This is a genomic window from Neolewinella agarilytica, assembly GCF_900110645.1.
Taxonomy (GTDB): domain Bacteria; phylum Bacteroidota; class Bacteroidia; order Chitinophagales; family Saprospiraceae; genus Neolewinella; species Neolewinella agarilytica.
The window spans coordinates 519044-576714 of sequence record NZ_FOFB01000001.1; the positions used below are offsets into that span (position 1 = coordinate 519044).

Genomic DNA, 57671 nt, shown 5'->3' on the forward strand with positions numbered 1-57671 from the left:
TCCTTCCAGTAGCTGGCGGGTTTCTCTATTTTTTCGATCACCCCTTCCACTTCGGGTGGGGCATATTTGTAGTTGGGGGTAAGATCTTCTACGACGGCAGGCTCGTCGGAGTTGGTAACGGCTACTTTGGACTGAGAGTTACAGGCCGTAGTGAAGAGTAGTACGGGCAGAAGAAAAAGCAGATAACGCATAAAGCAATATTATTTTCTTCTTTAACGCGAAAATGGTAGCCGGGGGTTCATCCATTGCCGGCTAAGAGTGACGGTAGCGGACAAGTTGTCTTTACGTCAGTCGGCAAGAGCAGACAGAGGAGCCCCCCACCCTGCTTTTTTACAACTTCCTTTGCACCCCGTAAGGAACGGGACCTGGGACCTGCGTGTGCGCCCGCTGGTTTTGCTTAGCCCCGGTCTTTGGATCAGACACCACACTTGGCCACCTTCAACACATTGTACTCTCCCTTGCTACGGAACTCCCGGATAGACTGCCCGGAGTATTTTTTGAAAGTGCGCGACAAATGGCTTGCGTCCGTAAACCCAAGCTCGTCGGCAATTTCATTGAGGGTAAAATCAGAGTAGAGCAGGCGAATTTCGACCAGTTTGAGCCTCGATTTTGCAATGTACTCCCGCAGGGAAACGCCCATGTTCTTGCGAAAAAATTCACTGATGTAAGTTGGCGACAAGTGGAACTGCGTCGCCAGACTATCAACCGTCAGCTTCTCCGGAGAGGATAAATTCTCCTGGAGGTAAGCCGTCATTTCCGTCAGGCGGTGGTCAGAGGTAACACTTGCGGATTGCACCGCATTATTGCGTTTTATGCCCCGAATCAGCATATGCAACACACTCACCATCAGACTTTTGATTAATTCATTAGCATTTTCCCGATGATTCTGCGCTTCGTACATAATGATTTGGATTAAGCTGATCAGGTTCCTCCGGTCATGCTCATTCCCAATCACCTCCCCCGGCTGCTGCTGGTAATTGGCCAGAATGTAGGAAGCTTCCCGGAACCATCTCTCGTGGTCGGAGCCATACTCTTTACCCGCCGAAAAGAAGGCTTTGGTGAACTTCAGAAAAATGAATTTCGTCGGCGACTCGATGTTAAAAGAGTGACAACGAAGCGGTGGCAGCAGGAAAATATTGCCCCCCTCATAATCATATTCATTGTAGTCAATGCATTGAGACCCTTTGCCGCTGGCGATATAAACCACTTCGAAAAAATTATTCTGCAAAGGGCGCTCTTGCCAGTCAGACAGCTCCAAAACTTGTATTTCAAAAGGTTTACTTGACTGAACAACTTGCATGAAAAAGGGATTTTATCACTAATTGAGCCCTAAAATTAGCTCAAAATGAAGTAAAACCAGCAAAACTCCGCTTCAAAACCTCCATTTATACCTAAATATCCTTTTAATATACAGCATAGCGGAATCCATTTGCCATCATCTTTGCCTCATCGAAATACAGGAACTGTTTCAAAACCAGAAATGAAAGCATTCGAATCCATCAATAAAGGTTTCAATAACGTCTTCGTTGCCGGAGAGATGAGCATTGGTGTAGTCGTTCCCATCGACGACTATGCGGTAGGCGCTCCTCCGAATATGAGCGCGCACCTTGAGCGGGCGCAGCTGGTAGAAAGCTTGGGCTTTAAGGCGCTCTGGTTGAGAGACATTCCCTTTAACGTTCCGACCTTTGGAGACGTTGGCCAGACCTACGACCCTTTCACTTACCTCGGTTACCTGGCCGGGCAGACCAGCGAGATTGCGCTGGGCGTATCGAGCATTGCCCTGCCTTTGCATCATCCCGTTCACGTGGTGAAAGCCGCTGCAACGATCGACCGTTTATCCGGCGGGAGAATGATTCTGGGGGTCGCCTCCGGCGACCGTCCGGACGAATACCCCGCCATGGGCATCGATTTTGAAAGCCGGGGAGAGCAATTCCGGGAGGCCGTCGCTTATTTGCGGGCAGCCCAGGAAAGTTTTCCAACGCTCGAGACGGCTCACTATGGCAAGTTGGACGGACGGGTTGATGTGCTCCCAAAGGCCAGCGGACACAAGATCCCGTTACTCATCACCGGCCGTAGCCGACAGAGCCTCGAATGGAACGCTGAACATGGCGATGGATGGATGTATTACCTGAGAGACCCGTACAGTCAGCAACACACCATCACCGAATGGCGAGACCTGGTGGCCCGGCACGCTACTTACGACAAGCCTTTCATGCAGGCGATGTACATCATCCTTCATCCGGACCCTGACTTCAGGCCGCAGCCCATACAGCTAGGATTCAGAACGGGGATTCATTTCCTCAACGAGTTCCTGCAGTTGCTCAAAGAGGTTGGCGTTAACCACCTGGCCATTAACCTCAGGTTCGACACCGGTAACACCGAAGACACCCTGGAGCGATTAGCGGAGCATGTGCTGCCCAATTTTCACTCCGCAGACAAATAAAAGCTATGAAAAAGAAAATATTCATCACCGGAAGCACCGATGGAATCGGCAAGCTGGCTGCCTTTAAGCTGGCGGCTGCCGGCCACGAAGTCATCCTGCACGGGCGAAATGCCCAAAAGCTGGAAGCCGTTCTCGCCGAGCTGAAAACTGCTTCTCCGCAAGCCACCGTAAGTGGCTACCTGGCGGATTTGTCCGACCTCTCCTCCGTCTCGGCGATGGCTGGCGCCGTAAAGGCTGATCACTCCGTCATCGATGTATTGATCAATAATGCGGGGATCCTGCTTACGAAATCACCCCGGAATTCCGCCGGAATGGACATCCGCTTCCTGGTGAATTACCTGGCACCTGTCCTTTTGACGCGGGAGCTACTCCCGCTACTACACGCCAGTGAGCAGGGGCAGGTGATCAATCTGAGTTCCGCAGCACAGGCGCCGGTATCCTTAACGGCCTTACAAGGAGGGCAAGCCCTCTCTGATCAGGAAGCCTACGCGCAAAGTAAACTGGCGCTGACGATGTGGAACCATCAAATGGCCCGTCAGGAGGATAACATCACTTTCATCGCAGTAAACCCAGGCTCCTTACTTAACACCAAAATGGTAAAGGAGGCCTACGGGAGGCATTGGTCTCCGGCAGATAAGGGAGCTGACATTTTAGTAGCCCTGGCCACTGAGGAAAAACATATGGCAATGTCGGGTAAGTACTTCGATAACGATCGGGGTGGTTACGGACCGGCGCACGCTGATGCCACTGACCAAACGAGTATTGACGAATTACTGAAGCTGACCGATCAGCTTTTACCCTGAGCAGAGAGCACCTCTGCCACACAATAAAATCAAATAACCCCAACTAATTTCTAAGACAATGGATTTCAAAAAAATAACGAACTGGCGCTATTCCACCAAGGAATTTGACCCCGAAAAGAAACTAAGCGACGAGCAATTCGAGCAGGTGAAGACGCTGCTCCGCATGAGCCCCTCGAGCACCAACATTCAACCCTGGCACTTCATCATCGCCAGCACTCAGGAAGGTAAGAAGCGCATGGCTAAGGGCACTCAGGGCTTCTTCAGCTTTAATGCTCCTAAAGTGCTGGATGCTTCTCACGTAATTCTCTTCTGCTCCCGCATTGACGCAGATGATGAATATATGCATCACCTGCTGGACAAAGAAGATGAAGATGGCCGCTACGCCAAGCCGGAATTCAAAGAACAGATGCATGGCGCCCGCCAGATTTTCGCCAACATCCACCGCTTTGACCTTAAAGATCTTTCGCACTGGATGGACAAGCAGGTCTACCTCAACATGGGCTCCCTCCTGCTGGGCGTCGCTGCCTTAGGTATTGATTCAGTTCCAATGGAAGGGATTGATATTAAAACGATAGATCAGGAATTTGGTCTGCGGGAAAAAGGATACTCGGCCGTAGGCATCGTATCCCTGGGTTTCAGAAAAGAAACTGACTTTAACGCCAGCCTGCCTAAATCAAGATTAAGCGAAGAGGATATTTTCACTATCCTTTAATCTTAGAGCAGATTTCCATACAAGTCATCTCTCCCCTTCTCCAACCTTGCCCCACAAGTCAGAAATCTGGTTTTACCAGAAGCCATGGCTACATGCAAGGTTGGAGAAATGGAGGGACAACCGAACAATTCCCGATTAACACCCGTAAGAACAGACATGTACAATGTATATGATTGAACGGGTAAACCATTCTCAGCAATGAAACAGATCCTATTCCTGATACTGATAACTGCTACTATGATCAGTTGTGAAACCACGCCAACTGAAACCACGGAAGCAGCGCAAGAGCCCCTGGCATCTTCTACCAATAAAGTAGTGTTATACTCTGAGATCGAATGGTCTCCACTCAATCCTGCCCGGGGAGATCAGAGCCCTCAGGCAGGAACCATATGGGGAGATCGGAACGGCAAGGAAGCAACCGGGTTTCTCGTTAAGTTCGCCAACGGCTTTTCTTCTCCTCCACACATTCACAACGTAACCTACCGGGGTACGGTGATCAAAGGCCTGGTTCATAATGATGATCCCAAAGCCGAAAAAATGTGGATGCCGGCAGGTTCGTTCTGGACACAACCTGCGGGAGAACCACACATTACCGCAGCCAACGGAACAGAAAACATAGCCTATATTGAAATAGACCATGGCCCTTATCTCGTAAAGCCCGTTGATGAGGCATTCGACGAAGGCGAACGACCGCTTAATATCGATCAGTCAAATATTGTTTGGGTAAACCTGTCTGAAAAAGTCAAGGGCCCACAAGTATCTTACCTCTGGGGTAAGCCGGAAGCCAGCGAGGTGTACGGTATGTACCTGAAATTACCTCCGGGCTTTGCAGGAAAACTAATCCATTCGGGCAGTACTTTCCACGCAGTAGTCATTGACGGACCAATCGACTATCACCTGCAGGGGGAAGAAGGAACAAAGACTCTTAATGCCGGCAGCTACTTCAGCTCCGCGGAAAGCTCCGCTCACCATCTTTCCGGCAACCGTGAAAGCGCGACCGTAATTTATGTACGGACAAACGGCACCGTTGATGTCAAGACCGACTAAGTCAGGCAGCTAGAGTGATTTTGTTCGTCGCACGCTTTATTACTGCAATAACCGCCGCTCCTCATCGTACAGCCCCACGAGCAGGCTGTTGCCCTTATTATCGATCCGCAGCCCGCCGTACTTAGCCGCTTCGAAGGTTTCGGCTGAGCCTTCCTCGAAGAAGTAGGATTCGGCACCGACGTTGATCTGCCAGCGATCTCCGGTGTAGTTGAGGAGTAACTCCCCTTCTGCCAGCGGAGAAGTGCCGGCTTGCAGACGCTGACGGACGGCGACGCCGTTCTCATCAAGAGTGACAATTACGTATCCGCGCTTCTGGATACTATCCGACGGCAGACCACGGCTGATGGCGTAGTTGAGTATCATATAATCGCCTTGCATTAGCGAGCGGGGGTCTACCGGTGCGAGTTCGAGCAAAACGAGTTGTCCCTCGCTCAGGATAGTCTCTTTTTGGTGGATGTACCAGCCCAGATACAGGAGTAGCGCCAGCAGATTAAGACTGATCAGGGCCTTAGTGAGCGTCTTCATGGTTCACAAGTTTAGGGTGAAGGAAACCATAAGCCACCAGCAACAAAACGCCGGAAGCCATCAGGACCATTGATTTCGTGAAAAGCGTCAGGTGGAGATCATAATAGTACTGTCCGATGAGGTAAATCATGGCGGCAGCAGCTATAACCGTCAGAGCACGGGAGCCCGCAATAAAGGACAGCAGCAGGAGCAATAAAGCAGCCGCGATCGCAGGTGCAAAGAGGGTGGGTAATAACAGCAGGGTGAGTCCGCCCAGGTACAGCCATTGCCGTTGCCCGATGCCCCTGAACTTCCTCAACTGCCCGTAGGCGACGAACAATACCAGTGGAATGATCACGCAGGAAGCAACGTAGTGCTGCCGCACCACTTCTTCGCTCCACCAAAACTGTTTACCGAGGTAAACGGCTGCCAGCAGAAAACTGATGGCCAGCCCCGCCCGCACGGGTAAGTAGCGCCGGGAAAGAGCCGGGGTAAAGGTCAGCAAATGGCTCTCTTTTTGGAAAAAGAGGGTCAGCAGTACCCCATGCGCGGCCAGAAAGAGATGAGTAAACAGGTGCCACTCCGCCAAAATCGTAAAGGTCAGGAGGCTGATACCCCCCGCCAGCGTAGCCAGAAAAGAGACAATCTTATTGTCGATAATAGCTAAGAACAGCAGACTGAGCGCGGCACCCGCCAGACAAACCGTTCGCTCATCAAAATTGTCGTAGCCGAAGGAGACCAATAGCATCACCCCACCGGTAACCGACAAGGCTACCGTAAAGGCTTCAGCCAGCAAGCCCGCTCTGCTGCGGTTCAGCATAAAGGCAAGGCCTGACAGTAACAGACCGACCACAAAAATGGAAAGTCGGGAGTCAAACAAACCGCCCAGGGCCATAAAGCCGATCAGGGTGATGGTTGCGATGAGCCCTCCGGTCAGGTTAAGGGCGCGGATGGCGAATGAGCTATCCGCACGCTGGAGGTCCAGATAATCGGTCAACACTTTTTCCCGGGCGCCGGTGGCGCCGGGTTCCGCCCCCGGCAGGAGGCGGCTGAGTTCCGCCTCGAGATCATTGTTCGTCATGGTACCAGTCTTTACGGAGTTTATTTAATTGAAAACTGCTGAATACGGTAGTTCCCAGCACCCAGGCGGAGGCCAGAAAGAAGCCTTCCGTATCTTCTACGGCGTTGAAAATGGCAGCGGTAGAGATGGTAATAAGGCTAATGGCCGTAATGGCCAGATAAGCCAGTTCTTTGCGGCAAAAGGCCAGATAAGCGCTCGCCGCCAACAGCACCGGGACCAGCAGCAATAACAGGCTCCCGACCCAGCTCTCTTCAGGTTCGAAGAGCTCCATCAAAAAGCCATTTACGGCCATAATGGAAACTCCCAGAGCAAGGATCAATAAGAAGGTGCGGGAATAGGTCTTTTTACGAGCCTTTTCACCAAAGTAGCTAAAGCCGAGAAAGGCGCTTAGATTCACCAGCAGTAAGATCAGCCATACCGTTCCGGAGGACCAGTTGAAGGCCACCTGCTCAGCATACAGCCCGATGGTAGTATTGAGCAAGACCAGCGAGAGTAGCCACAACCAGTCAAAATCAACAACAATTGCCCACAGAAGCGTGAATACCCACCAGGCCAGAAAGAGGTCGTAGGCATCTGCTCCCGTCTGGTAGATCTGGCCCAGCACGGCGAAGAGACCGCCCACCATAAAGGCCCCGGTCGTCATCAATCCGTTGCTCACCAGCGGGGTAAACCTGGAGGATAAGGACAGCAAGACCGGGACAACCACACCCGCTGTTGCCAACAAAATTTTTGCGGCCTTGGGCATATCCGCCCAGTTATAAGCCAGAAAAAAGAGGATACCGCAGGCCAGAAAGCCCAGTCCGAGGCTAAGCAGCAGCAGGCGGAGAAAGTCTTTCCAGGCGGGCAAATCAGCGTAGACGTGCGACTCCAACTCCCCGGAGAGCGCTGGCTCGTCCAGCATTTTCCGCTCCGCCAGAAAGCGGATCAGTTTGGCCTTGTTTCTCATAATCAGGAATTTACAAAATTGAAAGGAGAAGATCGGCTGGCAGGAACAAGCTGCCGGCCCAAGAACTCCCTCAGGTTGCCAATGGATATAATCAGCCCTTAAGGCTAGACCAACAGCCGAAAATTATCGATCAAAGTATGCCCTCCCACTGCTTTCTAACGATCTTTGCACCCGCGGCCGCGCCCTACTGGCCGCTACTCTTAGTGGAAAACTACCTGACCGAAGACCCAACCATCGTTAGCGGACTTGCGTTACGGTGGGGTATCCACCGAAAAGAGTAAACGGGCAGGATCACTTTATCTATCAGCACCCACGTGTATGCGTTACGAAGTTAAAATTGGCATTCTAGCCATTGTTGCCATTGGCATGGCCTTTTGGGGTTTCAAATATATCCAGGGCAGTAATCTGTTTGACCGCTCCAACATTTATCATATCAACTATGACAATGTGGCCGGGCTGACCATCGGCACGCCCGTTCAGATCAGTGGCGTAAATGTCGGCTCGGTTGCCGACATCAGACTCGACCAACAAACCCGTCTGGTAAAAGTCACCGTAGACATCCGGCGGGGAATTAATATCCCTCCTACCACCAAAGCTTACATTTCCACCATCAGCTTGCTGGGGGAAAAAGCCATTGAGATGGAGTACGACAAACCCTGCTTTGGCGACGGCGACTGCGCCAAGAGCGATTCCTATCTCGAAGGGGCCAACAAGGGCATCCTGGCCTCCTTTATTGGTGGTGGCGACGATGATGGCGCCAGCCCCATGGAGGGTATAAAGGAAACCGTTGGCGGTGCCCTTGACAGCATCCGTTACATCCTCTTCGACGAAGAAAGTGACAACCCGATTGCCCGCTCTACCCGTGACCTGGCCGTTACGATGGAGAACCTGAAGAACTCCACCGCCCGCTTGCAGCGCATCATGGACCAAAACTCCGGTGAGCTGAATACGACCATGGACAACTTCGCCGCCCTCTCCACTACCCTGGCCGGAAAGCAGGAAACCATCGCGGGTATCATTGATAATGCCAAAGATCTGACGGGCAACCTCAGCGGATTAGAGCTGGAGCAAACCGTTGCGCAGGTAAACAGCAGTATCCAGAGCCTGCAGGGTACACTTTCCGAAGCAGACAAGGCACTCGCCGGCATCACGGAAGTGATGAGCAGCGTTAAGGACGGCGAAGGCACCCTCGGAAAGCTTATGACCGACGATGCCATCTACGAACGCCTCAACCGCGCCAGTCTTGCCGCTGATACCCTGCTGACGGACCTGCAGGAACGCCCCTACCGCTACGTCCCCTTCAAGAGTCGTAAGCGCGTGCTGAAGTTTGACCGGAAAGACGCGGAGTTAGCGGAAGAAAACAATCAGTAGCCTTTCTCCCATCCCGTTTGGGCACCTTACCACAACCGAAAACGGATCAGACTGGTAGTCACTTCGCTAAGCAACTTACCCCTGCCTACGGATCCGGGACGCGATTTTAAGCCTTTATAAATAGCATCACCCCATGAGAATTCTATCTGCTGAGCAGGGAAGAGCCCTTGACGAAATGACCGTCATCTCCCAAAAAATCCGCAGTCAGGACCTGATGGAACGCGCCAGCCAGGCTTTCGTCGAAGTATTCAACCGACGTTTCCCCAACCGGGACCGCCCCGTTCTCATTTTTGCCGGTACGGGAAACAATGGAGGAGATGGCCTGGTAATTGCCCGATTGCTGCATAACCTGAGCTATAATGTTCGTGTCATTCAGTTGATGATCGGCCAGCGCAGTCCGGATAACTCCGTGAACTGGGACCGGCTATGGAATTTATCCGTAAAACGGGACGAGCTTTGGGAAGGGCAGGAACTCCCGGTCCCGCATGACAACGTTATTCTGATTGACGCCATATTCGGCACGGGGCTCAACCGTCCCGTTACCGGTTACTGGGCTGAACTCTTTGACCACCTTAACCAACAGCAGGTGTACCGGGTAGCCGTTGATGTTCCCAGTGGTATGTATACGGACAAAGCCTCCGATGGAATTATTCTGCGGGCGGACCTGACCATTAGCCTTGGCTACCCCAACCTTGCCCTTTTCGCCCCTTCGAATGCTGCTAACTGCGGTGAGTTCCTCTACGCACCTTTTTCGCTGTCGTCGCCTGAACTGGTAAAAGATTTTGGGCAATACGCCCAACAAAACTTTCTCAACACGGCGGCGGAGATGAAAAAGCTGCTGAAGCTCCGTCATTCCAACGATCACAAAGGCACCTTTGGCCACGCCCTGCTGGTCGCCGGTGCTTTCGGTAAAATGGGCGCTGCCGTTATTGCCGGGCGGGCGGTACTCCGCGCAGGAGCGGGTTTACTCACCTGCCACATACCCCGAAACGGATATGACATCATGCAAATCAGTTTCCCGGAGGCCATGTGCGAAGTGGACGCTCACCGCTATCACACCACGGAGGTAGGGAATACGGATTCCTACCGGACAATCGGTATCGGGCCGGGCATTGGTCAGGACCCTTTAACGGCCAGAGCGATGCGCGACTTGATCCATCATTATGACCGGCCAATGGTGGTGGATGCCGATGCGCTTAACCTCATCAGCAAAGAGCCCGGACTACTGGAGCTACTGCCCGACAATAGTATCATTACTCCTCACCCGAAGGAGTTTGCGCGGCTGTTCGGAGAGGCAAAAGACGATTGGGCCCGGTGGCAGGTGCAAAGGGAGGTTGCCAAAAGCAAAGGGCTGATTGTTCTGCTCAAGACCGGCTACACCAGCATTGCCCTCCCGGATGGTTCTTTGTTTTTCAACCCAACCGGAAACCCCGGCATGGGTACCGCGGGCACGGGAGACGCCCTGACGGGCGTCCTGACCGGCCTCCTGGCCCAGGGCTACGCCCCGGCGGACGCCGCTCGCCTCGGCGTCTACCTTCACGGTCTGGCCGGAGACATCGCCGCTGAGCGCCTGGGGCAGGAGTTTCTGCTGGCGGAGGATGTAGTGAACCATTTAGGACGAGCCTTCAAGGCCTTACGTCAGCAAACTCACAAGCTAGCGAACCCCGAGCCACTCGGGGAAGAATAACACCAGCACCAGCAGCAGCACCTGGATGAGGAGAAAGGGCATAATGCCCTTGTAGAGATGAACGGTTTTCACCTCCGGAGGGGCAACCCCTTTCAGGTAAAACAGCGCGAAACCGAAGGGTGGCGAGAGAAAACTCGTTTGCAGATTAATGCCCAACAGAATCCCCAGCCAGATCAAATCCGTCCCGTAGCCCACAAAAATGGGCGTTACTACGGGAACGATGATAAAGACGATCTCAATAAAATCAATGAAGAAGCCTGCAATAAAGACCACCACCATCACCAGGGCCAGAAACTGATATTCGGCCAGGTTGTTTTGCTCGATGAGGCTGACCAGAAAGGAATCTCCGCCCAACTCGCGGAACACCAGCGAGAAAGTGGTTGCTCCCAGCAGGATCATAAAGACCATCGAGGTCAGGTGGGTCGTTGACTGGCAAACCTCCTTAACGGTCTGCCAGCTGAGTTGCCCCTGGGAGAGGGTTAACAGCGCCGCGCCGCCGGCGCCGATGGCCGCCGCCTCCGTCGGCGAGGCCCAACCCGCCAGAATAGAGCCCAATACGGCTACAATCAACAGCAAAGGCAGGAAAAGGCTCTGGAGCAGGCGCTTGAAAAAAGCGCCATTCCAGGGCTGGTTGTCTTTGCTACCGGCGGGAAATAGCTTTGGCCGCAGCAGGCCAAGAATGAGCACGTAGAGGACGTAAGCCCCGACCAGCAGTAAGCTTGGAATCAGGGCAGCCTTAAACAACTTACCGACGGACACCCCCAGCACCGAGCCCAGCAGCACCAATACAACGGAGGGCGGAATGATTTGCCCCAGTGTACCGGAGGCGGCAATTACCCCGGTGGACACCGTTGGCGGGTAGCCACGCTTTAGCATCGGAGGCAAGGAGATTAAGCCCATCGTAATCACGGTTGCCCCAACGATCCCGGTCGATGCGGCCAGCAGGGCCCCGACAACAATTACGGAGACCGCCATACCGCCACGGATACGGCCAAAGAGCTCCGCCATCGTTCGAAGCATTCGCTCGGCCAGCCCGCTTTTCTCCAGCATGATCCCCATAAATATGAACAGAGGAACGGCCAGTAGCACGCCGTTTTCCATAACCCCCATCACCCGGTTGGGAAGAAGAGTAAGGACGGCCGGCTCCAGGAAGCAAAAGGCGTAGAGTAGTGATAAACCACCCAGCGTGAAGGCTACCGGGTAACCGTAGAGTACCAGCAGAAAAATGCTGACAAAAAGAATCAGGGCTAGAATGGCGAGGCTCATGTCAGTTTATTCAGCTTCGTCTTCCCGCAGTTTCCACTCTTCGGGATCGGGTTCAAAATAGACGGTTAAGCCCGTGGCGATGGCTTGCAGTATCAACAGGCCCGCCATGAGCGGAATCATCGATTTTATCGGGAAGAAATACGGAATCCCGTTAGGGTTAGGACTCCCCTCCCCACTCGCCCAGGCCTCGGCGGCATAATGGCCGCCGGTGTAGAGCAACACAATCGCCCAGGGCAGGAGGAAGAAGATCGTCCCGGCCAGGTTTACCGCCCGTTTGTCGTAGTGGCTGAATCGCTCATAAAACAGGTCTACGCGGACGTGCTTGTCCTGCTGCAAAGCATACGGAATGCCCAGCAGAAAAATGATGGCAAACAAATGCCACTCCAGCTCAACGACCCATGTTCCCGTCAGGGAGAAGAGCGTCCGCAGGCTAACGTCAATGACAATCAGGGCAATGAGCAGCAGGTTAAGCAGGCCGGCGGCTTTGCCGACGGTGGCGACCAGGCTTTCAATGGAGTTGATGAGTTTTTCAGGTTTTTTCACGGGTTAAAGATAGGGTGTGAGGCGTGGAGAGCGCCAGCAAATTAAATGTACCAACTTTCAGTTTTTCCAACTTAAAATAATTTTTCATGCATTTTGAAAGTTAGTTCTCCTAAGGCTTTCTACCTTTACATCCATGTCCGAACACCACCGCAAACAACTCGAAACCCAACTCTGGAACATCGCCAACACCCTCCGCGGCCGTATGAACGCCGATGAGTTCCGCGACTACATTTTAGGGTTCATCTTCTTCAAGTACCTCTCCGAAAAACAGCGTACCTACGCCAATAAAATCCTGAAGGCCGATAAGCTCTCCTACAAAGAGGTACCTGATCATCCTCAGGCCGACGCCGTGCTCGAAGCCGTCCGTACCGCTTCGGTAGATAAGCTTGGTTTCTTCCTCCCCCCGGCCGACCTCTTCGGAACCCTCGCCGCCAAAGGCGGAGACATCCTCGAAGACGTCAAGCGTATCCTCCGCGATATCGAGCAGTCCACCATGGGCCACGAGTCCGAAGACGATTTTGACCACCTCTTCGAGTCCATCAACCTCGACGCCTCCAAACTCGGCAAAACCTACAACGACCGCAACGGCGCCCTGGTCGATATCTTCCGCGCCCTGGATAAAATCGACTTCCAGCTCGACGATACCGAGTCCGACATCCTCGGCGACGCCTACGAATACCTCATCGGTAAATTCGCCAGCGGAGCGGGCAAAACGGCCGGCGAGTTCTACACACCCCAGCAAGTCTCCAAGATCCTCGCCAAACTCGTCACCACGGGTAAGGACCGCATCAAATCCGTCTACGACCCCACCTGTGGCTCCGGCTCCCTCCTCCTCCGCGTCACCAAGGAGGTGAAGAAGTTCGGCATGATCTTCGGCCAGGAAATGAACCCCACCACCTACAACCTGGCGCGGATGAACATGATTCTCCACGATGTCAATTACCGCAATTTCGACATCCGCAACGAAAACACCCTCACCGAACCCCAGCACCCCGGCGAACGCTTCGAAGCCATCGTAGCCAACCCGCCCTTCAGCGCTAAATGGAAGCACACCCCGATCCTGCAAGATGACGAGCGCTTCAGCAAGGTCTCCAAACTCGCCCCCCAGAGTAAGGCCGACTTCGCCTTCATCCAGCACATGGTGCATCACCTCGACGACAACGGACAAATGGCCGTCGTCGCTCCCCACGGTGTACTGTTTCGGGGCGGTGCCGAGGCCCTCATCCGCCGCTTCCTCATCGAAGACCGCAATTTCCTCGACGCCGTCATCGGCCTGCCCGCCAACATCTTCTACGGCACCAGCATCCCCACCTGTATCCTCGTCTTCAAGCGCTGTCGCGAGCATCCCGAAAACGTCCTCTTCATCGACGCCAGCCGCGAGTTTGAAAAAGAGAAGAACCAGAACGAGCTTTCCGACGAGCACGTTCGGGTCATCGTCGATACCTACCGCGAACGCGTAGAACAAGACAAGTACAGCTACCTGGCCAGCCTGGAAGAGATCGCCGAAAACGACTACAACCTCAACATCCCCCGCTACGTCGACACCTTTGAAGAAGAAGAGCCCGTCGACCTGGCCGCCGTCAGCAAGGAACTCCGCGAACTGCAAACCGAGATCAGCGGCATCGATCAAGAGATTGCCGGCTTCTGCAAAGAACTCGGCATTGATACGCCCTTCTAGCTCCCGCTCATCCGCTGTATCTTTTGGCCTGACGCAGTCGGCCAAAAGTTCAGCGGATGCGTCGGGAGCGGGCTACTTACCCTGCACCTGCGGCCGCGCCCCGCAAAACGCAAGCAGGTAAAGCCATATCAAATTAAATCCTTCAACGTGCGGCAACGACTACACTACTACCGCCTACACAACTACAGTACTATTCAGACGGCGCGGCCGCAGGATGCAAAGCACGTTTTTTAAAAAGCAAAGTAAGATGAAAGATCAGTTGGTACCGGAGTTACGGTTCGAGGAGTTTGAGGGGGAATGGGAGCAAAAAAATGCTAGATCAATATTTGCCTTCTCAAAAGGCAAAGGGTTAAGTAAGAAGGATGTATCGGACGATGGATCAACTCCTTGTATTCGATACGCTGAATTGTATACGAGATACAATGAGGTGATTAATGAGGTCTATTCTTTCACAAATATCAACCCAACAGAATTAGAGTTGAGTAAAGAGAATGATGTAATTATCCCCGCCTCAGGTGAAGACAGGCATGATATTGCTGCTGCTGCATGTATAATAAAGTCAGGAATTGGACTCTCTGGTGACATTAATATAATTCGCCATAGTCAAGAGGGGCCTTTTTTAGCTTATTATTTGAACAACGCGGCCAAATCGAGTATAGCTAAACTGGCTCAAGGCACATCAGTTGTTCACCTTTACAAGAGCCAACTGCAAGAACTCAAACTCAACCTCCCCACCCTCCCCGAGCAACAAAAGATCGCCACCTTCCTCTCCCTCGTAGACCGGCGGCTGGCGGCCGCGCGGCGGCGGGTGGAGGTGTTGGAGGAGTGGAAGCGCGGGGTTGCTAAATCCGTTTTCTCTAACATAGATTCATCAGCGTACGTTTCTCTCAGTGGTGTATGCAAATTTTCTAGAGGAGGCACTTTATCAAAAGCGGACTTAGTCGTTGACGGAGATTATCCATGTATTCACTACGGTGAACTATTTAGCAAGTATCAAGCCGTAGCAAACGTTATAATTAGTTCGACAAATAGCAAAGGAGGAAAGTTGATTCCAGAAGGATCGGTAGTTATGCCAACATCGGATGTAACTCCCGTTGGATTAGCTACAGCTACTTACATCAAGCAAAGTGATGTGTACGCGGGAGGGGACATCAACATCCTGACTCCTAATGATGGTATAGACGGGACATACCTGAGTATGTATTTAAACTATGATAAGCAAAGTATTGTAAAACTCGTAACGGGAACTACCGTCAAACATATCTACATAAGCGATATAAAAACGCTCAAAATCCCCTTCCCTCCCCTTTCCGAACAAACCCGCATCGCCCGTATTCTCACCACCATCGACGCCCGCATCACGGCCGCTCAAAAAGAGGTAGCGGGATGGGAGGAATGGAAGCGGGGGTTGTTACAAAAAATGCTGGTATGATATCCGAAGAAGGTAAAGACTATATGGAGCGGGTGCGGCCGCTCTTCGACTATGGTAAAGAGTACGTGCTGTTCAAGACGAGCGGCACACCGATCGACTCCCCACTGGAGCGCCTACGACTTGGGGAGGACCTGAACCTCTACGTACCGCACCTGGCGGCCTACCTGTTCTATTTTACGGAGATGGCGGGCGCGCCGCACGACTACGCGATGTCTTTCATCGGTATCAAAACCGATAAAGTATCGGAGTTGACGGAAACCGGCCACGAGTTGCACCACAGCTACGGTGCCATCCGGCAAATGTATGAAAGCCCGGGCATGGCTCCTTTGCTGGAACAATTGGGTAAAATGGAAACCATTTTGTTCCTGCTGTCTTCCTTCCCCGGCAAGAGTAACTATACGCACACGCCCATCGACCCGAAGTTTGAAGACATCCGTACTTTTTTCGGTTACGTCGAGGAGCTGATGGCGTACTTCAACCAACGGCAGCTAGAAGAATATCACGAACGTCAGGCTAAGCAAGCCCAGCAAAAGAAAAACCCGGAAGAAGCCCAGCAAAAGACGCAACCCGATCAACCTTCGCGTACCGAAGAGGAGCAAAAAATGATCGACGTTGTCCTCAAAGAACTCAGAAAAACCGCCGAAGCGGAGAACGCGCCCAACACCCCAACGGAAGAAGACGCCGCTAAAATTGTCAAAATCATAAGGGACGGAACGGAAAACATCGGGAAGTTTAAGCCTCCGCCCTCAAAAGATTGTTTCGTAGCTACCGCCGTCTACCAAAACCCCGACCACCCCCAGGTCGACGCGCTGCGCCGCTGGCGGGACGGGGCGCTGCGGCGGTCGGTGGCCGGGCGGATGTTTATAAGGTGGTACTACCGGGTTGGTCCGCACCTGGCAAAGGGGGTTGAACTCATGCCTGGAAGCCGGGGGGTGCTGCGTTGGGTTTTGGATGGGGTGGTGAGGGTCGTTAGGTGGTAGTGCTTGATCGCAAGCTGCTGAAAAATGTGATTTCATCACGTTTATCTTTGCTTGATCGCCAAAACGAGTAACTTTAGGGTGCATTTTGCGTTATCAACGTGACAACTACCCGAACATGCTACTACGCTTCGTCGTTGAAAACTTCCTTTCCTTTTCGGATGAACTAGACTTCACGCTTTTCCCGTATACACGCTTGCGGGAAAAAAAGGACCACATCTATCGTACCCCTGAGGTTGACCTGCTAAAGACCGCCGCCATTTACGGAGCGAATGGTTCCGGCAAATCGAATCTGGTTAAGGCTATGGCCTTCCTGCGGGATTTTGCGGTCCTGGGCGATCTGCACCAGGGGCATGGCCTTGCCGGTCCTTTCCGGCTCGACGCTGACCGGCTCAAACAGCCTTCCCACTTTGAGATCGAGTTTTTGCATGAAGGCACTTACTATGGCTATGAGGTACACGCAACCCGTTCTCGGGTAGTCGTCGAAAAATTATCTATTCTGCATCCCGGAAAAGATGAACGGGAAGTACTTTTTAGCCTTTTGGTTGTAGACGGGGAACATAAGGTAGATATTCACCCGCGTTACCAACAAAGCGAGGAGGACAAGGCCCGCATCAATTTTTTCCTGGAGGAGTTTCTTACTCCGACCGCCTCTTTGCTCCGTGTCCTTGCCCGCAACAATGCCTTCCCCGAGATGCAGCAAGCCGTGAACTGGCTGCGTAATCACTTTATCGTCATACAACCGCACGATAACTTCATCAACATCGCGGAGGTGCTGTATAAAGACGAGGGCTTCCGGGCTTTTGGGCTCAACCTCCTCAAAACGATGGATACCGGCGTGACGGATATGGCCCTGGACCGAATGCCGTACGAAACATTTTTTGGTTTAGACGACGAGCAAAAGAAGCAGGAAGCACTCGCAGCTTTACACCAGGGGCATGACTACATAAAAATGAATGTTCACGGCGAGGAACTTCTCTTACGGCTGGAGGAGGAAGAGGTGGTGGTGTACCGGGCGGTACTGTTCCACGAAGCGGAGGACGGTACCCTCATCAAATTTTCTATCCGGGAAGAGTCCGACGGTACCCGGCGCGTACTGGACTTTCTTCCGGTTTGGAGAACGCTAAAAAGTGCTCCCGCAGCAATTGTTATCGACGAAATAGGCAGATCGTTACACCCCAGTCTTCTCGATCACCTGATCAGAATCTTCATGAATAACGAGACGCGGGGGCAACTCATTTTTACTACCCACGAGGATAATTTGCTTAGTCAGGAGGTTTTTCGCCGCGATGAAATCCACCTGATGAACAAGACGGCCAAAGGCAATAGTGAGGCCTACCCCTTAAGTGATTTTAAATCACGGAACGATACCGACCTCCAGAAAAACTACCTCTTCGGTCGTTTTGGCGGCACCCCTCGGCTTGGCCACTATTTTACGTTAGAACAAAGAGCCGCCGTAAATGAGTAAGCGACGAGGATATAAGCGAACAGGTGGCGCGTTTCGGGACCGCAGAACCTTCGTCATCGTAACGGAAGGCGCCGTTACCGAGGTGGATTATTTTACCCGGTTAGCAGCGCAGCAACGTAGGGTTATGGTTAAGGTATTACCACCTACGGATCGCACCAGCTCGGCTCCCGTCCACGCGCTACGCCGGGCGGTGGAATTTGTGACCAAAGGGCAGTTAGAACCTGACGACCAATTATGGATCGTTCTGGACACCGACCGGTGGGGAGACAAACAGCTTATGGAGGTTCGCCGGGCTTGTGATGATAAAGGCTGGGGGTTGACGATTAGCAACCCCTGCTTCGAACTGTGGCTTTATTTGCACTATGAAGACCTTCCCGAAAATTTCTCAGGAGGGAGTCAAAACATGAAAGCAGCGTTAAAGGAAGTGTGTCAGGCAAACAATGGCTATCAGGTGGATGATGCACTGAATAACTTACCGAAAGCCATTGAACGGGCTATTGCACTTGATAGCCGCACCGACTTACTTCTTCCTCCACGTAACGTGACCCAGGTTTATCGCCTGGCGCGGGCCATTCAAAACTTCATGGAATAAGAGTATTTCTTTATTTCATTCACACCCAATTCCTGCAATAAGTACTTTTCGAAAGTATTTTTTTACTTTCCCAGAACTCATTTTACACAAACGATTTTCACCACTACCCTACTATATTTCCCCCGCCCCATGCCCCAATCTGAACAGCAACTAGAAAACCAGCTCATCGCCCAACTCACCGGGCTGGGTTATGAACGTGTCCGCATCCCTGACGAGGTGGCCCTGTTCGCCAACTTGCGCCTGCAACTCGGAAAGCACAACGAGTGTACCTTCACCGATACCGAGTTTGACCGCATCCGGACTGCACTTAAAACCGGCAACGTTTTCGACCGCGCCACCGCCTTGCGCGATAAAGTCCAGTATCTCGATGACGCTGGTGAGGTCCGCTATCTCCGGCTAATGAATACCGAGGAGTGGTGCCAGAACCAGTACCAGGTTGCCAATCAGATTGCCATCACTGGCAAAAGACATAACCGCTACGATGTCACGCTACTCATCAACGGACTTCCGCTCGTCCAGATCGAGCTGAAACGCCGCGGCGTCGAACTGTCTCATGCTTTCAAGCAGATCAACCGCTACCACAAAGACACTTTCCCACGTGCAGCCGATGGGCTGTTCCAGTATGTCCAACTCTTCGTTATCTCTAACGGAAACAACACAAAATACTACGCCAATAACCGAACGCAGACCTACGCACAAACCTTTACCTGGGCTACACCGGACAATAAAAAGATCAACGTTCTGGCTGATTTCGCTGACGCATTCCTGGAGAAGTGTCACGTCTCAAAAATGATCGCTAAGTACACCGTTCTTCACCAAACAGAGCGGATTCTGATGGTACTACGGCCTTATCAGTACTACGCAGCAGAAGCCATTCAGCGTCGTGTCCGGGAATCCAATGATAATGGCTACATCTGGCACACCACCGGTAGCGGAAAAACCCTGACCAGCTTCAAGGCAGCCCAACTCGTTCTGGAACTGGAGGAAGTAGATAAAGTTGTCTTCGTAGTTGACCGCAACGACCTCGATTACCAGACCACCAAGGAATTCGACCACTTCGAGAAAGGCAGCGTTGATGGTACCGACAATACCCGCGAGCTGGTAAAACACCTCAACGACCCCAACAAGAACTTCCTGGTCACCACCATCCAAAAATTGAACAACGCAATCCTCCGGCCCCGACACCTGCGAACGATCAATGCGTTAAAGGACTCCAAGATTGTCTTTATTTTTGACGAGTGCCACCGCAGTCAGTTTGGCAAAACTCATAAACGCATTACCGAACACTTCACCAATGCGCAACTCTTCGGGTTCACCGGCACGCCCATCCTGGCCAAGAACGCGACCCGCAACGAGCACGGCAAGCGAACGACACTCGATCTTTTTGATCGTCGGCTCCATTCCTACCTGATCACCGACGCCATTCGCGACAATAACGTCCTCCGTTTCAGCGTCGAATACGCCGGTCGTTACCGCCAAAAAGACGGTGCCGAGGTGGACATTGAAGTAGAGGGTATCAACCGCCGAGAGCTGATGGAAGACGAAGACCGGGTAAGGAAGATCGTCGACTATATGCTCGCCTATCACGACGTCAAGACCCACCAGAAAAAGTACACCGCAATATTCTGTGTGGCTTCCGTCTCTTTGCTCATCAAATACTACGATGAACTTCGCCGCCGCTTCGAAGCCGGGGAGCACAAACTACGCGTCGCCACTATCTTCACCTGGCAAGCCAACCCGGACGACCCAGACGCCGATGGCTACAGTTATTCCCCCGACGAGGACCTCGAAGACATGGAACACTCCGCGAGCCACCGGGACAAGCTCGAAACGTACGTCAAGCACTACAATCAGCAGTTCGCGACCAGCCACTCCGTCAAGGACGGAAAATCTTTCGATACCTACCGGAAAGACATAGCCAAGCGTATCAAGGAGCGAGAATACAAAAAAGCAAAGGAGGCCGACCGCGTCGACATTCTACTCGTAGTAAACATGTTCCTCACCGGCTTCGACGCTAAAGCCGTCAACACTCTTTACGTTGATAAGAACCTAAAGCACCACGGACTAATTCAGGCCTACAGCCGCACGAACCGGATTTTCACAGAAGACAAGAGCCACGGCAACATCGTCTCCTTCCGCAACCTCAAACCTGCTACCGACGAGGCCATCGGGCTCTTCTCCGACGCCGACGCCCGCGAAACTATCCTCCTGGCTCCTTACGGTGATTACGCCGAAGATTTCCGCAACGCCCTGGAAACCCTTCGCAGCATAACCCCTACTCCCGCCAATGTCGATGATCTCACCGACGAAGAGGAAGACTACAACTTCATCCTCGCCTTCCGCGCCCTGATCCGCCTCCTCAATGTACTACAAAGCTTCTCCGACTTCTCTTGGGACGATCTCGGTATCGATGAACAAGAATTCGCTGATTTCCGGGGCAAATACCTCGACCTCAACGAAGAGGTCCGCCGCCTCGCCCAAACCAATCCGGTATCGATTCTCAACGACGTAGATTTTGAGGTAGAACTGATTCGCCGCGACCGCATCAACGTCCGCTATATCCTCCGGCTCCTCGCCGAACTCAACCGGGCACGCCCGGAAGACAGGGAGCGCCGCCGAAGTCAGATCACCACCCTACTCACTGGTGAAGTACAACTGCGTAGTAAGCGCGAATTAATCGAGGAGTTCATCGACCAGCACCTTCCCCCTCCAGGCTCCAGCGAACAGGAAATGGAAGTAGCTTTTGCTGAATACTGGGATAAAAAGAAAGAAGCAGTCCTAAGCCGTATTAGCGTAGCCGAAGGCATCCCGGCAGAGGTGCTTCGTCGCGTCATTGATGAGTATCTCTACGATGGTCAGATTCCCTCGAAAGACTATTTGATAAGTGAGTTGGAAGAACAACCCAGCATTTTATCCCGGGCTGCCGTTGGCGAACGATTGCTGGAAGCCATGTTGGGAGTAGTTGAGGTATTTGAGGAAGGAGTAGAATAAGCTTTAGTACCAGGGTATTCCGTTTATTAAGGTTGGAGGCGTGACACTTTTTAGCGGGCCAGCTTAAAGAGTTTTTTTGCACAGGTCTGGGTTTCGCTTTGCGGCTGCGACGATTACCCCAGACAAGGCTTCCGAACATGAGGAGTTCCCTGATTCTATTTCCCCCTCTGCTCTCCATCCCCTCCCCCGCACCCGCGTCCGCGCCCACTGAGGCTAAAGGCCTGGGATGGGCTGGGGCTTCCTAAAAAAATCTTTGCCCCCCCACCAACGCCCCCTCCCTCCCCCACCGTCTTAGCAGTCATAACCAGGAAGCCAAGCCGCTTCCAACATAAAATGAACCCGATGAAAAACATTTTCACCCTTATGATGCTGGCTTTGATGGCTGTTGGCCTCAGCAGTTGCCTTGAAGAGTCTTGCGAAGAGAACCGCCTGGTACAGGGCTTTACCCCGATAACCGTTACGGCAGACAGCTGGAGATCCTCTTCTTTCTTCTGTGGTGTACCGCAGCCCGTTTGCGAAGGCACCAGCTTCTACGTTTACGAGCAGTACCTCTTTATGATGGAAGGCACGCAGGGCCTCCACATTTTTGACAATAGTGACTCCAACAATCCGGTTCCCGTCACCTTTATGGAAGCTCCTGGCGGACAGGGCCTCTCCGTCCGTAATGACATTCTGTACATGAATCAGTATACCGACCTGGTGGCCTTTGACCTCAGCGACCCCACAAAACCAGCCCTGGTAGGCCGCACTGAAGATGTTTTTGAGCCCTACAGCGTCTTCGCCCAGGTGCTTCCCAATGACGAATTTGTCGTAGACTGGGAGCCGACCAATGAGCGGCGGGTCATTGATTGTAGTTCCGAGAACTTCAGTCGCGATGTTTTCTGGGACCGTGGCATCGCCTTTGCCTCCAATGAAAATGCCCTGAGTTTTGATTCCAACCGTTCCGGCGCGGTGTCCACCCCTTCCGGCGGAACGCCGGAAACCGTAGGCACTGGCGGCAGCCTTGCCCGCTTCACGATCGCCAACAGTACGCTCTATGCCGTTGACGATAACAGCCTGAAAGCTTTTGATCTCTCCGACCCCAACCAACCCGAATACAAAATAAACATTAATCTTGGCTGGGGTATTGAAACCATCTTCCCCGCCGGAGACGAACTCTACATTGGCTCCACCACGGGCATGCACATCTTCAGTATCGCCGATCCGCTCCAGCCAGAGCTACTCTCCACCTTCGAGCATGTTCTGAGCTGCGACCCCGTAGTCGTCAGTGGCGACCTGGCCTACGTTACCCTCTGGGGTGGCCGGGACTGTGGCTCCGTCGGTGACCAACTGGAAATTATTGACGTCAGCGATCCCCGCAATCCTACTTCCCTGCAGGTCACCCCCATGAGTTCCAGCCATGGGCTCGGCGTAGCCGAAGGAAAACTCTTCCTCTGCAGCCAGTGGGAAGGCTTAAAGGTCTTTGACCTGGACGACAACGGATTACTGGGAGAACAGCTGGACCACGTTACGGGCATCAACGCCCGCGATGTCATCGTCCTCCCTCAGGATAACGACCTCATCGTACTCGGCTATTTCCAGGACGGAATCCAGCAATACGACTACGATGACAACGGAAAGCTCACCGAAACGAGCCGAATTTCTGTATGTGATTAAAAGGTTAATATCCCCGTGGCGGGAAGAATGGTATACCTTAGTGAACGCCCGACCCTGAACAAGTCAGCCCGTTAACATTCATCTTCCCTGTTTCTCCTCCTTCCCGGCCACGGGTTTTTATTAAATTACCGGCAAAGCCTAATCACATGCGCCAGTCTGTTTTCTTTTTTCTCTTTCTTTTCACCCTCTCCCTTTCCGCTCAGCAGTTGGCAAAGGAATACATTGACGTGGTATACTTTGTGGGGGGAGGCTCCTACGAAGGCACTATCCTCGAGTATAAATATGGAGATAAAGTAGTCTTTGTCAATGAGGTAGGAGACCTGAAAGAATTCGACTGGGTAGACATCAAGCGCGTTAATTTCCGGTTGGACAAGGACCGCCTCCAGGAGCTATCCATTCCCAGCAGAACAAACGATCAGCAGGAGGCCACCTCCCTTGAGGAGTTGGATAAGGCATTCATCCCTTCCCGCAAAACCCGCCATCAACTCACCGGGGCCATCAGTCTGGGCCGTAACAGCAGTAGCCGCTTTGGTCCCAGCACAACCATTGGCGGTAGTTTCGGCTACCACCTGATTCGTCAGGTAGCCTTTCTGAATGTCGGCCTGGGGCTGGATGTCAGCCTGATGAGCCAAACCCGAGGAGAAAACGTTGGTGCCGGCACCCTTCAGCTGGAGGTTCCCATCGGCAAGAAGAAGCTCCGTCCTTTCTTCCGTTTCGAGACCGGGCCAACTTATCCCTTCGGCTCCCTGAGTACGGAAGATGAAGTCTCTGACCGGAAAGTAACCGTTCTTTACCATCCGTCCATCGGGGTAGAGTTTGCGCCACCCAAAGATGGCTGGGGCAGCCTGGTATTCGATTTGGGCTACCGTTTTCTGGATAGTCGATTCACCGTTACCACCTTCACGCTTGACGTCGTTGAGCGCAATATCCAATACCGTCGCCTCGTGCTTCGTGGTGGCATACGGTTTTAAAACAGCAGCTTGATCACGGACGAACGGACATTGGTGGAACGTTGTCTGGCGGGTGACCGCCGGGCGCAGGAGGTGTTCTACCGGCGCTTCGCGCCGGCGGGGCTGGCCATCTGCCGACGCTACGCCAGTGACCGGGACGAAGTCATGGCCCTCCTGAATGGTGGCATGATGAAAGTGTTCTCCAAACTGGATCAATTCCGTTGGGAAGGCAGCCTCGAAGGCTGGGTCAAACGCCTCGTTTTCAATGCCGCTATCGACCAGTTCCGCAAGCATAAGAAAAGACCCACCATGGAGATCGTTGACTGGGACCGCCCAACTGACGATACCGCCACTCATTCTCTCTACGCCGAAGATCTGTGTAAACTGATTGATCTGCTACCCGAAACGAGTAAAGAAGTCTTCTGGCTTTTTGCCGTTGAGGGCTACAACCACGCCGAAATTGCCGGTCGTCTCAACTTCAGTGAGGGCAACAGCCGCTGGCACCTGAACAAAGCGCGGCAAATTTTACGCGAAAAATTGCAAACCAACCCCTTCAAATCCAACCGCTATGCAGGCTAACAAGAGCCGGGAATGGAAAGACGACGCTGCCTTTTGGGATGATGCCTGGAAGGACATGCAGCAGCGGCTCGACGGAGAGCCGCAAAAACGCCGGCCGGTACTCTGGTGGTGGCTGGGTCTGGGCACCGTCCTCCTGCTGTTGGCTGCGGCCACTTTCTGGTTCCTGCCTCCCTTTGGGAATGAATCATCTACTCCCGCAACAACGCCGGTACAATCACGGGAAGCTTCCGTAGTGGAGGCTCCCATTGCTGCCTCTGAGAATGTTACTTCGGTGACGGAGGCAACAGCGAAACTCACCCCGGGCGAAGGAAACCACCTCTCCTCACCGGCGAAGGCAGTAGCGCAGCTCACCCCTACCCGGAGGAAAGGCGCTAAAGAAAACGCAACGCGTCTTCCCGCAACGGACGCTTCCAATGAAGACCTCCAACCTGCGGCAGCTCAATCAAATATCTCAAATCGCATATCGAATATCGCATATCCTCAAGCCCTCTCCCCAACTCCAAAGACAGCAGCGCAGCTCACCCCGAACGAAGGAAACATCTCCCCACCCCCTCTCCAGAGGAGAGGGACTAAAGAAAACGCAGCGCGTTTTCCTGCAACAGACTCTTCCAAGGAAGATCTCCAATCTTCGGCAGCCCAATCAAAAACCTCAAATCGCATATCGGATATCGCCTATCCACAAGCTATCTCCCTGCTCCCAGGCGAAGACATCAGGCCGCTACCATCCGGGCTTGTTTTGCCAGAGGTTTCCCCCATTACACCGCGCAGTAAAAGCCGTTTTGAACTGTTGGCGGGCGGCACCCTGTCTGCTGCTTTTGCAAAACCTGGTTACTTCGCGGGCCTCAGCTATACACTGCCCAGCCGGGCTAAGATCAGTTTCCCGGTTTCCCTGCGCTATCGCTTCGATGCCATAGAGATCACGGGTCTGGATGGCAGTAGACTTTCTCCGGTGACTAACGAAAACGGGCAGCAGGTTGAATTTGATGAAAACCGGGCAGCCGAAGAGCTACTCTCTAATCTTGCCATTAATAATTTCAACGAGCTTCGCACTTCCAGTTTAGAGCTACGCTTCGGCATGGCCTGGCGGGCAGCACCGCGCCTGCGCTTATCCGGACATGGTGGACTGCAATACCTCTTCAGTGCCCGCGGGCCGTCCATCAGTTCTCAAGACAACACTTTCGCTGACCTGAGTGGAACCGGGCGATACATCGATCTGGACGTCGGAGGGCTGTTTTCCAATAGTTTCGACTTAGTATCCAGCCCGGTTGGCACTCCGAATGCTGGCAGCTCGCCCCCCGTTGGTGTTAATCGCTGGGCCTTACGAGCCGGGCTGAATGTCAATTATCAGCTGACCGGCCGCCTCGGTGTTTTTGCCGAAGGGCAATATTTGCTTACACCGATTTACCAGCAGCAAGTAGCAGAATTGCGGAAAGCGCAACTCGAGGCGGGAGTTAGCTGGCGGTTATGGTAGGGCGCGGACGCAGGTGCAAAGAAGGGTAAAGAGCAAGGTGGCCACACACTTTACCTTTTACCCCGACACGTACTTTCGCCAATTATGCTCTTCCTTAAAGCCCAGTACCTCCCGGATTTTCCGGTTGGAATACAAAGCCTCATGCTCTTCCAGTTCCCGGGAGAGTGGTACTCCGGGGAAAAAGCGCTCCGCCAACTCTCTGCTGGGGATGATCGCTCCGTTGTGGTCGTTGCCCGCGTTGAAAACCTGAAAGCCCAGGCCATCCTTCTGTAGGCAAAGGTCCACTATCTGCCCCAGGTCGCGGGCGTCAATGTAGCAGAAGGCGTTCCGCCGCCGTACTTCCGGATGCTTAAAATAGCCGGGAAAGAGCTCGGCGTATTCGTGCGGCTCAATCACGTTCCCGATGCGGAGCGCATAGATATCAAAGCCGGATCGCCGCTGGAAGCTACGCGCCGTTTTTTCGTTAACCACCTTGGATAGTCCGTAGCTATCCATCGGGTCAACGTCATAGTCTTCCTCCAGTGGCAGAACTTTGGGGTCTGTCTTCCCGTCCGAAAAACAGATACCGTAGGTAGTCTCCGACGAAGCGATGATGATTTTTTTAATCCCCAATTTTACCGCTGCTTCGATGACATTGTAAGTCCCTATCGTATTGACCCTGAAAGTCTCATTATCGGGTTGGAGCAATATCCTGGGCACGGCCGCAAAGTGGACGACCGCGTCAAAAGCTGGCACGCCCGTCCCCGCTTCCAGTTCATCAAAGCCGGCGTAAGCGCTCATGGCGTTGAACATCTGCCCGGAGTCCGTAATGTCAGCGATCAGATTATCCACTCCCGGATGATCCAGGGGTACAAGGTCCACATTCAATACCCGGTGGCCCTGCGCCAGCAGGTAAGGGATGACGTGTTTTCCGGCTTTGCCGGAGCCGCCGGTGAAGAGGATTCGTTTGGGGGACATTTTTAGCGTTGTTTTCGGTCAAGGTATAGAGCTCGGTCCGCAAAATAGGTTTTCGCACAAACATACTGTTTGCAAGCGTCCAACCATTCCATCTACCTCTTCCCTCCTTAAAGCCCACCACCATCTGAACCTCAAAGGCCTGTCGGTGTACATTCCTGCCAAACGAAAGACCTAAAGAACCCTTAAAGTCTTCCTGCAAGGCCTCTTTTTATGGTTTTACGCGTCTTTAGAGTACCCACTATAGCTAAATGAAACGAATACTTTTCTTTTTGTGTGCCCTGCTGGCGCTGCCGCTCGCTGCGCAAACCGTACTCGGACACATAACCAATGAGTTCAACGAGCCCGTCCCCTACGCCAATGTACTGGTACAGGAGCTGGGAACGGGCACTACCTCTGACGACCAGGGCTACTACGAACTCAACCTCAACCTGGAGGGCAACTACCGACTGGTATTCTCCAGCCTGGGATACACCTCCAATAAATCCAGCGTGATCGTTGGGCTGGACACCGTAGAGCTCAACATTCGCCTGGAAACCTCCGGTGTTGAGCTGAACGAAATAACGGTCAATGCCAGCAAGCGGGACCCCGCCTACGGCATCATGAAAAAGGTGTCCGATAACCGTACCCTGCACCTGCGTTCTGCGCCCCCTTCCCGCTCCAAAGTGTACGTCAAGGCCGTCGAAGAAATTGAACGTACCGCCCGCAGACCTGCTCCGGAGCCGGAAGAAACCGATGAGGGCGGCGTTCCTGATCCATTTGCGGAAGAGGAAAAAGCCCGGAAAGAACTCCTCGGCCGTCTCAACCTGCTGGAGATGGAAGTACAGCTCAACTTTCAGCCACCGCACAACTACAAAGAAGAGCGGACGGCCTACCAGGCCTACGGGAATGTCCGGGGCCTGTTCGTTCCCCGCTTCGCCGAAACCGACTTCAACTTCTACCGGAACATGGTGTCGCTGACTGACATTGCCGACTCCCCCGTCATCTCCCCATTGAGTGGAACGGGCGTACTGTCCTATAAATTCAAGCTCATCAGTACCGATCTGGAAGGCGACCAGATCGTGTACAAGATCAAAGTCACCCCCCGCAAACGAGGCAACTCCACCTGTGAGGGCTACCTCTGGATTAACGAAGGGAGCTGGACCATCAACCGCCTCGACCTCGGCTTCAGCAAGTACGCCCTGAAGTTTTTCGATGAGTTTCGGCTGGAACAGGACTACACCCCTTACGAAACCGCTGAGGGAGAGGACATCTGGATTGTCAATCGGCAGGCTCTGAAGTATGTCGCCAAACAAGGCAAGCGAACCACCTTCCGTGGCACGACAACGCTGAGCTACTCCGACTACGAACACAACTACGCTTTCCCTCCAAAGTTTTTTGGCAATGAGGTAGCCGTCACCACCCGCGAAGCCTACAAACGGGACAGTAGTTATTGGGAGGGAAGTCGTACCGTCGGGCTGACCGAAGAGGAGGCTAAAATGGTCAGCATCCGTGACAGTCTTAAAGCCATAACGTCCAGTAAGGAATACCAGGACAGCATCCAGGATCGCTACAACAAAATCACCCTGATGGAAATCGCCTGGGACGGTGTTGGCTTCCGCAACAACGAGCAAAAAAGCCACCTCTACGTTGGGTCTTTGCCCGAACTCATCGACTTCTCCGTCGTTGGCGGATGGCGTCTTGGCCCCTACGCTTCTTACAACCGTCGGTACCCGAACGGTCAGATGATCAATACTTCCGGCGGACTAAATTATGGTCTTAAAAACGGGGACCTGAACGGTCACTTCAGCACCTGGTTCCGCTACGACCCTTTCCGGCTCGGCGACCTTTCCGCCAGCGGCGGCCGGAGCTATGAATCCATCAACCAGTTTGATGCCTACCTGAACCAATTGCGGCCATCCAATTATATCCTCAAAGACGCCGGACGGGTCCGGCATTCCATCGAGCTGGTCAATGGTCTGACCGTCTACAATGAAGTAGAGCTCAGTGCCCGTAAGCCCATTACCGGTCTGGAAACCAGCTCTTTTCTGGATGGCCTGGTGGACGATGAAGAGGAAGTTCAGGAGTTCGAGCCCTATGAAGCCTTCATTACCACCACCGCAATCAGCTACACCCCGGGCCTGAAGTATATGCGGGAGCCTGACCGTAAGATTCGCCTGGGGAGCAAGTGGCCTACTTTTTCGGTGCTGCACCGGAAAGGATGGTCTGGCCCACTGGGCAGCGATATTGACTTTGATTTTGTTCGTTTTTCCATCGAGCAACAGATCATCTTTGGTGCTTTAGGCACCACGAACTATGAATTCCGGACGGGGAAGTTCATCAACACCAAAGACCTCCGCTTCATCGACATCAAGCGCTTCCGGCAGTCGGACCCGATCCTGATGTCTGATCCGCGGCAGACCTTCCAGGCGCTGGACACTTCGCTTAACACCAGTAACCTTTTTCTGGAGTTTCACCACATCCACCACTTCAACGGGGCGCTGGTCAATAATATCCCCCTGCTGAAGAAAACAAGAATCAAAGCGGTGGCCGGAGGCGGTTTCCTCTACCTGCCGGACGAGAAGTTTCGCTATCAGGAGGTGTTCGCCGGCATTGAGCGGGTGTTTAAGATCGGCGCCCGGCGCCGACTTCGGGTGGGCACTTATGCAGTCTTAGCCGATGCCAACAACGCTAAACCGACCACGGCCTTTAAGATCAGTTTTGATTTGATTGACCTCTGGAAGAAGGATTGGAGCTTTTAGGGCCGACGGCCATCAGACCGTCCGGATGTCTTCAATTTTCGCTGCCGACACCCCATCCACGATCGTCCGGTTAATCATCGGATGATCCTCATCCTTCGGGCCAAAATCAGAGTCTGGGTGATAAGCGACAACCGTGAGTTTGGCTCCTGCCCGGGTACGGAAGCGATGCGTCCCGTCGGGATGTATGATGAAGATTTTGCCGGGAATCAGGTCGTACTCTGCCTCCGGCGTTACGCAGGAGCCGCTGCCTTCAATGACCATCCCGACCCGCATAGATGGGTGAGTGTGTGCGGTTTGATCAATGTTCTCAGGGAAGAATAGCGCATTCAGGCAGGGGTCTCCCAATTTCACGGGGGGCACCAGTAAAGAATCTGTGCAACCATCAATGTATTTCAACCGGCCCCAGTCTTCAACCGGGCCACCAAGGGAATCCATTCCCCGAAAGCCTACCCGTTCAATAACGATGCCCCTTCCGCCACTCAGTGCAAAGCCGTCCTTCATGCAGAAGTATTGCCGGGCCAGTAGTTGATATCGGTTATTCGCCGTCGTGATTTCAGTCGGACCTTCAAATACATACCCGTAAAAGGTAGATCCTTCTTCCTTGAATGAGCAGTCCTCCGTCCAGGCGTGTAGCCGGGTGGGGTAATCATTATCGGAGTAATCATACAGAAGCCCATTGGCGAACTCGAATTCAGTGTAAGCAAGTTTATTCATTGGTTATAATTTTGGGTTTTGGGCAAAATCTGTGCCCCAATCTGTGAAAATCAGTGTAATCCGTGGTTAAAATGAAGTCGCGAAGCGACGACCACCTCATCTCCGTGTTCCTCCGTGTCCCCCTCCGTGCAACTCTGTGGTTAAACCTACAAGTCGCGCAGCGACCACTTCATCTCCGTGTTCCTCTGTGTCTCCCTCCGTGCAACTCTGTGGTTAAACCTACAAGTCGCGAAGCGACCACCTCAAACAATCCGCTGATTCTTAAAATCCCGGTGAAAAGTCTCCACACTAGGCGAAAAGTCATCTCCCATGGAAATCCGGTAGCGGACATTCCCCTGCTCCTTTCGGTTAAGGATGACGTTCTTCAACGAAGGTTCTTTAGTCTTTGTGCGTTGGTAGTCTTCATCTCCCGTAAACTGAAAGATGTAGTCCTTCGCCGCTTGTTTGTAGCTCATCAGCCCATCACAAGCCCGGTTAGGGTGATTATTGATGCTCCATTGCTGAAAGCGCTCATCCCGAAAAAAGTGATGCATCCGATCGTAGACAGACCGCGTGTCTTCCTCAAAGCTGAACACCGGAAGGCGCAGCGTCACCTGCTGCCATTTAATGGAAAAATTAAGCCACCAGAAGAGGTCGAAGGTGCTTTGAATAGCTACCGGAGCTGAAGCAATCTGCGGCGCGAGGTAGGCCATCAGCCGGTCCGTCTTCTTGCGGGAACTGAACTTTTCAAAGAGATGCAAAGGCAATACCTTCTCCCAGGGCTCATAGCAAAGCCCGTTCCGAATCAGGGGCAGGAGTTTATCGCTGCCAAATAGCTGATCGCCGTGCTCTCCGGTGACCAGTAAGTCCTGCTTACCGAAGTGCCCCGTGATGGGCGACCGGGTATGCCTGAAGGGCAATTGGTGAAGGATGTGCTGACGAAAGAACAGCGGATACTCATCAATTGAGATCATGTTTAACAGGGGCACCAGCCGGTAGTATTCTTCCTGGGGTAAGGCTCGCAGCAGAGCAATGAGAGCAACGGTAGAATCTATGCCACCCGACCAAAGCACCCGGATGGCGCGGTCTTCCCGCCGCGCCCGCGCTACAATGCCTTGGGCCACTGCATCACAAACCTCGCCAAAATCATGAGAATCAGGCGGAGGGCCAATATCTCCGGAAATGGGGTCCAGTACGCTGTAGGCAAAGCCCTGGTCCAGCGTCTCACTGCGGTCAATGATACCGCAGTCAAAGAACTTACAAGCCAGGATGTAGTCTTCCGGCAGGCGTTTGCCGTTGAGCACACCAGACTTTCCCCGGTGAGAATTCAAAAAAATTACACGCATAAAGCAGGTTGTTCAGATAGTGGAGAGCGGAGTAAGGTGGCCGTAAATCCATCGAAAGCAGCCTGGGTTGTCGCCCAGGTTTGGAACAGTTCTAATAGCGTTGGTTGCAGTACGCTTATTTCCGTCAGGTCTTGCCGAACGAGTTGGCGGAGATGCTCCAGCATCCCTTCATCCATGCCATCCGTGGATTGGTAGTAATCGATTTGTAACAGCAACTGAAAGTAACGACGCGTTAAGGAGGCCACACGAGCCTCGGCTCTTTTACCGTCGGCTCCAAGAGAAGCTAACAGCAGGATCTTACTGGCCAGTTCCGCCCGTCGTTGATCCACTTTGAGCAAAAGATCGTAGCGCACTTTATTGCGGCTCCAGACAAACTGCCGGTAGCGGAAGAAGCCAAAGTACAGACTAAGCAGCCAGCCCAGGCCAGCCAGTATGATGAGGTATTGATTCGTAGTAGCTATTAACACAATGGGAAAGACGCGAGAGATTGTTAACGGTTGCAGGGAGAGCGTTTGTACCGCCGACTTTAGCCGGCGGGGGCCTGATAAGACAATATTTGCCGCCGATTAAAGTCGGCGTTATAAACCAAGCCGCGAGAGCCGGTCACCCACCGTAACGTCAATCATTTCACTTTCCAGCGAGGCGTAGTCTGCCGGACTGACCTTCTTCACGAAATACCCCTCCCTGAGCAGGTAAATCTCGTCGCAGGTATCACTCAGGGTAGAAAATATGTGGGACGAGATCAGCACCGTCTTTCCCTTCTGCTTCAGTTCCCGGATAATTTCTGTGATGAGAATATTGCTCTGAATATCGACTCCATTAAAGGGCTCATCCAGAATAAAAATGTCGTTGGGCTGCAGCAATACGCCCAACAGTGCCAGCTTTTTCTTCATGCCGGTGGAGTAGTTCTCAGCGTACTCCTCCAGCGGAAGGTCAAAGACGTTGCGTTGGTCCAGGCGATCATCCGGCGCGCTACGCGCCTGGCAAAGGAGGCGGAGGTACTCCCGGCCGGTCATCTTCGGGAAGAAGAAGTTATTCGTTTGCAGGAAGCCAAGTCGGTGGCGGAAAGTATCGTCCACCCCGTTCACCGCTCCCTCGTGCGTGAGCAGACCAGCGATGCACCGGAAGAGCGTCGTCTTCCCCGCTCCGTTTTCCCCGATGATGCCGTAGACACCTCCGGCGGGGAAGGTGGCGCTAATGCTTTTGAGGACTTGGTTAGCTCCAAAGGACTTAGAGAGTTTGGTGAGGGTTACCACTAATAAAAATTTGAGGCAGCAAGATAACGTTTGTCTATCCGTTGATCCCGGTTGAGGTACTGTCCACAGTACCTCAACCGGGCTGGTCAGTTTCAGATTTAAGATACTGTGGACAACTCCTCAACCACCCCTCCCCAGCACCAGCCCGAGCCTTCGGCTCGCCAGTGAGAAATAGTAAGGCACAATTACCAGCAATAAGGGCGGCAGCATGATTCCCGCTCCGATGACAAAACCTTGTGGCAAGCTTATCTCCTGTGGGTAGGCCGTATACTTGATGGTGATCATCAAGGAGAGGTAGAGGAAGGCGATGAGTTGGCCCAGCAAAACGATTAACCACCATTCCGGGAAAAAGAGGAAGAGGCAAAGGATAAAGGGAAAGCCCAGCAGGAACAAATACCCGCAGCCGATGAATAGCTTACGGATCAGGAACTGCTTTCCCGTCATCGTATGTACCCAAACGTAGAAGCCCGGCTCGGGCCGCTGATAGAAGGCCATGGCCGTAAAGACGGTGACGAACCAGGCGAAGGCGGAGAGCTCGAAGTTGTCCGCCCGCAAGCCCATCACCAGCAGGAAGGCGGCGATGAGGAGCAGTGGCCACCACTGCCTGGCTCCGATGGCAAATTCAAACGGATAGCGGGAAAAGGGAGTGGGTAAGGCGAAAGAAGAACGGCTCCGACCGTTGAGAAAGGCCATCGCTCCTCCAACCAAAGCCTGCACCAGCGCCAGCGCCCAAAAACCAGTCGCCAGAAAAAGCAACACGAACGGTAGCGTAATCGCCCCGTTTTCTGCCAGCCTTATATTGCGGTAATCAGCGGGCAAAAACTGTATCTTTAAAAATCGGTTGCGCTCCGCTTCCCCCAGCAACTGAAGTGGAGATAGCCCCCCGGCAGCAATCGCATAGGCAGCATACTCCGAACGCTCCAGTAGTAACAAACTCCCTCCCACGAATACAAGCGGAACGAGCGTATACACCAACCAGGGCGCCAGCCCCCACGCCCGAAGGTGACGTTCTATAATCGTTCGCTGTAGCCGGAAGTAGTGTTTCATACGCGTTTAATCCTTTCCTTAAACGACCAGGAGCCCGTAGCCCCGCACCAGGGTCATTTCTTCCGTGTACCAAAAGTCTTCAAAGTCCGAAAAAGCAGCTTCATAATTGATCCGCAGTTCAGCAAGTGTCATCAGGCTTTGATCCCGGTCACCGATGCGTTTCAGCATTGACAGCAGCCAGGCTCCCCTACCCTCGTCGAAAGTCACAACGTCCGTATCCCGCCGGTCAAAGAGGCGGATTTCCAATTGATCTGCCCCCGGGTCAGTCACTTCCGGCTCGCCGCCCAACCAAATTATCCGGGCGGATTTACGGGAAAGGCTATCGTCTTCATATTCCAGAGCCGCCGCGATGTAGTCCGGAGAAATTGTTGTTTTCGGAACCGCAAAATCGAACCACTCGCTAAGCGGATAATCAAAGCACATTCCGTGCATATAGTTGAAGAGCGACTTCTTCAGGCCAAAGCTGAAGCGGCTATGATCGATGCCCGTGGAATCGGTAAACTGCACATCGTTGTTCGCAAACCCGATCGGCTGATGATGTGGTATGATGCCGTAGGCTTCGGGTTCCAGGCCAACGGGGCTGTGCGCCGTCAGGGCGAACTGATGCCAGAAACCCGACTGGATAGTTCCGGCTTCAAAAAGTTGCCGCACCATCTCCAGGCTGTCTACGGTTTCCTGCACGGTCTGCGTTGGGTAGCCGTACATCAGATAGCTGTGGACCATAATGCCGGCGTCAGTAAAAGCGGCCGTCACCCGGGCTACCTGTTCGACGGTGACTCCCTTCTTAATGAGTTCCAGCAGTCGGTCACTGGCTACCTCCAGCCCGCCGGAGACGGCAATGCAGCCGCTGGCCTGCAGCAGCCGGCAAAGGTCAGGTGTGAAGCTTTTTTCGAAGCGAATGTTCGTCCACCAGGTCAGTCGGAGTTTCCGCCGGATGATCTCGAGGGCCAGATCTCGCATCAGCGCGGGAGGGGCGGCCTCGTCAACGAAGTGAAAACCATTTTCGCCGGTTTGGGCAATGAGTTCTTCCATCCGGTCCACGAGCAAGGTCGCCTGCACCGGTTGGTAGTTGCCGATGTAATCGAGGCTGACGTCGCAGAAGGTACATTTGCCCCAGTAACAGCCGTGGGCCATCGTGAGTTTGTTCCAGCGGCCGTCACTCCAGAGGCTGTGCATCGGGTTGGCGATCTCGATGACGGAGATATAGCGATCGAGCGGCAGCCCCGTGTAATCGGGCGTACCGGTTTCGTGCATGCGGTAGTCGCGGCGGAGGGAAAAGTCGTTGTAGATCACTTCCCCGTCTTCCAGGTGGAAGGTGCGTTTGAGTAAGGGCTTCAGGCGCGGGACCGCAGGTGCAGCGGAGGTCTTAGGAGAGCAGTGTTCGTGCAGGAGCTCCAGGGGCAGTTCTCCGTCATCCAGCGTAATGTAGTCGAAGAATTGGAATACCCGCGCGTCGTTGACGCTGCGCAGCTCCGTGTTGGCAAATCCGCCGCCCATGGCTGTCTTTATACCTGGGTAAGTTTCCTTAAGCCACTTCGCGCAGCGGAAGGCGGAGTAGAGATTACCGGGAAAGGGGACGCTTAGGCAGGCTAAGGTAGTCTGGTAGTCTGGTAGTTCGGTAGGCTGCCGCGCGTTGGAGGTGTTGGAGGTACTGCCTTTAAAATGCGGAGCGTTTTCACTAGCCCCTTTCGCTTCGCGGCTTCCTTCGGAGGTCCGTTGAGCCGGAGGCGAAACTTGCAGGAGAGGGGTTGGGGAGAGGTTTCCTTCGCTCGGGGTGAGCTTCGCCTTCAGCACCTCTATGGTCACCTCGTCTACATAAGTCATGGGTCCCTGCAGCTTGTCGTACAGCTCATCAAACGAATTAGCGCTACGCCCGATTCGCTCCGCGTAACGGCTGAAGCCAAAGTCCGGGTCTACGCATTCAACGATAAAATCAGACAGGTCTTCGAGGTATAGCGTCGCCAGGTGCTTGGCTTTATCCTGGTGGCCCATGGTACCGAAGGCATAGTCCAGCTCGCTGAGCTGATCAAAGCGACTGGCCTGCGGGAGGAAGTTCTCGCTGGCAATCTGCCGGGCAAGCGTTGGTTGCTTTCCCTGCAGGAAAGCGATTACGGGCTCAACGGTTGCCAGGTATTCTTCGCGCAGGGCGAAGATGCGTTTGGCATTGCTGCTTAGTTCCTTCCCTTGCACCTGCGAGCGCGCAAAAATTTCCGTCATCCGTTTTTGCGAAAACAGCTCCAGAATCACCTCAATGCCCAGGTCTATCTGCTCCGTAGCAATGTTCTTCGTATTCAGAAAACCCTTCAGGTAAGCCGTCGCCGGGTAGGGCGTATTCAGCTGAGTGAAAGGAGGCGTTATGAGGAGGATATCGGACACGGGCCGAAGGTACGGAATGAGCGCGTTCTGCTTCTTCAAGTGTTGTCATTATGATGAAAAGGGCAAATAAAAAAGCCGGTCCCAATTCAAGGGACCGGCAATATGTGTTGTTCAAGTCTTCTTATATAGCCTATGGAAAATAGTAAAATGCAAACCCTAAATCGTTTTGTTCAAGCGTAAAATTTCTCCTTATTAAAACATATTATCTGTAAATGACCGCTGGCAACCATGACGGCCTGGTCATCATAGACAAATGAATTTGCTTATGATGCTTTCGGCACTAATCAATCGCCTCTTCACGGAGGCAGCAATTCCTCAGCGCGACCATTCGTCGTAAAAAATAACCAACCTGCTATTTCATTAAACTGCAAATATTGAATATCCAACCTAAACGCATAAGTAAAACCAATAGAAAAGCTCACCAAAACGATGGGCGAAACAGCATTTCACAGCTGTTTTTTTTCTTCTACTAACTCTACAAAGCTGCTTCTGAAGGCGAATAAAAAAAATGGAATAAAGCATTCAAAAGATCAAAAAAAAGCGGCTAAAGGCCCTTTACTGGTTATAAATTTACACCAAAGCATTTACTAAAATGAGCTAAAAGTGGTAGAGCTACCTTTTTTTAGTGTGAACATGATCTTTACTTCTATGAACGCCTGATGGATTGCTCAGTGATCATGGTAAATGTGAATTCACGTGAGCTTTTGAAGTGTGAACGCCGGCATGGCACAAGTTAATCTGAACAAGCTCCAATAGAGGAGCAAATGAACATTGCTCTTTTTCCTGGCCACTTTCGGTATAAAATATTCTTATTAGATTTGATGCACTAAGAACTACACACTTCTACACAGACGAACGCTTATTTCTGTTCGTCAGTCGATTATTCCATCCCATTGATATCTATCGCTTACATTCATTCCGGCTTGGCTACTAAGGCTTTTATGACCAGTCAGCTTCTGCTGTTGTTATTGCTTTCCCCGATCTTTCTGATGGGACAGGAAGAAGCGTACGAGATAAAATTTATTTCCTTTGAAGACGGTCTTCCTAACCGCTCTACGACCTGCGTTGCCCAGGATTCTATCGGACAAATCTGGGTAGGTATGTCCACTGGTCTGGCGATGTATAACGGACAAGAATTCGTGTTTGCGACGGATCGTGAGTCCTTACCATTCTCCAGGTACATAAGCGACCTGCAATTGACAGCTGATGATCATTTTCGCATTATAACCGACAACGGAACTTCCTTTCTTTTCTCCCCTTATACACGAGATGCCCGGGGCTACAATTTCCGGCAAGAGCGTTTTCCTAATCGTCTTAAAAGGCTTCCTTCTCCCGCTACAGCCCCTTCCCTGTTTTTTACTGATCCGAGCCAACGGATATTCGGCTCCGACCCTGACACCCCAATCAACTCAACCGTCCGTTTCGACCAAACCTCTCAGCCAACTCCCTGGGGTACCGTCCTCCATTTAGACCCCAATGAATGGCAGGCAACCGAGTATGATACTAGTGGCACCCTTATTGGCAAGATTAAATTCCCCGGACGCAAAGCGCCCATCTTACGTCCCCGTTTTTTTATGGAAGGCACGGATCAGTATAGCTTCAACTTTCGGATTCTCCCAACTATGGATCGCCTGGAAGAACTGCTTTGGTTTTTAAGCAAAGACAGAGTAGCTTCTAAGATACCACTCAACAGGGCTGGCAAACCATTGCGCTTTAAAGACCTGAGGAATAATACTGATGACAAGAGGTTCGTCTTACAACGGGATGCCAACCATAATCTTTGGCTGGCTACCACAGAAGTCCTATGGATCTTTGATGAGAAAGGGGAGATGATCGCAGATTTATCCGACCAACTCAATAAGCTGGCTGTCGTTGCCTGGAGTCCGATGCATTTTTTCATTGATGTTACCGGGAACACCTGGCTGAGCACAACTACTGGCTTATTCCTCATCAGTACTCGTTCCAAACTGTTCAAGACCCACTTTAAGGACGAGCGGAACACTTCCGTCAGGGGAATTACAGAAATATCTGATGGTCGATTACTGGTAGGTACATACCAAAAAAACCGCGTAATTGACCTGGCAACAGATTCCATTAAGCCATTCTGCCTGCCCGATCTTTGCTGGTGCATGAACGCCTTTTTCCGGATGGAGAACGGAGAGATCCTGACCGGCACCTATGGCAATAACATTAGTATGATCCGGGATGACTCCATCCATGTTTTTGGCGAAAACAACTCCAGGGCCGCCTTACTCTTACCCTATTATCATTCCGCCAGCAAAACTTACTTTTTTGGGACTCCCCTGGGCGTTTATTTTTCTTCAGCCCATGACAAAAACTACCTCCCCTATTCCAAACTAAATGGTTTTGACCTGATTCAACAATCCACCATTACCCATTTTCATGATACCCCATCGGGCTTATGGATCGGCAGTTCAAATGGCCTGTTTCTCCTACAGGCGGAAAAAGGGATCGTCCGCTCAAAATTCAGTAAATACAACGTAAAGCATTTCTTTGAAGATGAGCAGGGCATATTCTGGATTGCTACTGCTAACGCTGGTCTTATTCGTTGGAACCCCGAAACTGACGTGCATCGCACTTTCACCATTCAGGATGGCCTGACCAACAACACCCTGTACGCTGTCTACCAGGACGACGATGGTTACCTCTGGCTACCGAGTAATAAAGGGCTTATGCGATTCTGCCCGAGAGAGGAGAATATCATTAGTTTTCACCCTGCGGACGGTATCGCACATGATGAGTTCAATACCTTTTCTCACTACAGAGCTACCGACGGAACGCTGTATTTTGGAGGGCTTGATGGCTTGACATCCTTTCATCCCTCCGACATTAACCTCAAGGAAAGTAAGGCCCCACTTCGCATTAACAGCCTTACTCAGCACATTAACGCCACCAACAAAATCGAAGATCGGACAGCTTCCCTGCTCAGTAGCCGGAAAATTGAAATGGCCTCTGGCGATAAGTTTTTCCTGCTCTCTTTTAATCTGCTTGATTATACTTCTTCCGACATTTCCTACGCCTGGAAGATGGAAGGCGTGTTTGATGATTGGAACTATCAGAAAGAAAATCGTCTACGCCTTTTGGGCCTCCCCTACGGTACTCATAAACTCAGGATAAAAGCACGTGCTTCCGGAAGCGGTTGGATTGATCGGGAGCTGTTGATTCCGGTAATCGTTCATCGACCTTTTTACTTCTCCCTCCCTTTCTTATTAGCTATGGCATTCCTGCTGACCCTATTGACCTTCGGGTTTATTCAGTATCGTACTGCCCGCCTGCGCCAAAGAAGCTTAGAACTACAACGGGAAGTAGCCGAACGGACAGAAGAACTTGCCATAAAAAACAAAGAGCTTCAAAACATAAACTCTACCAAAGACCGGCTCTTCGCTATGATTTCACACGACCTGCGGGCGCCTTTGATTTCTTTGCGAGGCCTGACCAAAAAGGTTAATTTCCTGATTGAAAGAAACCGAATTCACGAAGTTCATCAAATAGGAGAAACCGTAGATGGCGCAGTAGCTCGTACGCAAAAGCTACTCGACAATCTCCTTTCCTGGGCTATCGTTCAGGGAGAAGGCTTTAAACTGCAACCGGAAAAACTTGACGTCGCAGAATTGCTCCGCGAAGCTCAGTCCCTATACCTGGATTTAGCTAATGCTAAGTCTATCAATCTCGTCCTCTCCGACCCGCATGGATGTATTTATGCCGACAGGCAAAGTGTGCTAACCATCCTGCGTAACCTGGTGGATAATGCGGTAAAGTTTACTCCTAAGGGAGGCAAAGTTTCCCTTTCAGCATTGTCCTGCCGACAGAACAGCTCCGTCACCCTGATCGTGTCTGATAGCGGAGTGGGCATCCCTCCTGCAAAACTAAAAAACATCTTTGCGCTGGAAAACCGATCTTCGACCAATGGAACCTCCGGCGAGCCCGGTACCGGACTGGGGTTGATATTGAGTGGGGACCTTGCCCGACAAAACAATGGGATCCTGACCGTAAAAAGTACGCCCGGCCGGGGAAGCATCTTTAGCCTGCAACTTCCCGCTCATAAGCGGTGAAGCCAACTGTCCACCTCTTCCCGATAGGAACTCCCGATTGCCAGCGTTTCTCCCGCAACAATTATCTCGGACTCAGCGAAGCTGAGTTGATCGACCATGTTGAAGTTCACGAGCTGGCTACGGTTAATTTGTAAAAAGCCTTGCCCTGACAGGATTTCCTTAAACCTGCGCAAGGGTTTGTTTACAACGTAGCGACGTCCGTTTTCGTGGAGGTAACAGTAATTTCCATCCGCTTCAATAAGGGAAATGTCTGAAACAACAAGTTTTACTAAGCCCTTACCATGACGGACAAACAGAAACTTATTAACGATCTGTTTCCTTGACCACTCTTCCAGTGCTTTGTCAACCACACCAGGATCATCATAATTGCTTAATGCGCTCTCAATAATGGCATTCAGACTTACGGGCTTTAATGGCTTTTCAATGTAGCCACTTGGAAATTCTTTTTTCGCATATTCGTACAACTTGCGGTCATTACTGGAAGTCATCAATACAACCGGTATACCTCTTCTCCGCATTTTGTTTACGACCTGAACACCCTCCGGTTTTCCGCCAAAATAGATGTCTGCCAGCACCAAATCCGGAAGATCGTCATCCGCCGGAGTCCACTCAGTCGGCTTTTCAATTACGGGCATAACGTCGTACCCTAATTCAGTCAATACCATTTCGAGCTCTAGCGCATAGCTGGCATCATCCTCAATGATCTGAATCTTAGTCTTTGGCATTTCACAAAAATAGACGGATGGTGGAAAAGAAAACTTCCTGAATCCCGATTCTAATGACTAAAGCCGCTTTTTTTTATCCAAACACACTTTTTTGACCTGTTAAGCATAATCAAAAGGAAATAAATTCAGAATTTTCACTCACCTGTTTACACGATCAACCATCCTGCTCTGCTGAACAAATCCTAAGTACCTGCGTACGCGCCCTACGAAAAACCGCTATTCAACCGTGCAAATCCAGGCTCGCTGACAGTACCTGAAAAAAAAACCGCCTCCCAGGGGAAGCGGCCGTAAGATCTATCGTTCATAGCGTTCAATCATCTCTCAATAGTAGAGGCCCTCTGGAATCCTAAAACAGAAGTGGCCTTTAAAAAACCCAATATCGTAATTATTAGTGAATAAGTATTCAAAAAAAAGAAAATATTCTATTTAGGCACCCAAATATAGCTTTTTAAGCACCAATATTTTCAACTTTAACACTAATTGCCATGAAAATGGCATGGCAACCATCATCACGTTCTTTAAAATGTCTTCCTGAATTTTGCCAGACAGGTATAATGAGCAAGCGCTGATTCTAAGAAAGAAGAACCAGCGCTTGCCATTAATTAGTAGCGGTAATGCTCAGGCTTGTAAGGTCCACCAACGGGTACGTCAATGTACTCGGCCTGATCGACTGACAGCTCTTCCAGCTCGACACCAATCTTGGAGAGGTGCAGGCGGGCTACTTTCTCGTCCAGGTGCTTAGGCAGCATATATACTTTGTTTTCGTACTTGTCGCTGTTTTCCCACAATTCCAGCTGCGCCAGCGTCTGGTTAGTGAAAGAGTTAGACATAACGAAAGAAGGGTGACCGGTTCCACAACCGAGATTCACCAGACGACCTTCTGCCAGGATGATCACGTCGTTGCCGTCTACGTTATAGAGGTCAACCTGTGGCTTGATCTGGTCTTTGGTATCACCGTAGTTAGCGTTGAGCCATGCCATATCGATCTCGTTGTCGAAGTGACCGATGTTACAAACGATGACTTTGTCGTTCATCGCCTTGAAGTGCTGTTCCGTGAGGATGTTGAAGTTACCGGTAGCGGTAACGATGATGTCCGCACGGTGAATGGCCGTCATCATCTTTTTAACCTCAAATCCGTCCATGGCGGCCTGTAGGGCACAGATGGGGTCGGCCTCGGTAACGATTACCCGGCAACCAGCACCGCGCAGGGAAGCGGCAGTCCCCTTACCTACGTCACCATAACCGGCAACGATGGCTACCTTACCGGCCATCATTACGTCAGTCGCACGGCGGATAGCGTCTACGGCAGATTCCTGACAGCCGTACTTGTTGTCGAACTTAGACTTCGTAACGGAGTCGTTCACGTTGATGGCAGGCATCACCAGGGTACCTTTCTTCATCCGCTCGTACAGGCGGTGAACACCAGTAGTCGTTTCTTCGGAGAGTCCTTTGATTCCGGCGCAGAGCTCGGGGTAATCATCGAAGACCATGTTGGTGAGGTCACCACCGTCGTCCAGGATCATGTTCAGCGGTTCACCACCGGGGAAGGCGTGGAGCGTCTGTTCGATACACCAGTTGAACTCTTCTTCGTTCATTCCTTTCCAGGCGAAAACAGGGATGCCGGCAGCAGCGATGGCTGCAGCGGCGTGGTCCTGAGTGGAGAAAATGTTACAGCTGGACCAGGTAACGTCAGCACCCAGCTCCACCAGCGTCTCAATCAGGACTGCCGTTTGGATCGTCATGTGCAAACAGCCGGCAATGCGGGCTCCTTTGAGTGGCTTCGATGCGCCAAACTCCTCCCGGAGGGCCATCAGACCAGGCATTTCTGCCTCCGCCAGGCGGATCTCCTTGCGGCCCCAGGCCGCCAGGTTGATGTCTTTTACTTTATAATTCGTTGCTGTTGCAGTAGACATATTTTTTCATTTTTGCGGCTGCAAAGGTAGGTTTTTTTACGGTCTATTCCTAACCTACTGATCGGCTAAGCAACACAAGCGCAAGCTCGAAACCGGACGCTCAACGCGCAACGACCTCACTTCAGATCAAATAAGTCCTCCACCCCAGGATACCGGCTGACCTCAAAGCCCTCGGCAAACTCAAAACCCGCTTCCCTGCCTAAGCTCCTGCCCTTTGCCTGTATGAAGGCCATAAAATCAGCACCGCTGATGGGCGTCTTGGCTTCCTTACTGTATTTGCCTTCCTTATGGTCATCAAACTGGGAAGCAAAACAGCGTATCAGCTCCATCTTTTTGGTCAGGTACGGGCTGATGTCGACTACAAAGTCCGGTTTACGGTTCTGATCCTGAATGTAGTGATACAGTGCTTTGGGCCGCCACCGTTCCTGAGGCTTGCCATCTTCTCCCAGTGTTTCGATCTTCATTAGCCCGCTATAAAAGCAAGCGTCCGAAACGAGTTTTGCGGCCCGACCGTGATCGGGGTGCCGGTCGCCCAGAGCGTTGGCCAATACAATACCGGGTTGACAACTGCGGATGACACCAATGATTTTGCGGAGATTGGCTTCTTCGTACTGCATGAAGCCATCCGGCATATCCAGGTTGATCCTGAATTTAGCACCCATTTTTTTGGCGGAAGCAGCCGCCTCAACGGTCCTGATTTCTGCACTTCCCCGGGTGCCAAGTTCTCCACGGGTCAGGTCGAGCAGGCCAACGGTATACCCCAGGTCAATATGTCGGAGGAGCGTTCCGGAGGAGCTAAGTTCTACATCGTCAGGGTGTACGCCAATGGCGAGAATATCTACTTTCATGGTGTTCAATTTGAGGTAAGAACCTCTTTCAGCGATCAGACCTGCAAATCAGTCGTCTTTTCGGGCGCTGTACGCAGGTGCAAGGTAAAGGTTTAAATAGCAATGAACTGTCCTGTAGCATCGTTCAAAGCACAATCTCTTTTGTCCCCGTCACAACGACCTCCTGCTCCCGCAAAGTCGCCACCTTTTTCTCATTGTTGGTCAGCATTCTTACGGAGCTTACCCCCAAATCGTTGAGGATCTTAGCCGCCGCTCTGAAGTCCCGGTTATCCCGTTTAAAGCCCGCTAACTCATAAGCATCTGCCTGCCCCTCCCCTTCCCGCTTAAACCGAACGCTGTTCAGCAAAGCAAAATGACCATTGCCCTTACCCTCCTGATCCAGCAAAATGATGATCCCCCTGCCCGCCCTTGCAATCAACTGCTGCGAAACATCCATTTGCTCCTGGCAGTCACATTCCACACTGTTGAAGTAGTGCCCAAAAATACAGGAAGAATGTACCCGGCAGAGTACGTCCTCCGCCCCGGACAAATCTCCCAGGTACAACGCAATCGACTCTTTCTGCCCATCATAGTAAAGGGCTTCTTTGAAGGTTCCGTATTTGGTCCTGAGGTCGCCCTGGGTGAGTTTTACGATCATGGGGTTTTGGCGCGAAGGTAGCAAGTATCAGGGGCACTCTCTTAGCCCTGATTAACTACGAGTTCAGCTCAATCCGATGAGATACCTTTTCCTCCCCCAACACCTTTTCGAACCCACAGCGAACGTAAAACGCGCCCGCAGCAAGCTCCCCAGTATACAGCGATACCCGTTCGAAATTTGCGGCATGCTGCTGCAGGATAAAGTCTACCAGCATTTTACCCACGCCCTTTCTCCGGTAAGCTTCCTTCACGTAGAAGCGCCGCAACCTCCCGTCTGCGGCGGACGCTCCGTAGGGATCAGTGTTTATTCCACCGATCGCAACTAACTCTCCCTGGGCCCGCACTTCATATAAGCCCTCCCCTGCTGCGGAGAACGTATTTGTTCCGTTAAGCCAGTCTTTTTCCAACCGTAGCAGGAATCTATATCCTTCCAGCTGACTCTCCTGTTGAAGAGCTTTGAAGCCTTCAACGGGAAATGCTGCTATCTTATTAATGGTATTATACTTCTCTACTACCATACTATAATGACTATCCTACTACCATTACTATCCCTCCTACCTGAGCCTAACACTCTGGCAGCACTACCGGTAAATTAAACGCCAGCCCGCCTTCTGAGGTCTCCTTATACTTACTATTCATGGCTTTGGCCGTGTCCCACATGGTTTTGATGACGGTGTCGATGTCGACCTTAGAGTGTTCCGGGTCACCGGCCAGGGCGAGGTTAGCGGCCGTAATGGCTTTCATGGCGCCCATGGCATTGCGCTCAATGCAGGGAATTTGTACCAGCCCGCCTACGGGATCACAGGTGAGGCCAAGGTGATGCTCCATGGCAATCTCAGCGGCCATGAGCACCTGCCGGGGAGACCCTCCCTGCACCTGCGTCAGCGCCCCCGCCGCCATTGCCGACGACACCCCGATCTCCGCCTGACAACCACCCACCGCCGCCGAGATCGTCGCTCCTTTTTTAAACAAGCAGCCAATTTCTCCCGCCACGAGCAGGAAGTCGTCCACCCCGAAATTCGGCTCCGGGTCACAGAAAAAATAATAGTACAGCAAGACTGCAGGCACTACCCCGGCGGCCCCGTTCGTGGGCGAGGTAACGATTCGCCCCATTGCTGCATTCTCTTCGTTGACCGCCAGCGCGAAGCAGCTGATCCATTTGTTGATGGTCCGGAAGTCAGCAGTTGTACTTCTTACGCCAGCCTCCCACTCTGCCTGGTTGCTAAAGGGACGATGCTCCAGTAAATCGTCGCAAATCCCTTTCGCGCGCCTGCGAACGTTTAGTCCACCGGGAAGCACTCCCTCCGTGATGCAGCCCCGGTAAACCGACTTTTTCATTACATCGATAATCTCCTGGAGTTTCTGACGGACTTCCGCTGCCGGACGAAGAGACAGTTCATTATCAAAGACAATCTCCGCAATACTCTTATTTAATTCATCCGTGTAGCCGAGGATGTCCCTCCCCTTCTCAATCGGGTGCGGAAATTTCACCCGCTTTCCCTTGGGGCGAACACCGACTTCCTTGATGAACCCTCCACCCACGGAAGCATAGGTCCCCACCTTCACCACCTCTTCCTGGAAATACGCCAAAAACTCTAAGGTATTTGGATGGCTCTTTCGGTTGACATTGGTAAATAGAATATCCCGCTCAGGATCGAAGGGCAAAAAGCGTTCCCCAATGGTGAGGATCTTATTTTCCTGAAGCTCCGCCAGTATTTCCGGGATACTGCCCGTGTCCACCGTTACGGGATCATAGCCCATCAAGCCCAGTTGCACGGCAGCATCGGTAGCGTGCCCCCGCCCTGTCTTCGACAGGGAACCAAACAAATGGACCTCCAGCCGATCAAACGCCAGGCCTTCCAACGAAAGCAAAAACCGGGAAGCTGCCTTCCAGGGTCCAATGGTATGAGAACTGGAAGGGCCAACCCCAATCTTGAAAATTTCGAAAACGCTGATGGCGGGCATAAACCAATGTATTGAGCAGTGGGAAATCTCACTCAAATCTAAACCATTGTCCTGACAATATTACTGCCGCTACCTTTTTTCTTCTTCTCCTCTTTTCCATTACTTATCTTCGCTCCTCATGGCAAGCCCAACCGTAGAAAATTATCTTAAGGCATTATTCTCTCTTTCCAATGAGGAGGGAAAAGTCAGTATTTCTGACCTCAGCAAAACACTGGGAGTGAGCCCGCCAACGGCCAATAATATGGTCCGAAAACTCCATGATCGGGGCTTGGTAGTTTACCAAAAATATAAGCCGCTACTACTGACTAAAAAGGGCCGTAAGGAGGCAGCGCTCATCGTTCGCAAGCATCGGCTTACGGAGATGTATCTGGTTGAACAGATGGGCTTTGGCTGGGAGGAAGTCCATGATATTGCCGAACAAATTGAGCACGTCAAAAGCCCTGATTTCTTTAACCGGATGGATGAACTAATGGGTAATCCGGCCTTCGATCCACACGGCTCCCCGATCCCTGACGAGCAGGGGGAATTGACCCAGACGAACCGTAAATGTCTTAGTGATTGTGAGCCCGGGCAGACCGTTTCTGTCGTTGGGCTGGCCCATCGTTCCAACGATTTTTTGTTGCTCATGAACGAAAAGAAGATCGCTCTGCAAACAAAAATTCACATCCTTACCAAGCAACTATTTGATGGTTCAATGGCTGTTGCCTACACAGGGCATCCAAAAGAAGTTCTCTCCAAGGTGATCACCGATAAGATTCTGGTGGAGTAATTTACTCAGCGACCAGTTCCTCCTCGTCGATATTCTTGCGTCCGCGCCACCAAAAGAAAGCTACCGCGCCAATCAGTACGTAGGGCATCCCCAACAGATAGAGAATTCCCTGATTAAGACCGCGGCCTTCCGTTCCACCATTAGCCAGATTGGTTTCCGCAGTAGCACGACACATAGGACATTGCGCTAATAATTCTTCTCCCGTTCCAAGGATCATCACCAGGGCAAAAGCAAAAGCGATCAGCAGTAATTTTCTCATAACAGAAGGAATTTAATAGTGATACAAAGATAAGGTAAACCGGCCCTCTAAAAGTTCAAAATTGAGGCGCGGAAGGCCGTCTCTCGTAGCGAGGGGTAAGCAATGGGCCAAAGGTCATGGCGCAACCCCTCTTTTTCGTTGTTCTGGCGTAGCCTACTATTTTCGTTATCTCCCTAAGGATAGTATCCCCGCAACATCAAATACACTACGGGTCCCGTAATCGCTACGTACAGCCAAAGTGGCCAAACGATCCGGGCCATTTTCCTATGCATTTCGTATTTCCCCACAAGTGCCCGTAAAGTCGTCAGCAAAATGAAGGGAAGCAAAATGCCCGCCAGCGAAATGTGGGACAGAAGAATGACCAGGTAAGTCGTTCGCTTACCGGCAACGGCGGCTTCTTCTGCAGCGGAGAGCAGCCCGTCATGGTCTACATCTCCGTAAATCACCTCTGGCGTCGTAAAATGATAAACGACGTAACATAGCAGGAATAAGACCGAAAACCCGAGGGCAAGTGCATTAGCATTTCGGTGCGCTACTACTTTACGTTGCTTGATGAAGTAGAGGGAAAATAGCAGCGCAACGGCGGTAAGGGCGTTGAGTGTAGCGTTTACTGCGGGCAAAAAACCTACGTCCCAGCCATCCGGTACCGGCAGCTTGTATTGTCGCATAAGACCGACCAGCAACAACACGGCAACCGAAGCAACCCATACGGCAATCTTCAGGCCACGTTCTTTTTCTGGGTAAGTCGTTAGTTCAGGATAAGCTTTTATCATCTCTATAATTCTTTATCGCGTTCCAGTACTATCTCAGGGCGCTGGGGCAATGGTATGATCAGGGAAATAAGTTGTACTAATCCAAGCGTCTCGTCACGGCTGCCCAGATCATAATGTTTCACAATAGTCAGGGAGCTGTCTACCAGTGCTACAACAGGACTCTCTCCCGGTGTACCGGGTAGCTTAAAGTCCCTGGCAGTCTGCAGAAAATTTTCATCGTCAGCCGAAAGAAAGCTCAGCATGTCACTATTCTCCAAATGATGTTTTTCCGCAAATTCCTTCGCCACCGCAGCAGGGTCATCTGCATGAGTAATTGTGGTAAAGTAAAGGTTAGGACTATCCTTGAACTGTTGGTAAACGCTGTCCAGCATTTGCCCGTAAGTGTTCGTTGTTGCGGGCTTGGTTGGATCCATCCAACCCACAACGGTCATGGCCCCACGCAACTGCTCAGGAAGCTCCCCCCGCACCGGGGACAGGTCCTGCAAATCGGGCATTTTCCCGAAATCGCCCTGCGTCATAATCCCGTCTTTACGATACTCATACCCTCTGGACAGGTACAAATAAGACACGGCGGGAAGGCCAACCAACAAGAGCAATACGATACCCGTACTTAGAATTCCACTGCGCTTTGCCATAATGATTTTATCTTCTCCAAAGGTAACCACGTGATCGCCAGATTGATCACAAAAAAGTCGATTATGACGCTCCCGTGGGATTCCGGGGCGCGGGACCGTGGTTGCTGAGCGAAGCCGAAGTACAGGTGCAAGGGTAAACCCTTTCAGGCCCGGAGGGCTGTCTCTCGTAGCGAGTGGGAAGCAACGGACAGAAGGGGTCCTTTGCCCCGCCCCTCGTTTCAGTTATCCCAAGCACATCACCCCTAAAATAGGGTGTGTAACCTGATTGTGAATTAGACCGACTGTTTTTGCAAAACGCGTAGCGTTTTCAAGCAGCCCCTCCCCCGTGGGGAGGGGTTGGGGAGGGGGTTTTAGCGGCGGAGTAATTTCTCCTCAGATTACACACCCCACCCCTAAAAGCAATCAGCATCCAGTTCCCGCAGGCCCTGAATGCTGATCATTCTCTTGTTAGTGGTAAGCTGGAGATTTAGCCTACCACAAAATCTTCATCCGTGATAACCGCACCAACTCCGGGAGTTGCCTCTAACTGGTTACGATCTTCGATCTCTGCCCGGTTATCTTTCCAATAGCTGCCTTCTGAAAAGAAAGCGATGAGCGCCCATACCAGAAGGAACATCGGCAGTAATACACTCATAGCAAGCCCTTTTACCTCATAGCCCATGTGCATGAACTCATAGATGATAAAGTAAGCCTTGTAAACAGACAGGATGATGATAAGTAAAGAAGCCAGAACGAATACCCATTGGATATCCTCTGCCCACTCCGCTGCTTTCATCAGGGAAAGAAATACTTCCGCCAGAGTTACTGCAGCCAGCAGACCAAGGCCTTTCCAGACGGCTTTTTTTGAATCTTCGTAGCTAAGATGACCAGCCATGATTTTTTATTTAGGATTCGGATGCAATCCGAATATTATTAGTTGGGGTTAATAGAAAACGCTTAGCGTTTTAATAGCCCCTCTCCTGCAGTATACTGCGGGAAGGGGTTGGGGAGGGGGTCAGATCAGGTAGAAAACCAGGAATACGAATACCCATACCAAATCTACAAAGTGCCAGTAGAGGCCAATCTTCTCAACCATCTCATATCCGTTCTTACGGCTGGCGTACACGCCACTACCCGCATTGATCAGGATGATGAGTAGGAAGATGACACCGGTAAATACGTGGAAACCGTGGAAACCCGTAATACCGAAAAAGAGCGCACCGAAGGCCGTAGGACCAAAAGCCTGCGTTTTGGTTTCACCAGCGTCGGTGATGTACTTACGGTGGATAAACTGATCATCATCAACTGTATACCCAGCATAATCGCCCGGAGTAGTAGAAAATTCAAAGTGATCTTCTCCTTCGTGTCCTTCACCATGAGAAGCACCGGCCTTATGTAGAAGGTAGGTCTCGCCTTCTTCTACCAACTCGTCCGTCCGTTCGCCCGTTTCCGGATCAAGGTAAACGCCATTCTCTGTGTAGGTGCCGAAAGGATTGGTAGTCACCGTCATGTGCTCTACGTTGATCAGGTTGTTCCATTCCCAGGCCTGACAGCCAAGGAAGCCAGCACCACCTAATACCGTGAGCAACATCCAGAAGACAACGCCCCGCTTGTTCTCCCGAGCTCCTTCCTGTACGGCACGTACCATAGTTCCTGAACTGATGATCAGTAGGAAGGACATGAAGGTCACAAAAATCAACGGCATATCGTGAATACCGATAGGAGCAGTAGAAAATACCGTATCCGGTACCGGCCAGCTCGGGCTGCTGAAACGTAGCGTACCGTAGGCAATCAGAAAGCCCGCAAAGGTGAAGGCATCAGACAGCAGAAAGTACCACATCATCAGCTTTCCGTAGCCAGCACCAAAGGGCTTTTCCTTTCCGCCTTCCCAACCGGCTTCGTAGCCGTGAGCGTGGTCGTGGTCGTGGTCTTCCGCGACAAGTGTGTCCGTGTGTTCGGCCATGTTTGAATAGTTTGTAACTAGGTGGTAATTGGTTTCCCTCCACCGAAGCAGAGGAAAAGTTCTTTAATTTTTTTTAGCGCTGCAGACTCAGGAACAAAATAAGGTAGATCCAGAGCGCACCGATGAAGTGCCAGTAGGTCACCGTTAACTCGAGCCGTAACTGCCTGGCGGGCGTACGACGTAGCTTCCGAATGAATGCCATCACTAAGGCAACGGCTAAAGCGGCAATCCCTCCAATGACGTGAAGAGCGTGCAGGCCACTGATGGCATAAACGAAATCTCCTGAAGGATTAATCGTCAGTGGAACACCCTCCGCTGCTAACTGCTGCCAGCCGGCATACTGCATTACTACAAACGCAATCCCTAAACCGAAGGAAGCAGAAATCAACGTTTTGTACGCTCCTTCGGCCTCCCGTTTGAAGGCTCCCAAAGCGGCGTGCAAAGTTAGACTACTTGCCACTATGACCAAAGTGTTCCAGTAGAAAATAGTAGGAATGGAAAACTCCAACCAGTTTCCTGCGGAACGGCGTACGATATAAGCACTGGTAAGGGCGGTGAACATCATCGCCAGGCTAACCAGAGCGACCCAAAGGGCCATTTTCTTTGGATGGACTTTATTGCGCCGGGTGGCGACTTCCATTTCCGTTTTGATCGTTGTTTCCATTACTCTTTGTTTATAGTAGCTGTCGGCCAACCCAGTAGATCGTAAAAGCCAACGGCAGGTAAGCAAATGAGAAAAACATCATCCCAAGGGCAGTCTTTCGGGCTGGCGCAGAGCGAAAAGCCCAGGCAAACCATAGAAAAACAAGTCCCAGTATTACAACTAGTGCTGCAGCCCACCAGCTGGTAGCCCCAAGAAAATAGGGTACGACTGATAGTGGAAGTAAAACGAGAGTCGAGATTACGGCATCCCGGCCAAGTATGCCAGCAGCAACTTTTTCATTACGCTCTGGCACCAGCTTAAAGCCTGCTTTGCGGTAGTCCGCAAACCCAAGGTAACCAATGGCGTAAAAGTGAGGTAGCTGCCAAAAAAACTGAACCGCAAAGAGGGTAATACCCAGCAAAGTTATTTGACCTTCTGCCGCAGCACAACCGATAAGTGCCGGTAAGGCACCAGGAATAGCACCAACCAGAACCGCAACCGGACCAACCCGCTTCAAAGGGGTATACACAAAGGCATAGCTGATCAGGGAAACCATGCCCAGAAAAGCTGTCCAGGGATTGAACAGCGCCAGAAGCGTAATGCCGCCAATACTGGAGAAGCCAGCGAGCAGCAGTGCGTCACTCGTATTCAGCCGGCCTTCGGCCAGCGGGCGATTGGCCGTTCTGGCCATCTGACGGTCGTAATCTTTTTCAAGAACTTCATTAAGAATGTTGGCCGCAGCCGTGGTCAGAAACCCACCCATTGTCAACACCATCACGGCCCACCAGCTAACGCCGACAGCACCAAGCGCAACCAGATAGGCCAACACGGAAGACAATACTACCGTGGCAGAAAGTCGAAACTTTACCAGAGCGCTAAAGTCCGACAACCGCTGGCTGAAGAGAGAAGCTGAAGCCCGACTTGTGGATGACTCGTTCAAAGTAATCTTGAAATGATGGTTAAATAAAGCTGCCCGTAATTCGCGGATGACCGGACGAACTACGGGCAGCGACTTTTCGGTCAGGAATATATAAGACGATAGTTTTTGGTGAAACACCTCCTCCCGTCTACAATACTACCTCTCCCCTAGTGCGCCGGAGATTCATCCTCCGACACCGGCTCGACCTGGCTGATGAACTCACGTCCGTCCTTACCATAGTCATAAGCCCAACGCTGAACCGTAGGCAGTTTTCCTGGCCAGTTACCGTGTCCGGTTTCAATTGGTGTAGTCCACTCCAGGGTGTTCGCATTATATGGATTTGGAGTTGTCAGCTTACGTCCTTTCCAAATACTGTAGAAGAAGTTGAGGACGAAGAGCAGCTGGAAGCCGAAGGTGATAATAGCCGCGATGGTGATGAACTTATTCAGTTCAGCAAAGTGGCTGAAGGCATCAAAGGCATCAAAACTGTAGTAACGACGGGGAACACCAGCCATACCGATGTAGTGCATAGGCCAGAAGACACAGTAGGCACCGATAAGGGTACCCCAGAAGTGGAATTTACCCAGCGTCTCATTCATGAAGCGGCCATACATCTTCGGGAACCAGTGATAAACACCAGCATACATACCGAAGAAGGCAGCAACACCCATTACGATGTGGAAGTGAGCAACCACGAAGTAAGTGTCGTGCAGCTGAATATCGAGTGTGGAGTTACCCAACCAGATACCGGTCAGACCACCAGAGATGAACATCGATACAAAGCCAATGCCAAAAAGGCTGGCGGGATTAAATCGAATATTACCGCCGTATAGCGTGGCAATCCAGTTAAACACCTTCACCGCCGATGGAACGGCAATAATGAGGGTGAAGACTACAAAGAAGTTAGAGATGAATGGGTTTACACCAGACATGAACATGTGGTGAGCCCAAACGATGAAGGAGAGGAAACCAATCGCCAGGATCGAGAATACCATCGCCTTGTAACCGAAAATAGGCTTCCGGGCGTGTACAGAAAGAACTTCCGAAACAATACCCATCGCAGGCAGAATAATAATGTATACTTCCGGGTGCCCAAGGAACCAGAAAAGGTGCTGGTAAAGAATGGGGCTACCACCTACGTGGTCCAACGCCTGACCTCCAATGAAGATCTCACTAAGGTAGAAGCTTGTGCCAATACCACGGTCCAGCATCATCAGGAAGAAAGCAGAAACCAGTACGGGGAAGGAAAGCAGACCAAGAATGGCCGTTACAAAGAAGGCCCAGATCGGCAGTGGCAGACGCCACATGCTCATACCTTTCGTCCGTAGGTTAAGTACCGTGGTGATGTAGTTAATACCGCCAAGAAGAACGGAAACAACAAACATAACCAGGGAGATCGTCCAAAGGGTCATACCAGCTCCGGAACCGTCCATCGCCTGCGGAAGTGCTGACAACGGAGGATAAGCCACCCAGCCACCTGCGAAAGGCCCGGTACTTAGGAACAATGATGAAAACATGATCATTCCTGAGATGAAGAAGAACCAGTAGCTCAACATGTTCAGCAATGGAGATGCCATGTCTCGCGCGCCAATCATCAGTGGAATAAGTAAGTTCGAAAAGGTTCCCGACAAGCCAGCCGTCAATACAAAGAATACCAAAATGGTACCGTGCATTGTCACCAGAGCATAGTAGAAATCCTGCGTAAGAGAACCGACACCGTCGGAGCTCACCGCAATCCACTTGCCCAAAACAGGCTTAAGCCAGGCAATGCTTTCCTCGGGGAAACCCAGTTGCATACGGAAAACAAGAGACATCAGACCACCAATAATAGCCCAGATCATCCCCGTAATCAGGAATTGCTTGGCAATCATTTTGTGATCCATGGAAAAAATGTAGTGCGAAATGAAATTCGACTGGTATTTGTCCCCGTGGTGGTGCTCGTGGAAATGATCGTCATAACCCAGTTCCTGGATTAGTCCTTCATCCCGTGTCGCTGGTGCCGTGAGTGTCGCAGTGGCCATATTAGTCAGCTTTAAGATTCTTCTTGTGATAGTTTACTTGGAAAGGCGCTCAATAACGGGTAATGCATCCCGCGTAATGTATAATTCCGTCCGGCGGTTCGCCTGACGTCCTTCTTCTGTTTCGTTGGTGTCAATCGGTACAGTAGAGCTGAAACCAGCACTGATGAGACGGTCAGCAGCAATGCCTCCCTTCACCAGGTAGTTGTAAACAGATTCTGCACGACGCTGGGAAAGACTCAGATTAGAATCAAAGTTGCCCGTATTGTCGGTGTGTCCCTTCAGGAAAGAGTTTACGTCCGCATTCTTCTTCAGGAAAGCAATAGCATCATCCAACTGGTAGCGGCTCAGCTCCGTAAGATTAGCACTTCCCGTCTCAAAGGTTACGTACTTCAGAATAAGTGTGTTGTCAGCGTCATCCTCCGTTTGCAAGGCAGTGTTAGCCTCCGTGTTAAATTCAGCACGACGGGCAGCAATTTCTGCGGGGAACAGCATTCCCGTGTTGGGGTCATCCTTGGTGAAACGAATGTTTTCCATGTAGAAAGACTTCTGCTCAGCAGCCCATTCTTCATATTCGTCTTCTTCAACGATGGTGACTTTACGGGCCATAGACCAGTGTCCAACCCCACAAAGCTCAGCACAAGCCAGTTCATAGTTTGCCGTTTCCCAACGCATCTTTTCCGGATCGTTTTCATCAGGCACCTGATATTCAGGGTACTTGGACAATTCTTTGCGCCACTCCTTAGTAGTCTTGGTAGGGGTAAACACAAAGTAAGTCGGAAGGCCCGGTACCGCATCCATCTTCACCCGGAATTGAGGAAGGTAAAAATCGTGCAGTACGTCTTTTGCCGTAATCCGAACCCGTACCTTCTGGTTCACGGGCAAAACAATATCGTTGACCAGAACATCATCGGCGTTCTTAAGGTCTGTCCAGTCCTGACCGAGCTGGTTAGAACCTTCGATCAGGCGAAAATCCTTACGGCCCAACAGGCCATCAGGACCCGGGTAGCGCATCTGCCAGGCAAACTGGTAACCAGTAGCTTCAATCTCAAGTACATTATCGTCAACACCAACGTCTCCCATAATGTCGTTCCATGCATCAAGCCCGCTAATTACCAGGAAGGTCATTACAATGGCGGGAATACCGGTCCAGACAATCTCCAAAGTGTTATTGTGAGAAATGAACTCAGCTTTACGACCTTTTTGGTGGCGGTACTTAAAAGCATACCAGAACAGCAGGATATGCGTAAGGATGAATACACTGTAAGTCACCCACAAAGTAATGCTCATCATGGAGTCAATCCGGCCACCGTGGGCGGAAGCCGACTCATTCGGGCCGTAGCCCAGCATCATGTTCTTGTAGTAGAACGCTGAAGCGGTAGCCAAAACAAGGAAAACCACCATGAAAGCAACCAGATAAATCCCGGTCATCTGCGTATTTCTGGCTTCCACCTCTTCGGCGCCACGCAATTGCTTGGCAAGATCCCGCACACGACCAATCTGCAAAATGATCAGCAGTAGGAGGGCAATACAGATTATAACGATTAATGTACTCATCAGCTTAAAGTTAGCTTCTTTTTTTCTAACCAGAAATTGTTGTATTTCCGGCTTGATTGCAAATTTAACGGGAGCAGACTGTTATGGTTAACTACTCCCTTACTGTTTAGACTCAGTCTAAACAAGGGATCACTAGGTGTGGTGATGAAGGCTCTCCTCGAAGTAAGGATCTTTCTTCGGCTCCAGCGGAGCACGACTAAGAACACTCAGGACAAAGAATAGGAAACCACCCAGGAAGCCAAGGAAAATCCCAATTTCCAGTAAGCCTGGAATTGTGAATCCGGACTTGAAAGGAAGGTCGGCATGTCCATGATCTGCAGCGTCTCCATGGTCACCGTCATGGCTGGCCATGGCGTGATCGTCAGCAGCGTGACCGTGGTCATCACCGTGTCCGGCAGCAGCATGATCATCATGTCCGGCAGCAGCGTGATCATCCCCTGCATGAGCGTCCATGGTAGCATGTTCTTCGCCATGATCAGCATCGTGGTGAGCAACCATCTCAATCATTGCTTCGCGCGCACCGGGCTTAATCATGTTGAAGAAGTCAAACCAGTGGCCAAAGAACACGATAGCAGAAGCAAAGAAGAGTGTACCCATCTTACGCTTTGTATCGTTCCGCATCAGGATGAAGAAGGGAGCGATGAAGTTCAACAACAGGTTCCCCCAGAAGAGGACCGGATATTGATCCATCCGTAGTTTAAAGTAGATCGTTTCTTCCCCAACGTTAGCATACCAGATCAACATGAACTGACTAAACCAAACGTAGGTCCAGAAAATGGAAATCGCGAAGAGGTACTTACCCAAATCGTGGAAGTGTTCCTGATTAATACCGGGATAGTAGCCACGGCTCTTGAGGTAGATCAGCAGCATAATCGTCAGTGCCGTCATCGCCACGAACAAGGAAGCTGAAGCATACCAGGCAAACATCGTTGAGTACCAGTGAGCGTCAATGGACATAATCCACTGCCAGATCAGGAAAGGGCTCGTGAAACCAATGGCGGCCAGCATGGGGGCTGCCCACTTCTTAATCCGCTTATGGTGACTGTAATCCGTTGTACCGTTGGTGTCCTCATCAATACTGATCTTACGGATCGTACTGATCAACCAGTAGTAAACCGCCAGAATAATGATCGTCGCACCAGTATACCAAACGGGGTTCAGGAATGCAGACTTATGCGTCAGAATAGGGTCCGCCAGCACAGCTGCCTCATCATTCCAGTGGTAGAGGTGGTGGCTATGCATCCACAAGCCTACAATTAGTACACCAAAGAGAAAGATACCGGGCAGAATAAACATACCAAAGCTCTCCCACACCCGCTTAAACTGTACGAACCAACCGGCGTAAGCCGTGGTAAAGGCCGCGTAAGCAAAGCAGGCAATGATGGC

The 57671-nt window shown here is 51.7% G+C and carries 50 protein-coding genes (2 of these 50 running past the window's edge); 20 read left to right on the forward strand and 30 right to left on the reverse strand.

Annotated elements, in window-relative coordinates:
* Together msrB and BM123_RS01985 are read right to left on the reverse strand one after the other, a co-directional pair.
* Positions 1–191, reverse strand: the start of a protein-coding gene (gene msrB, locus BM123_RS01980; RefSeq protein ID WP_090165115.1) for a peptide-methionine (R)-S-oxide reductase MsrB. 379 nt of this gene lie to the left of the window's left edge; 191 of the gene's 570 nt are visible here — the first part of the coding sequence; the start codon lies at positions 189–191; its stop codon lies beyond the left edge, outside the window.
* Between the two features lie 224 nt (positions 192–415).
* On the reverse strand, positions 416–1300 hold the full coding sequence (locus tag BM123_RS01985; protein ID WP_090165116.1) for an AraC family transcriptional regulator: 885 nt from the start codon (positions 1298–1300) through the stop codon (positions 416–418).
* 180 nt (positions 1301–1480) lie between these two features.
* On the opposite strand from BM123_RS01985, the gene BM123_RS01990 reads away from it, so the two are divergent.
* The 4 genes from BM123_RS01990 (at position 1481) to BM123_RS02005 (ending at position 5005) form a co-directional block, all read left to right on the forward strand.
* Positions 1481–2443: an LLM class oxidoreductase gene (locus tag BM123_RS01990; protein WP_090165117.1), complete on the forward strand. Its 963-nt coding sequence runs from the start codon at positions 1481–1483 to the stop codon at positions 2441–2443.
* 5 nt (positions 2444–2448) lie between these two features.
* The gene (locus BM123_RS01995; protein WP_090165118.1) at positions 2449–3246 is read left to right on the forward strand and encodes an SDR family NAD(P)-dependent oxidoreductase; all 798 of its coding nucleotides are present in this window, start codon (positions 2449–2451) and stop codon (positions 3244–3246) included.
* A gap of 58 nt (positions 3247–3304) precedes the next feature.
* Positions 3305–3958, forward strand: a complete 654-nt coding sequence (gene nfsB / locus BM123_RS02000) for an oxygen-insensitive NAD(P)H nitroreductase (RefSeq protein WP_090165119.1) — start codon at positions 3305–3307, stop codon at positions 3956–3958.
* 198 nt (positions 3959–4156) lie between these two features.
* The gene (locus BM123_RS02005; RefSeq protein ID WP_090165120.1) at positions 4157–5005 is read left to right on the forward strand and encodes a DUF4437 domain-containing protein; all 849 of its coding nucleotides are present in this window, start codon (positions 4157–4159) and stop codon (positions 5003–5005) included.
* Between the two features lie 39 nt (positions 5006–5044).
* On the opposite strand, the gene BM123_RS02010 is transcribed toward BM123_RS02005, so the two are convergent.
* Genes BM123_RS02010 through BM123_RS02020 form a run of 3 tightly spaced genes read right to left on the reverse strand, consistent with a single transcriptional unit; the run spans position 5045 to position 7536 of the window.
* Positions 5045–5530: a GDYXXLXY domain-containing protein gene (locus BM123_RS02010; protein ID WP_090165121.1), complete on the reverse strand. Its 486-nt coding sequence runs from the start codon at positions 5528–5530 to the stop codon at positions 5045–5047.
* The gene (locus BM123_RS02015; RefSeq protein WP_090165122.1) at positions 5514–6590 is read right to left on the reverse strand and encodes a DUF4401 domain-containing protein; all 1077 of its coding nucleotides are present in this window, start codon (positions 6588–6590) and stop codon (positions 5514–5516) included. Before BM123_RS02015 ends, BM123_RS02010 begins: the two co-directional genes overlap by 17 nt.
* Positions 6577–7536, reverse strand: a complete 960-nt coding sequence (locus BM123_RS02020) for a DUF2157 domain-containing protein (protein ID WP_090165123.1) — start codon at positions 7534–7536, stop codon at positions 6577–6579. Before BM123_RS02020 ends, BM123_RS02015 begins: the two co-directional genes overlap by 14 nt.
* Before the next feature lie 137 nt (positions 7537–7673).
* On the opposite strand from BM123_RS02020, the gene BM123_RS24135 reads away from it, so the two are divergent.
* From BM123_RS24135 to BM123_RS02030, 3 genes are all read left to right on the forward strand, one after another.
* Positions 7674–7817, forward strand: a complete 144-nt coding sequence (locus BM123_RS24135) for a hypothetical protein (RefSeq protein WP_175489220.1) — start codon at positions 7674–7676, stop codon at positions 7815–7817.
* Between the two features lie 37 nt (positions 7818–7854).
* Positions 7855–8907, forward strand: a complete 1053-nt coding sequence (locus BM123_RS02025) for an MlaD family protein (protein ID WP_090165124.1) — start codon at positions 7855–7857, stop codon at positions 8905–8907.
* Between the two features lie 133 nt (positions 8908–9040).
* The gene (locus BM123_RS02030; protein WP_090165125.1) at positions 9041–10594 is read left to right on the forward strand and encodes an NAD(P)H-hydrate dehydratase; all 1554 of its coding nucleotides are present in this window, start codon (positions 9041–9043) and stop codon (positions 10592–10594) included.
* Here BM123_RS02030 and BM123_RS02035 read toward each other — a convergent pair.
* Together BM123_RS02035 and BM123_RS02040 are read right to left on the reverse strand one after the other, a co-directional pair.
* Positions 10562–11860 (reverse strand): TRAP transporter large permease, encoded by a 1299-nt coding sequence (locus tag BM123_RS02035; RefSeq protein ID WP_090165126.1) that lies wholly within the window; start codon positions 11858–11860, stop codon positions 10562–10564. The genes BM123_RS02030 and BM123_RS02035 overlap by 33 nt on opposite strands.
* A gap of 6 nt (positions 11861–11866) precedes the next feature.
* Complete coding sequence (locus BM123_RS02040) at positions 11867–12403, reverse strand: TRAP transporter small permease subunit (protein ID WP_245748386.1); 537 nt, start codon at positions 12401–12403, stop codon at positions 11867–11869.
* A 133-nt stretch (positions 12404–12536) separates the two neighbouring features.
* Here BM123_RS02040 and BM123_RS02045 point away from each other — a divergent pair, with 133 nt between their 5' ends.
* The 10 genes from BM123_RS02045 to BM123_RS02095 all read left to right on the forward strand — a co-directional run bounded on the left by BM123_RS02045 (position 12537) and on the right by BM123_RS02095 (position 26197).
* Positions 12537–14081 (forward strand): type I restriction-modification system subunit M, encoded by a 1545-nt coding sequence (locus BM123_RS02045; protein WP_090165127.1) that lies wholly within the window; start codon positions 12537–12539, stop codon positions 14079–14081.
* A 247-nt stretch (positions 14082–14328) separates the two neighbouring features.
* Positions 14329–15513, forward strand: coding sequence for a restriction endonuclease subunit S (locus tag BM123_RS02050; RefSeq protein WP_175489221.1), 1185 nt, complete (start codon positions 14329–14331; stop codon positions 15511–15513).
* Complete coding sequence (locus BM123_RS02055) at positions 15510–16493, forward strand: CFI-box-CTERM domain-containing protein (protein ID WP_090165129.1); 984 nt, start codon at positions 15510–15512, stop codon at positions 16491–16493. Before BM123_RS02050 ends, BM123_RS02055 begins: the two co-directional genes overlap by 4 nt.
* A gap of 85 nt (positions 16494–16578) precedes the next feature.
* Positions 16579–17958 carry an AAA family ATPase gene (locus tag BM123_RS02060; RefSeq protein WP_139211719.1) on the forward strand — a complete coding sequence of 460 codons (1380 nt, stop codon included), beginning with the start codon at positions 16579–16581 and terminating at the stop codon, positions 17956–17958.
* Complete coding sequence (locus BM123_RS02065; RefSeq protein ID WP_090165131.1) at positions 17951–18550, forward strand: RloB family protein; 600 nt, start codon at positions 17951–17953, stop codon at positions 18548–18550. The genes BM123_RS02060 and BM123_RS02065 overlap by 8 nt, the downstream gene beginning before the upstream one ends.
* A gap of 129 nt (positions 18551–18679) precedes the next feature.
* A complete protein-coding gene (locus tag BM123_RS02070) occupies positions 18680–21541 on the forward strand; it encodes a type I restriction endonuclease subunit R (protein WP_090165132.1) in 2862 nt (953 codons plus the stop codon).
* A gap of 342 nt (positions 21542–21883) precedes the next feature.
* Positions 21884–23197 carry an LVIVD repeat-containing protein gene (locus BM123_RS02080; RefSeq protein ID WP_090165134.1) on the forward strand — a complete coding sequence of 438 codons (1314 nt, stop codon included), beginning with the start codon at positions 21884–21886 and terminating at the stop codon, positions 23195–23197.
* A gap of 146 nt (positions 23198–23343) precedes the next feature.
* Complete coding sequence (locus tag BM123_RS02085; RefSeq protein WP_090165135.1) at positions 23344–24168, forward strand: hypothetical protein; 825 nt, start codon at positions 23344–23346, stop codon at positions 24166–24168.
* 9 nt (positions 24169–24177) lie between these two features.
* Complete coding sequence (locus BM123_RS02090; RefSeq protein ID WP_090165136.1) at positions 24178–24726, forward strand: RNA polymerase sigma factor; 549 nt, start codon at positions 24178–24180, stop codon at positions 24724–24726.
* Complete coding sequence (locus BM123_RS02095) at positions 24716–26197, forward strand: hypothetical protein (RefSeq protein WP_090165137.1); 1482 nt, start codon at positions 24716–24718, stop codon at positions 26195–26197. The genes BM123_RS02090 and BM123_RS02095 overlap by 11 nt, the downstream gene beginning before the upstream one ends.
* Before the next feature lie 57 nt (positions 26198–26254).
* Here the strand turns inward: BM123_RS02095 and BM123_RS02100 are convergent, their stop codons facing one another.
* Positions 26255–27154 carry an NAD-dependent epimerase/dehydratase family protein gene (locus BM123_RS02100; RefSeq protein WP_090165138.1) on the reverse strand — a complete coding sequence of 300 codons (900 nt, stop codon included), beginning with the start codon at positions 27152–27154 and terminating at the stop codon, positions 26255–26257.
* Positions 27155–27402: 248 nt separating this feature from the next.
* On the opposite strand from BM123_RS02100, the gene BM123_RS02105 reads away from it, so the two are divergent.
* On the forward strand, positions 27403–29892 hold the full coding sequence (locus BM123_RS02105) for a DUF5686 and carboxypeptidase regulatory-like domain-containing protein (protein ID WP_090165139.1): 2490 nt from the start codon (positions 27403–27405) through the stop codon (positions 29890–29892).
* A 12-nt stretch (positions 29893–29904) separates the two neighbouring features.
* Here BM123_RS02105 and BM123_RS02110 read toward each other — a convergent pair whose 3' ends face one another.
* From BM123_RS02110 to BM123_RS02135, 6 genes are all read right to left on the reverse strand, one after another.
* Positions 29905–30606: a cupin domain-containing protein gene (locus BM123_RS02110; RefSeq protein ID WP_090165140.1), complete on the reverse strand. Its 702-nt coding sequence runs from the start codon at positions 30604–30606 to the stop codon at positions 29905–29907.
* Between the two features lie 242 nt (positions 30607–30848).
* On the reverse strand, positions 30849–31931 hold the full coding sequence (locus BM123_RS02115) for a hypothetical protein (RefSeq protein ID WP_090165141.1): 1083 nt from the start codon (positions 31929–31931) through the stop codon (positions 30849–30851).
* Positions 31922–32398 carry a hypothetical protein gene (locus BM123_RS02120; protein ID WP_090165142.1) on the reverse strand — a complete coding sequence of 159 codons (477 nt, stop codon included), beginning with the start codon at positions 32396–32398 and terminating at the stop codon, positions 31922–31924. Before BM123_RS02120 ends, BM123_RS02115 begins: the two co-directional genes overlap by 10 nt.
* Before the next feature lie 111 nt (positions 32399–32509).
* The gene (locus tag BM123_RS02125; protein ID WP_090165143.1) at positions 32510–33187 is read right to left on the reverse strand and encodes an ABC transporter ATP-binding protein; all 678 of its coding nucleotides are present in this window, start codon (positions 33185–33187) and stop codon (positions 32510–32512) included.
* Between the two features lie 120 nt (positions 33188–33307).
* Positions 33308–34234, reverse strand: a complete 927-nt coding sequence (locus tag BM123_RS02130; protein ID WP_090165144.1) for a hypothetical protein — start codon at positions 34232–34234, stop codon at positions 33308–33310.
* Positions 34235–34252: 18 nt separating this feature from the next.
* Positions 34253–36610 carry a B12-binding domain-containing radical SAM protein gene (locus tag BM123_RS02135; protein WP_245748387.1) on the reverse strand — a complete coding sequence of 786 codons (2358 nt, stop codon included), beginning with the start codon at positions 36608–36610 and terminating at the stop codon, positions 34253–34255.
* Between the two features lie 941 nt (positions 36611–37551).
* Here BM123_RS02135 and BM123_RS02140 point away from each other — a divergent pair.
* The gene (locus tag BM123_RS02140; protein WP_090165145.1) at positions 37552–40683 is read left to right on the forward strand and encodes a sensor histidine kinase; all 3132 of its coding nucleotides are present in this window, start codon (positions 37552–37554) and stop codon (positions 40681–40683) included.
* On the opposite strand, the gene BM123_RS02145 is transcribed toward BM123_RS02140, so the two are convergent.
* The 6 genes from BM123_RS02145 to BM123_RS02170 all read right to left on the reverse strand — a co-directional run bounded on the left by BM123_RS02145 (position 40671) and on the right by BM123_RS02170 (position 46707).
* Positions 40671–41408 (reverse strand): LytR/AlgR family response regulator transcription factor, encoded by a 738-nt coding sequence (locus BM123_RS02145; RefSeq protein ID WP_090165146.1) that lies wholly within the window; start codon positions 41406–41408, stop codon positions 40671–40673. The genes BM123_RS02140 and BM123_RS02145 overlap by 13 nt on opposite strands.
* A 602-nt stretch (positions 41409–42010) precedes the next feature.
* Positions 42011–43321, reverse strand: coding sequence for an adenosylhomocysteinase (ahcY, locus tag BM123_RS02150; RefSeq protein WP_090165147.1), 1311 nt, complete (start codon positions 43319–43321; stop codon positions 42011–42013).
* Between the two features lie 116 nt (positions 43322–43437).
* Positions 43438–44169: a bacillithiol biosynthesis deacetylase BshB1 gene (gene bshB1, locus BM123_RS02155; protein WP_090165148.1), complete on the reverse strand. Its 732-nt coding sequence runs from the start codon at positions 44167–44169 to the stop codon at positions 43438–43440.
* Positions 44170–44293: 124 nt separating this feature from the next.
* A complete protein-coding gene (locus tag BM123_RS02160) occupies positions 44294–44806 on the reverse strand; it encodes a GTP cyclohydrolase II (protein ID WP_090165149.1) in 513 nt (170 codons plus the stop codon).
* 55 nt (positions 44807–44861) lie between these two features.
* A complete protein-coding gene (locus tag BM123_RS02165) occupies positions 44862–45323 on the reverse strand; it encodes a GNAT family N-acetyltransferase (protein ID WP_090165150.1) in 462 nt (153 codons plus the stop codon).
* Between the two features lie 46 nt (positions 45324–45369).
* Positions 45370–46707, reverse strand: a complete 1338-nt coding sequence (locus BM123_RS02170) for an L-serine ammonia-lyase (protein WP_406603235.1) — start codon at positions 46705–46707, stop codon at positions 45370–45372.
* A 181-nt stretch (positions 46708–46888) separates the two neighbouring features.
* Here BM123_RS02170 and BM123_RS02175 point away from each other — a divergent pair, with 181 nt between their 5' ends.
* Positions 46889–47539, forward strand: a complete 651-nt coding sequence (locus BM123_RS02175; RefSeq protein ID WP_090165152.1) for a metal-dependent transcriptional regulator — start codon at positions 46889–46891, stop codon at positions 47537–47539.
* 1 nt (position 47540) lies between these two features.
* Here the strand turns inward: BM123_RS02175 and BM123_RS02180 are convergent, their stop codons facing one another.
* The 10 genes from BM123_RS02180 to BM123_RS02225 all read right to left on the reverse strand — a co-directional run.
* Positions 47541–47798 carry a hypothetical protein gene (locus BM123_RS02180; protein ID WP_090165153.1) on the reverse strand — a complete coding sequence of 86 codons (258 nt, stop codon included), beginning with the start codon at positions 47796–47798 and terminating at the stop codon, positions 47541–47543.
* 173 nt (positions 47799–47971) lie between these two features.
* Complete coding sequence (locus tag BM123_RS02185) at positions 47972–48571, reverse strand: DUF420 domain-containing protein (protein ID WP_090165154.1); 600 nt, start codon at positions 48569–48571, stop codon at positions 47972–47974.
* A gap of 2 nt (positions 48572–48573) precedes the next feature.
* Complete coding sequence (locus tag BM123_RS02190) at positions 48574–49206, reverse strand: hypothetical protein (protein ID WP_139211721.1); 633 nt, start codon at positions 49204–49206, stop codon at positions 48574–48576.
* A gap of 466 nt (positions 49207–49672) precedes the next feature.
* Positions 49673–50080 (reverse strand): cytochrome C oxidase subunit IV family protein, encoded by a 408-nt coding sequence (locus BM123_RS02195; RefSeq protein WP_090165156.1) that lies wholly within the window; start codon positions 50078–50080, stop codon positions 49673–49675.
* Positions 50081–50200: 120 nt separating this feature from the next.
* A complete protein-coding gene (locus tag BM123_RS02200) occupies positions 50201–51148 on the reverse strand; it encodes a cytochrome c oxidase subunit 3 (RefSeq protein WP_090165157.1) in 948 nt (315 codons plus the stop codon).
* A gap of 73 nt (positions 51149–51221) precedes the next feature.
* A complete protein-coding gene (locus BM123_RS02205; RefSeq protein ID WP_090165158.1) occupies positions 51222–51812 on the reverse strand; it encodes a cytochrome c oxidase subunit 3 in 591 nt (196 codons plus the stop codon).
* Positions 51813–51822: 10 nt separating this feature from the next.
* The gene (gene cyoE / locus BM123_RS02210) at positions 51823–52848 is read right to left on the reverse strand and encodes a heme o synthase (protein ID WP_245748389.1); all 1026 of its coding nucleotides are present in this window, start codon (positions 52846–52848) and stop codon (positions 51823–51825) included.
* 29 nt (positions 52849–52877) lie between these two features.
* Positions 52878–54731: a cytochrome c oxidase subunit I gene (locus BM123_RS02215; RefSeq protein WP_090165160.1), complete on the reverse strand. Its 1854-nt coding sequence runs from the start codon at positions 54729–54731 to the stop codon at positions 52878–52880.
* Positions 54732–54764: 33 nt separating this feature from the next.
* A complete protein-coding gene (locus BM123_RS02220; RefSeq protein WP_090165161.1) occupies positions 54765–56285 on the reverse strand; it encodes an OmpA family protein in 1521 nt (506 codons plus the stop codon).
* A gap of 132 nt (positions 56286–56417) precedes the next feature.
* On the reverse strand, positions 56418–57671 hold the 3' portion of the coding sequence (locus BM123_RS02225) for a hypothetical protein (protein WP_090165162.1). Its footprint extends 165 nt past the window's final position; only the last 1254 of its 1419 coding nucleotides appear in the window; its start codon lies beyond the right edge, outside the window; its stop codon occupies positions 56418–56420.

Bases quoted from the DNA above. Each gene is read 5' to 3' on its own strand.
- BM123_RS01985 (WP_090165116.1), bottom strand. From the start codon at position 1,300: ATGCAAGTTGTTCAGTCAAGTAAACCTTTTGAAATACAAGTTTTGGAG.
- BM123_RS01990 (WP_090165117.1), top strand. From the start codon at position 1,481: ATGAAAGCATTCGAATCCATCAATAAAGGTTTCAATAACGTCTTCGTT.
- BM123_RS01995 (WP_090165118.1), top strand. From the start codon at position 2,449: ATGAAAAAGAAAATATTCATCACCGGAAGCACCGATGGAATCGGCAAG.
- nfsB (WP_090165119.1), top strand. From the start codon at position 3,305: ATGGATTTCAAAAAAATAACGAACTGGCGCTATTCCACCAAGGAATTT.
- BM123_RS02005 (WP_090165120.1), top strand. From the start codon at position 4,157: ATGAAACAGATCCTATTCCTGATACTGATAACTGCTACTATGATCAGT.
- BM123_RS02010 (WP_090165121.1), bottom strand. From the start codon at position 5,530: ATGAAGACGCTCACTAAGGCCCTGATCAGTCTTAATCTGCTGGCGCTA.
- BM123_RS02015 (WP_090165122.1), bottom strand. From the start codon at position 6,590: ATGACGAACAATGATCTCGAGGCGGAACTCAGCCGCCTCCTGCCGGGG.
- BM123_RS02020 (WP_090165123.1), bottom strand. From the start codon at position 7,536: ATGAGAAACAAGGCCAAACTGATCCGCTTTCTGGCGGAGCGGAAAATG.
- BM123_RS24135 (WP_175489220.1), top strand. From the start codon at position 7,674: ATGCCCTCCCACTGCTTTCTAACGATCTTTGCACCCGCGGCCGCGCCC.
- BM123_RS02025 (WP_090165124.1), top strand. From the start codon at position 7,855: ATGCGTTACGAAGTTAAAATTGGCATTCTAGCCATTGTTGCCATTGGC.
- BM123_RS02030 (WP_090165125.1), top strand. From the start codon at position 9,041: ATGAGAATTCTATCTGCTGAGCAGGGAAGAGCCCTTGACGAAATGACC.
- BM123_RS02035 (WP_090165126.1), bottom strand. From the start codon at position 11,860: ATGAGCCTCGCCATTCTAGCCCTGATTCTTTTTGTCAGCATTTTTCTG.
- BM123_RS02045 (WP_090165127.1), top strand. From the start codon at position 12,537: ATGTCCGAACACCACCGCAAACAACTCGAAACCCAACTCTGGAACATC.
- BM123_RS02050 (WP_175489221.1), top strand. From the start codon at position 14,329: ATGAAAGATCAGTTGGTACCGGAGTTACGGTTCGAGGAGTTTGAGGGG.
- BM123_RS02055 (WP_090165129.1), top strand. From the start codon at position 15,510: ATGATATCCGAAGAAGGTAAAGACTATATGGAGCGGGTGCGGCCGCTC.
- BM123_RS02065 (WP_090165131.1), top strand. From the start codon at position 17,951: ATGAGTAAGCGACGAGGATATAAGCGAACAGGTGGCGCGTTTCGGGAC.
- BM123_RS02070 (WP_090165132.1), top strand. From the start codon at position 18,680: ATGCCCCAATCTGAACAGCAACTAGAAAACCAGCTCATCGCCCAACTC.
- BM123_RS02080 (WP_090165134.1), top strand. From the start codon at position 21,884: ATGAAAAACATTTTCACCCTTATGATGCTGGCTTTGATGGCTGTTGGC.
- BM123_RS02085 (WP_090165135.1), top strand. From the start codon at position 23,344: ATGCGCCAGTCTGTTTTCTTTTTTCTCTTTCTTTTCACCCTCTCCCTT.
- BM123_RS02095 (WP_090165137.1), top strand. From the start codon at position 24,716: ATGCAGGCTAACAAGAGCCGGGAATGGAAAGACGACGCTGCCTTTTGG.
- BM123_RS02100 (WP_090165138.1), bottom strand. From the start codon at position 27,154: ATGTCCCCCAAACGAATCCTCTTCACCGGCGGCTCCGGCAAAGCCGGA.
- BM123_RS02105 (WP_090165139.1), top strand. From the start codon at position 27,403: ATGAAACGAATACTTTTCTTTTTGTGTGCCCTGCTGGCGCTGCCGCTC.
- BM123_RS02110 (WP_090165140.1), bottom strand. From the start codon at position 30,606: ATGAATAAACTTGCTTACACTGAATTCGAGTTCGCCAATGGGCTTCTG.
- BM123_RS02115 (WP_090165141.1), bottom strand. From the start codon at position 31,931: ATGCGTGTAATTTTTTTGAATTCTCACCGGGGAAAGTCTGGTGTGCTC.
- BM123_RS02130 (WP_090165144.1), bottom strand. From the start codon at position 34,234: ATGAAACACTACTTCCGGCTACAGCGAACGATTATAGAACGTCACCTT.
- BM123_RS02140 (WP_090165145.1), top strand. From the start codon at position 37,552: ATGACCAGTCAGCTTCTGCTGTTGTTATTGCTTTCCCCGATCTTTCTG.
- BM123_RS02145 (WP_090165146.1), bottom strand. From the start codon at position 41,408: ATGCCAAAGACTAAGATTCAGATCATTGAGGATGATGCCAGCTATGCG.
- ahcY (WP_090165147.1), bottom strand. From the start codon at position 43,321: ATGTCTACTGCAACAGCAACGAATTATAAAGTAAAAGACATCAACCTG.
- bshB1 (WP_090165148.1), bottom strand. From the start codon at position 44,169: ATGAAAGTAGATATTCTCGCCATTGGCGTACACCCTGACGATGTAGAA.
- BM123_RS02160 (WP_090165149.1), bottom strand. From the start codon at position 44,806: ATGATCGTAAAACTCACCCAGGGCGACCTCAGGACCAAATACGGAACC.
- BM123_RS02165 (WP_090165150.1), bottom strand. From the start codon at position 45,323: ATGGTAGTAGAGAAGTATAATACCATTAATAAGATAGCAGCATTTCCC.
- BM123_RS02175 (WP_090165152.1), top strand. From the start codon at position 46,889: ATGGCAAGCCCAACCGTAGAAAATTATCTTAAGGCATTATTCTCTCTT.
- BM123_RS02180 (WP_090165153.1), bottom strand. From the start codon at position 47,798: ATGAGAAAATTACTGCTGATCGCTTTTGCTTTTGCCCTGGTGATGATC.
- BM123_RS02185 (WP_090165154.1), bottom strand. From the start codon at position 48,571: ATGATAAAAGCTTATCCTGAACTAACGACTTACCCAGAAAAAGAACGT.
- BM123_RS02190 (WP_139211721.1), bottom strand. From the start codon at position 49,206: ATGGCAAAGCGCAGTGGAATTCTAAGTACGGGTATCGTATTGCTCTTG.
- BM123_RS02195 (WP_090165156.1), bottom strand. From the start codon at position 50,080: ATGGCTGGTCATCTTAGCTACGAAGATTCAAAAAAAGCCGTCTGGAAA.
- BM123_RS02200 (WP_090165157.1), bottom strand. From the start codon at position 51,148: ATGGCCGAACACACGGACACACTTGTCGCGGAAGACCACGACCACGAC.
- BM123_RS02205 (WP_090165158.1), bottom strand. From the start codon at position 51,812: ATGGAAACAACGATCAAAACGGAAATGGAAGTCGCCACCCGGCGCAAT.
- BM123_RS02215 (WP_090165160.1), bottom strand. From the start codon at position 54,731: ATGGCCACTGCGACACTCACGGCACCAGCGACACGGGATGAAGGACTA.
- BM123_RS02220 (WP_090165161.1), bottom strand. From the start codon at position 56,285: ATGAGTACATTAATCGTTATAATCTGTATTGCCCTCCTACTGCTGATC.